The 57254-nt window shown below is 71.7% G+C and carries 53 protein-coding genes, 1 tRNA gene and 1 pseudogene (1 of these 55 running past the window's edge); 25 read left to right on the top strand and 30 right to left on the bottom strand.

The features are described 5' to 3' along the window. The 3 genes from C503_RS41640 to C503_RS45175 all read left to right on the top strand — a co-directional run. Positions 1-304 (top strand): acyl-CoA dehydrogenase family protein (locus tag C503_RS41640; protein ID WP_033401290.1); only part of this gene is annotated, 304 nt, incomplete at its 5' end. A 57-nt stretch (positions 305-361) separates the two neighbouring features. After that, on the top strand, positions 362-754 hold the full coding sequence (locus C503_RS41645) for a hypothetical protein (protein WP_245572643.1): 393 nt from the start codon (positions 362-364) through the stop codon (positions 752-754). Next, positions 751-1326, top strand: coding sequence for a DUF3558 family protein (locus C503_RS45175; protein ID WP_084477437.1), 576 nt, complete (start codon positions 751-753; stop codon positions 1324-1326). The genes C503_RS41645 and C503_RS45175 overlap by 4 nt, the downstream gene beginning before the upstream one ends. A gap of 2 nt (positions 1327-1328) precedes the next feature. On the opposite strand, the gene C503_RS0132450 is transcribed toward C503_RS45175, so the two are convergent. Further along, positions 1329-1979: a TetR/AcrR family transcriptional regulator gene (locus C503_RS0132450; protein WP_018686399.1), complete on the bottom strand. Its 651-nt coding sequence runs from the start codon at positions 1977-1979 to the stop codon at positions 1329-1331. Positions 1980-2075: 96 nt separating this feature from the next. On the opposite strand from C503_RS0132450, the gene C503_RS0132455 reads away from it, so the two are divergent. Together C503_RS0132455 and C503_RS0132460 are read left to right on the top strand one after the other, a co-directional pair. After that, entirely contained in the window at positions 2076-3551 is a 1476-nt protein-coding gene (locus tag C503_RS0132455) for an MFS transporter (protein ID WP_245572644.1), read from the top strand. A gap of 151 nt (positions 3552-3702) precedes the next feature. After that, on the top strand, positions 3703-4461 hold the full coding sequence (locus C503_RS0132460; RefSeq protein WP_018686401.1) for an SAM-dependent methyltransferase: 759 nt from the start codon (positions 3703-3705) through the stop codon (positions 4459-4461). Between the two features lie 33 nt (positions 4462-4494). On the opposite strand, the gene C503_RS0132465 is transcribed toward C503_RS0132460, so the two are convergent. After that, positions 4495-5826, bottom strand: a complete 1332-nt coding sequence (locus C503_RS0132465) for a hypothetical protein (RefSeq protein ID WP_018686402.1) — start codon at positions 5824-5826, stop codon at positions 4495-4497. Positions 5827-5925: 99 nt separating this feature from the next. After that, positions 5926-7059, bottom strand: coding sequence for an OmpA family protein (locus tag C503_RS0132470; RefSeq protein ID WP_018686403.1), 1134 nt, complete (start codon positions 7057-7059; stop codon positions 5926-5928). A gap of 269 nt (positions 7060-7328) precedes the next feature. On the opposite strand from C503_RS0132470, the gene C503_RS0132475 reads away from it, so the two are divergent. From C503_RS0132475 to C503_RS0132495, 5 genes are all read left to right on the top strand, one after another. Continuing rightward, on the top strand, positions 7329-8195 hold the full coding sequence (locus C503_RS0132475) for a helix-turn-helix domain-containing protein (RefSeq protein WP_018686404.1): 867 nt from the start codon (positions 7329-7331) through the stop codon (positions 8193-8195). A 12-nt stretch (positions 8196-8207) separates the two neighbouring features. Further along, positions 8208-8405: a DUF397 domain-containing protein gene (locus C503_RS0132480; protein ID WP_018686405.1), complete on the top strand. Its 198-nt coding sequence runs from the start codon at positions 8208-8210 to the stop codon at positions 8403-8405. 142 nt (positions 8406-8547) lie between these two features. Continuing rightward, a complete protein-coding gene (locus C503_RS0132485) occupies positions 8548-8736 on the top strand; it encodes a hypothetical protein (RefSeq protein ID WP_018686406.1) in 189 nt (62 codons plus the stop codon). Between the two features lie 100 nt (positions 8737-8836). After that, positions 8837-10339: a serine/threonine-protein kinase gene (locus C503_RS0132490; RefSeq protein ID WP_018686407.1), complete on the top strand. Its 1503-nt coding sequence runs from the start codon at positions 8837-8839 to the stop codon at positions 10337-10339. A gap of 66 nt (positions 10340-10405) precedes the next feature. Then, entirely contained in the window at positions 10406-11749 is a 1344-nt protein-coding gene (locus C503_RS0132495) for a WS/DGAT/MGAT family O-acyltransferase (RefSeq protein WP_018686408.1), read from the top strand. Between the two features lie 4 nt (positions 11750-11753). Here the strand turns inward: C503_RS0132495 and C503_RS41655 are convergent, their stop codons facing one another. Next, positions 11754-12257, bottom strand: coding sequence for a hypothetical protein (locus tag C503_RS41655; RefSeq protein WP_018686409.1), 504 nt, complete (start codon positions 12255-12257; stop codon positions 11754-11756). A 66-nt stretch (positions 12258-12323) separates the two neighbouring features. Between C503_RS41655 and C503_RS0132505 the strand changes: the two genes are divergently transcribed. The 3 genes from C503_RS0132505 (at position 12324) to C503_RS0132515 (ending at position 13557) form a co-directional block, all read left to right on the top strand. Beyond that, positions 12324-12743, top strand: a complete 420-nt coding sequence (locus C503_RS0132505) for an SRPBCC family protein (RefSeq protein WP_018686410.1) — start codon at positions 12324-12326, stop codon at positions 12741-12743. 50 nt (positions 12744-12793) lie between these two features. Further along, positions 12794-13045, top strand: a complete 252-nt coding sequence (locus C503_RS41660; RefSeq protein WP_018686411.1) for a DUF5302 domain-containing protein — start codon at positions 12794-12796, stop codon at positions 13043-13045. Positions 13046-13227: 182 nt separating this feature from the next. After that, complete coding sequence (locus C503_RS0132515; RefSeq protein ID WP_018686412.1) at positions 13228-13557, top strand: hypothetical protein; 330 nt, start codon at positions 13228-13230, stop codon at positions 13555-13557. Between the two features lie 1793 nt (positions 13558-15350). On the opposite strand, the gene C503_RS43780 is transcribed toward C503_RS0132515, so the two are convergent. From C503_RS43780 to C503_RS0132545, 6 genes are all read right to left on the bottom strand, one after another. Continuing rightward, positions 15351-16316 carry a hypothetical protein gene (locus C503_RS43780; RefSeq protein WP_156893668.1) on the bottom strand — a complete coding sequence of 322 codons (966 nt, stop codon included), beginning with the start codon at positions 16314-16316 and terminating at the stop codon, positions 15351-15353. Between the two features lie 103 nt (positions 16317-16419). Further along, a complete protein-coding gene (locus tag C503_RS0132525; RefSeq protein WP_018686414.1) occupies positions 16420-17205 on the bottom strand; it encodes an SMP-30/gluconolactonase/LRE family protein in 786 nt (261 codons plus the stop codon). 345 nt (positions 17206-17550) lie between these two features. After that, complete coding sequence (locus tag C503_RS0132530; RefSeq protein ID WP_018686415.1) at positions 17551-20436, bottom strand: AAA domain-containing protein; 2886 nt, start codon at positions 20434-20436, stop codon at positions 17551-17553. Positions 20437-20528: 92 nt separating this feature from the next. Next, entirely contained in the window at positions 20529-21524 is a 996-nt protein-coding gene (locus tag C503_RS43785) for an XRE family transcriptional regulator (RefSeq protein WP_018686416.1), read from the bottom strand. A 130-nt stretch (positions 21525-21654) separates the two neighbouring features. Next, positions 21655-22296, bottom strand: coding sequence for a hypothetical protein (locus C503_RS0132540; protein ID WP_018686417.1), 642 nt, complete (start codon positions 22294-22296; stop codon positions 21655-21657). Between the two features lie 72 nt (positions 22297-22368). After that, positions 22369-22776 (bottom strand): HIT family protein, encoded by a 408-nt coding sequence (locus tag C503_RS0132545; RefSeq protein ID WP_018686418.1) that lies wholly within the window; start codon positions 22774-22776, stop codon positions 22369-22371. A gap of 68 nt (positions 22777-22844) precedes the next feature. Between C503_RS0132545 and C503_RS41675 the strand changes: the two genes are divergently transcribed. After that, positions 22845-23468, top strand: coding sequence for a TetR/AcrR family transcriptional regulator (locus tag C503_RS41675; RefSeq protein ID WP_018686419.1), 624 nt, complete (start codon positions 22845-22847; stop codon positions 23466-23468). Positions 23469-23628: 160 nt separating this feature from the next. On the opposite strand, the gene C503_RS43790 is transcribed toward C503_RS41675, so the two are convergent. Further along, entirely contained in the window at positions 23629-24141 is a 513-nt protein-coding gene (locus C503_RS43790) for an LPXTG cell wall anchor domain-containing protein (protein ID WP_018686420.1), read from the bottom strand. Positions 24142-24465: 324 nt separating this feature from the next. Here C503_RS43790 and C503_RS0132560 point away from each other — a divergent pair, with 324 nt between their 5' ends. The 4 genes and pseudogenes from C503_RS0132560 to C503_RS0132575 all read left to right on the top strand — a co-directional run bounded on the left by C503_RS0132560 (position 24466) and on the right by C503_RS0132575 (position 28202). Further along, positions 24466-24936, top strand: a complete 471-nt coding sequence (locus C503_RS0132560; RefSeq protein WP_156893669.1) for a hypothetical protein — start codon at positions 24466-24468, stop codon at positions 24934-24936. Between the two features lie 102 nt (positions 24937-25038). Further along, positions 25039-26117 (top strand): annotated as a pseudogene (locus C503_RS42780) (MBL fold metallo-hydrolase). Positions 26118-26137: 20 nt separating this feature from the next. Next, positions 26138-26659 (top strand): GNAT family N-acetyltransferase, encoded by a 522-nt coding sequence (locus C503_RS0132570; RefSeq protein ID WP_018686423.1) that lies wholly within the window; start codon positions 26138-26140, stop codon positions 26657-26659. Between the two features lie 58 nt (positions 26660-26717). Next, complete coding sequence (locus tag C503_RS0132575; protein WP_156893670.1) at positions 26718-28202, top strand: hypothetical protein; 1485 nt, start codon at positions 26718-26720, stop codon at positions 28200-28202. A gap of 109 nt (positions 28203-28311) precedes the next feature. Here C503_RS0132575 and C503_RS0132580 read toward each other — a convergent pair whose 3' ends face one another. Beyond that, the gene (locus tag C503_RS0132580) at positions 28312-29094 is read right to left on the bottom strand and encodes an ABC transporter permease (protein ID WP_018686425.1); all 783 of its coding nucleotides are present in this window, start codon (positions 29092-29094) and stop codon (positions 28312-28314) included. Beyond that, the gene (locus C503_RS0132585; protein ID WP_018686426.1) at positions 29091-30005 is read right to left on the bottom strand and encodes an ABC transporter ATP-binding protein; all 915 of its coding nucleotides are present in this window, start codon (positions 30003-30005) and stop codon (positions 29091-29093) included. The genes C503_RS0132580 and C503_RS0132585 overlap by 4 nt, the downstream gene beginning before the upstream one ends. A gap of 132 nt (positions 30006-30137) precedes the next feature. Here C503_RS0132585 and C503_RS41690 point away from each other — a divergent pair, with 132 nt between their 5' ends. Together C503_RS41690 and C503_RS0132595 are read left to right on the top strand one after the other, a co-directional pair. Further along, a complete protein-coding gene (locus C503_RS41690; protein ID WP_018686427.1) occupies positions 30138-31364 on the top strand; it encodes a sensor histidine kinase in 1227 nt (408 codons plus the stop codon). A 166-nt stretch (positions 31365-31530) separates the two neighbouring features. Beyond that, a complete protein-coding gene (locus C503_RS0132595) occupies positions 31531-32178 on the top strand; it encodes a response regulator (RefSeq protein ID WP_026316933.1) in 648 nt (215 codons plus the stop codon). A gap of 55 nt (positions 32179-32233) precedes the next feature. On the opposite strand, the gene C503_RS0132600 is transcribed toward C503_RS0132595, so the two are convergent. The 8 genes from C503_RS0132600 to C503_RS47465 all read right to left on the bottom strand — a co-directional run bounded on the left by C503_RS0132600 (position 32234) and on the right by C503_RS47465 (position 41934). Further along, the gene (locus C503_RS0132600) at positions 32234-32701 is read right to left on the bottom strand and encodes a hypothetical protein (RefSeq protein ID WP_026316934.1); all 468 of its coding nucleotides are present in this window, start codon (positions 32699-32701) and stop codon (positions 32234-32236) included. Positions 32702-32712: 11 nt separating this feature from the next. Then, positions 32713-33180, bottom strand: a complete 468-nt coding sequence (locus tag C503_RS0132605) for an SRPBCC family protein (protein WP_018686430.1) — start codon at positions 33178-33180, stop codon at positions 32713-32715. Positions 33181-33204: 24 nt separating this feature from the next. Continuing rightward, entirely contained in the window at positions 33205-33894 is a 690-nt protein-coding gene (locus tag C503_RS0132610; protein WP_018686431.1) for a histidine phosphatase family protein, read from the bottom strand. An 87-nt stretch (positions 33895-33981) separates the two neighbouring features. After that, positions 33982-35709, bottom strand: a complete 1728-nt coding sequence (gene treZ / locus C503_RS0132615; RefSeq protein WP_018686432.1) for a malto-oligosyltrehalose trehalohydrolase — start codon at positions 35707-35709, stop codon at positions 33982-33984. Next, complete coding sequence (gene treY / locus C503_RS0132620; protein ID WP_018686433.1) at positions 35710-37950, bottom strand: malto-oligosyltrehalose synthase; 2241 nt, start codon at positions 37948-37950, stop codon at positions 35710-35712. After that, positions 37950-40070, bottom strand: a complete 2121-nt coding sequence (glgX, locus tag C503_RS0132625) for a glycogen debranching protein GlgX (protein WP_018686434.1) — start codon at positions 40068-40070, stop codon at positions 37950-37952. Before glgX ends, treY begins: the two co-directional genes overlap by 1 nt. Positions 40071-40236: 166 nt before the next feature. Then, positions 40237-41451, bottom strand: coding sequence for a serine/threonine-protein kinase (locus tag C503_RS43795; protein WP_018686435.1), 1215 nt, complete (start codon positions 41449-41451; stop codon positions 40237-40239). A gap of 138 nt (positions 41452-41589) precedes the next feature. Continuing rightward, positions 41590-41934: a hypothetical protein gene (locus tag C503_RS47465; RefSeq protein ID WP_018686436.1), complete on the bottom strand. Its 345-nt coding sequence runs from the start codon at positions 41932-41934 to the stop codon at positions 41590-41592. Between C503_RS47465 and C503_RS0132640 the strand changes: the two genes are divergently transcribed. Both C503_RS0132640 and C503_RS41705 read left to right on the top strand, forming a co-directional pair. Next, positions 41933-43186 (top strand): cupin domain-containing protein, encoded by a 1254-nt coding sequence (locus C503_RS0132640; RefSeq protein ID WP_018686437.1) that lies wholly within the window; start codon positions 41933-41935, stop codon positions 43184-43186. The genes C503_RS47465 and C503_RS0132640 overlap by 2 nt on opposite strands. A gap of 2 nt (positions 43187-43188) precedes the next feature. Then, positions 43189-44034 carry a ferredoxin family protein gene (locus C503_RS41705; protein ID WP_169514643.1) on the top strand — a complete coding sequence of 282 codons (846 nt, stop codon included), beginning with the start codon at positions 43189-43191 and terminating at the stop codon, positions 44032-44034. Here the strand turns inward: C503_RS41705 and C503_RS0132650 are convergent. The 5 genes from C503_RS0132650 to C503_RS48250 form a co-directional block, all read right to left on the bottom strand. Beyond that, positions 44016-45386, bottom strand: a complete 1371-nt coding sequence (locus C503_RS0132650) for a DUF2867 domain-containing protein (RefSeq protein WP_018686439.1) — start codon at positions 45384-45386, stop codon at positions 44016-44018. The two genes, C503_RS41705 and C503_RS0132650, sit on opposite strands and share 19 nt — an antisense overlap. Then, positions 45383-45730, bottom strand: coding sequence for a hypothetical protein (locus C503_RS0132655; protein ID WP_018686440.1), 348 nt, complete (start codon positions 45728-45730; stop codon positions 45383-45385). The genes C503_RS0132650 and C503_RS0132655 overlap by 4 nt, the downstream gene beginning before the upstream one ends. A gap of 201 nt (positions 45731-45931) precedes the next feature. Continuing rightward, entirely contained in the window at positions 45932-47020 is a 1089-nt protein-coding gene (locus C503_RS0132660; protein ID WP_018686441.1) for a P-loop NTPase family protein, read from the bottom strand. A 47-nt stretch (positions 47021-47067) separates the two neighbouring features. Continuing rightward, positions 47068-48996 (bottom strand): dynamin family protein, encoded by a 1929-nt coding sequence (locus tag C503_RS0132665; protein WP_018686442.1) that lies wholly within the window; start codon positions 48994-48996, stop codon positions 47068-47070. Between the two features lie 89 nt (positions 48997-49085). Continuing rightward, entirely contained in the window at positions 49086-51218 is a 2133-nt protein-coding gene (locus tag C503_RS48250) for an IniB N-terminal domain-containing protein (RefSeq protein ID WP_026316936.1), read from the bottom strand. 228 nt (positions 51219-51446) lie between these two features. Between C503_RS48250 and C503_RS0132675 the strand changes: the two genes are divergently transcribed. Beyond that, positions 51447-52715 carry an Hsp70 family protein gene (locus C503_RS0132675; protein WP_018686443.1) on the top strand — a complete coding sequence of 423 codons (1269 nt, stop codon included), beginning with the start codon at positions 51447-51449 and terminating at the stop codon, positions 52713-52715. Beyond that, the gene (locus tag C503_RS0132680) at positions 52712-55105 is read left to right on the top strand and encodes a helix-turn-helix transcriptional regulator (RefSeq protein ID WP_018686444.1); all 2394 of its coding nucleotides are present in this window, start codon (positions 52712-52714) and stop codon (positions 55103-55105) included. The genes C503_RS0132675 and C503_RS0132680 overlap by 4 nt, the downstream gene beginning before the upstream one ends. A 45-nt stretch (positions 55106-55150) precedes the next feature. Here the strand turns inward: C503_RS0132680 and C503_RS46425 are convergent, their stop codons facing one another. From C503_RS46425 to C503_RS0132700, 4 genes are all read right to left on the bottom strand, one after another. After that, positions 55151-55300: a hypothetical protein gene (locus C503_RS46425; RefSeq protein WP_018686445.1), complete on the bottom strand. Its 150-nt coding sequence runs from the start codon at positions 55298-55300 to the stop codon at positions 55151-55153. A gap of 172 nt (positions 55301-55472) precedes the next feature. Beyond that, entirely contained in the window at positions 55473-55892 is a 420-nt protein-coding gene (locus C503_RS43805; RefSeq protein ID WP_063710864.1) for a DUF1707 SHOCT-like domain-containing protein, read from the bottom strand. Between the two features lie 21 nt (positions 55893-55913). Beyond that, positions 55914-56468: a YceI family protein gene (locus tag C503_RS0132695; RefSeq protein WP_018686447.1), complete on the bottom strand. Its 555-nt coding sequence runs from the start codon at positions 56466-56468 to the stop codon at positions 55914-55916. A gap of 155 nt (positions 56469-56623) precedes the next feature. After that, positions 56624-56698: transfer RNA gene (locus tag C503_RS0132700), tRNA-Cys, on the bottom strand. 86 nt (positions 56699-56784) lie between these two features. Here C503_RS0132700 and C503_RS0132705 point away from each other — a divergent pair. Beyond that, positions 56785-57254, top strand: the 5' end (the start) of a protein-coding gene (locus C503_RS0132705; protein WP_018686448.1) for a cysteine desulfurase-like protein. It continues 742 nt past the right edge of the window; only the first 470 of its 1212 coding nucleotides appear in the window; it begins with the start codon at positions 56785-56787; its stop codon lies beyond the right edge, outside the window.

The raw sequence follows: 57254 nt of genomic DNA on the forward strand, positions 1-57254 counted from the left end.
CCAGCTGGAGGCGGACTGGGAAGCCGCCCGCCTGCTCACCCTGTCGGCGGCCTGGCTGGCCGACAACCGCGAACCCAACTCCCTACAGGCCAGCATGTGCAAGGCGAAGGCAGGCCGAACGGCCTCCGACATCACCCTCCGCTGCGTGGAACTCGCAGGCCCTCTCGGCTACGGAGAGAATTCGCTGCTGGAGAAGTGGGCGCGTGACTCGAAGATCCTGGACATCTTCGAAGGGACACAGCAGATCCAGCAGCTCATCGTGGCCCGGCGGTTGCTGGGGAAGACGTCGACCGAACTGAGGTAACACACGCTCGCCCAACCCCGCCCTCGGCTACGATGTCGCCGTTGCGGGGAGGACAACATGTACGCACCAGAAGCAATGACGGCGATGAACAACAGCCTTACCGGCTTCCTCAACGCCGCCAACACCGGCGAGTTCGCCGTCAACGAGACCGGCGGCCAGGCCATGCTCACCGCCATCCGAAACATGATCGACTGGATCGATGAGAACCGGGTGCGTCTGGAGACGCTGCAGCGCGCACCCATGCTGGGTTCCACCAACAACGCCGAGGTCATGAAGCCGTACATGGTCGCGGTCGCGACGGATGAACGAGGCTTCCTGACCCAGCTCATGAAGATGCGGGAGTCACTGGCGCACGCCCAGGACGCCATCAAGACCGCCATGGCAAACTATCAGAACACGGATCATGCCGCTGCGGGCGCGATGACTGCTTCCCAGGAGCAACACCAATGACGACCTCGCCCCGACGCGCAAGGACCGCCCTTGTCGTGACGTGTGCAGCGTTGACCCTCGCGGCCTGTGCTGACACCACAACGGGAACAGCGACCACGCCAGCCGGAATACCGTCGAATCCGTCCCCCACGAAGGTCGCTCCATCTACCACCAAGACCAGTACGAACAGCTCACCTCTCGCCGCACTCAAGCCGTGTGAGCTGCTCACTGACGCAGCAAAGTCGCAGTTGGGTATCACCGGCTCGGGTAGTGAACTGAAGCTGGGTGGAGCGCGGACCTGTGAGTATCGGATTCGTGGGGAGAACGAGACCACGATCTTCAGCGCCCAGCTGTGGGACCGTGCTGGTCTGTCGAGCTTGTCCGGCAATCCGAACAACACGGATGTGCCTGACATCGCCGGGCGGAAGTCCATTCAGACCGCCCAAGGTGGCGGCGCCGGGACGTGTGCTGTCTCGATTTCCGTCACCGATCATGCTATGGCCGCCGCGAGTGTCGTCGCAGGCGTGGACACGACCAAGGCCTGCCAATTGGCCCGGCAGACAGTTGAGTTGATGGAGCCGCAGTTGCCCTAGGGCTACTTGAAGCGGAACTCGCGCATGGCCGTGGAAAGTCGCTCATGGGTCAACTCCGCTGCCGGAAGAGCGCAGTTCCCTGGCGCCCGCAGCCCATCAAGCACCAGGCACAGATACCGACGCCACAGGTTCGGATCGATCGAACGCGTCAGATCCGCCGCCGTCGTCAACATGATGATGAGCGGACCAAGGTCCGTCGACTCGAAGTCCGCCCGAAGCGTGCCCTGTGCCTGCGCGCGCAGTACCAACGAGTCCACCGCGGGTTCGAAGTGTTCGGCGATCTGCCGCATCCGCCCGAAGTCCTCGTTGGTACAGATCTCGTACAGCCCCCGGTTGGCCGTCTGCCGTTCCACGATCTCCGTGATCAGGCAGGTGATGCCGTGCCACGGGTCCGGGTCCGCGGCGATCGTGTCGATCAGGTCGAGGATCTCGCCGAGTAGTTGGTCGAAGACGGCGGAGACGAGGGCGTCCTTGTTGGGGAAGCGGCGGTAGACGGTGCCGACGCCGACGCCTGCGTGGCGGGCTACGTCGTCGAGGGTGACGCTCAGGCCGTGGGTGGCGAAGACCTCGCGGGCCGCGTGGACCAGGCGGGTGCGGTTTCGCTCGGCATCGGCGCGTAGTGGGCGATGCTCCGGTCGGGTGTCAGAGGTCACTCTCTCAGTCTAGCCGGAAGCGGAGATGGTGTCTCCACTTCTGTTAGCGTCAACACCGCAGGAAACGCACATCTCGACCAGGGGGCGACCTTGACACTGTCCGACTCCATATCGACCGCGCCACCCTCCACCGACCAGGAGTCCGGCAGCGGTAAGCGCTGGCTGATCCTGGCGGTGATCGCCATCGCCCAGGTGATGGTGATCCTGGACGCGACCGTGGTGAACATCGCGCTGCCGTCGGCGCAGCTGGACCTCAAGTTCAGCGATGACCAGCGGCAGTGGCTGATCACCGGGTACGCGCTGAGCTTCGGCAGTCTGCTGCTCATCGGCGGGCGGGTCGCCGACCTGTTCGGGCGCAAGATCACGTTCCTGGTCGGGGTCGCGGGCTTCGCGATCGCCTCCGCCATCGGGGGTGCCGCCGGGTCGTTCGAGATGTTGGTGGCGGCGCGGGTGGGGCAGGGCGTGTTCGCCGCGCTGCTGGCGCCTGCCGCGCTGTCGCTGCTGACCACCACGTTCAGCGATCCGGCCGAGCGCGGCAAAGCGTTCGGCATCTTCGGTGCCATCTCCGGCGCGGGTGGCGCGGTCGGCCTGCTGCTCGGCGGCGTGCTCACCGAGTATCTCGACTGGCGCTGGTGCATGTACGTGAACCTGGTGTTCGCCGCGATCGGCTTCCTCGGCGGCATGGCGCTGCTGAGCCACAGCACCGCCGAGACCCGGCCGAAGCTGGACCTGCTGGGCGTTCTGCTGGCGACCGGGGGCATGTTCGCGCTCGTCTACGGCCTGGGCAACGTGCCGACCAAGGACTGGGACGCGCCGGAGAGCTGGGGCTTCCTGAGCGCGGGCGTGGTGCTGCTGGTGGCGTTCGCGGCCTGGCAGGCGCGCACCGAGCACCCGCTGCTGCCGCCGCGGATCCTGCTGCACCGCAACCGGGGCGGGTCCTTCCTGTCCATCTTCGTGCTCTGCGCGGGCATGTTCGTGATCTTCCTGTTCCTCACCTACTTCATGCAGTTCAACCTCCAGTTCAAGCCGGTGACCAGCGGCGTCGCCTTCCTGCCGATGATCGGCACGCTGATGGTCGGCGCCACCGTGGCCACCACGGTGCTACTGCCGCGGATCGGCCCCAGGCTGCTGGTGTCGGTCGGCATGGTGATCGCGGGCGCGGGCATCGGCCTGCTGGCGCTGCTCAAGGTGGACAGCACCTACGCCTCCGGCGTGCTGCCCGGCCTGCTGGTCTCCGGTCTCGGCATCGGCCTGACCATGGCCTCGGCGATGAACGTCGGGGTCGCGGGCGTCGAGGCGCACGACTCCGGCGCGGCCTCCGCGGCGCTCAACGCGATGCAGCAGATCGGCGGCTCGATCGGCACCGCGGCGTTCAGCACGATCGCCGCGAGCGCCGTCACCTCCGCCATGACCTCGGGCAAGGGTGCCGAGGCGGCGAAGGTCGCAGGCTACAGCGCGGCCTTCACCTGGAGCGCGATCCTGTTCGTCATCGGCGGCGTGGCCTGCGCGTTCATCCTCCGGCCCGGTGTGCCGGACGAGCTGAGGACCGCGGCTCCGGCCGTCCACATGTGACAGTCCACAAAGGGCCCTCGGTACTCGCCGGGGGCCCTTTGTCGTGCCAAGGGGCCCGCGGATGTCACCCGTTCCGCGTCCTGCCCGGACCGCCCGCCGACTAGTATCGTGACGGGCGGAACGGGCGACCCGGTGTGCTGGGGAGGCAAACGTGGGCGAGATCGATCCCGATCGGGCGCACCCCGCGCGGATCTACGACTACCTGCTGGGCGGCGCCTGCAACTTCGAGCCGGACCGCGTCCTGGCCGAGCGCATCCTGGAGGTCATGCCCGGCGCGGCCGAGGCCGCCCGGGTCAACCGCGCCTTCCTGCGCCGCGCCGTGCGCTACTGCGCCGACCAGGGCATCCAGCAGTTTCTTGACCTCGGTTCCGGCATCCCTACGGTCGGCAACGTGCACGAGACCGCCCCCGGCAGCCGCGTCGCCTACATCGACAACGACCCCATCGCGGTCGCGCACAGCGAGATCGAGCTGGCCGACACCCCGACCGCCGAGGCCGTGCTGGGCGACCTGTGCGACCCGGATGGCGTACTCGACGCCGAACCGGTCCGCCGACTGATCAAACCGGACGAGCCGGTGGCGGTACTGATGGTCGCGGTCCTGCACTTCATCCCGGAGCCGTACGACGCGCTCGCCCGGTATGTCGCGGCGATGCCGTCCGGCAGCTACCTGGCGTTGACGCACGGCACGGTCGACACGAAACCGCCCAGCAGCGGCGACGTCATCAACCTGTACGAGAACAGCGGTTCGAGCGTGGCGCCCCGGAGCCGGGAGGAGGTCGCCGCGCTGTGCGACGGGTTGGCGATCGTCGAGCCCGGGGTGGTCTGGACGCCGGAGTGGCACCCGGACGCGCCGCTGACCGCCGACCCGCGCGACGCCATGGCCTACGCGGTGGTCGCCCGCAAGCCCTGAGCGGGCAACCACCGGGTGAGTGTCCTACTGGGATCATCGCGGTGCCGGGATGCGCTCCGAGCTGGGGGACAGGTCGGCGGTGAGGGCGAGGCGCCGGGACCGGGCCTGCGCGATGGCCTGTTCCGATTGCGACAGTGCCACGGTGATGGCCGTCTCGTCCACCGAGAGGCGGATCGGGAGCGCCGACCGCGGACTGTCCGTGTTCGGGGTGACGCTGGGCACCGGCGCCGCGGAGAGCTGTCGCGACAGCAGGATCGCGCGGTGGGTGGGGATGTAGCAGCGGCCGATGCGTGAGCGCAGACGTGCGTGGCAACGGCGGGCGCGGGCATCGAGTGTGTGGGCCCGCGACAGGGCGCGGTCGGCGCGGCGGAGCGAGCGCGTCTGTGTGTGGGCGGTGTCGACCAGGACGCGGGTGAGTGTGGTGGCGCGGCGGGTCAGCGCGGAACCGTCGAAAGCCTCCTGCTGGACGATGATCCACGGCGCGGCCAGTGCGCAGGCGGCCAAGGCCAGGCCGATCACCGTGGCGACACCGACCTCGTCGACGAGTTCGCCTTCGTGGCGTACGCGCAGATAGATGGAGAGCGCGGCGAAGACGCTTACCACCAACAGCAGCAGCACCGAACAGGTGATCACCGCGCTGCGCGGCGGGAACTCCTCGACCGAGTCCGACACCCGCCACGCCCACAGGCGTTTGCCGAGCTCCATCGCGAGCTTGGCCTGGACACCCGCGCCGAAGAGGGCGAACGCGGTGGCCGTGACCAGGGGGACCGGGGTCGGCGCGGTCCAGTCGATGTTGAGCAGCAGGCCGAAGACCATGAACAGGGCGATCGCGTCCACGGCCAGGAGCAGGTAGGCGATGGCGGTCATCAGGCGGCCGCGGGACTGCAGATGGGTCGTGATGCCCGCTTCCACCTCCTCGTCGATCCGGTCCATCGTCTCCGCCAGCAGCGGTCGCGCGTCCCGGGCGGTGACGGCCCAGCCGTGCGTGGCGGTGACCTTGCCCTTGCCGCCGCGCAAGCGGTCCGGGGCGAGGAGGGCGTCGGTGCACAGGTCGGTGGCGCGGACGGCCGCGGCGTGGGCACCCGCGCACAGCCGGCCGATGCGTCGGGAACGCCGGTGTACCAGGCGGTTTGCCTTGGCCAGGGCGTGGCTCTCGTGGGCCAGTTCGCCGTGGTCCTCGCCGCCGCGACGGGCCAGGAAGGTGGCGTGGTGGGCTAGCGCAGGGTGCCGCAGCCACAACGACACGGGCAGGGCCCGCGGTCGGGTGGGGACGGTCATCGGCGCGGACGCCTGCTCGGGGTGCGTGGTGACGCGGAACGGGCCGCGGTCGCCGGGGGTCCGACGGCGGGGGAGGCGCGGAGCCATGGTGGTCTCCCTTCCTGCTGTGCGTGCTGAAAGCCGGAGGGCACTCCGCAGGCGACACTGGCTGCGGCGACCCGGGGGGCCGCTGGGGGCGGAACGGGTTCAGGAGCCGATGGTGAGTGCGACGCTGCGGTTGCGTTGGGCGGCGGCGGGGATCAGGTTCCCGGCCGCGTCCCGGTCGGCGATCAACGGCCGGTCGTAGCCGACGCCTTCCACCGTCAACGCGGCGGCGGGGATGCCGCGGGCGACGAGGGCGTCGCGGACGGCTTCCGCGCGTTGCAGGCTCAGGGTGCGGGACGTGTCGGCCGGGCCGACCGAGGCGGTGCGGCCGACTAGGTGGGCGTGCGCGCTACGGGGAAATCCAGCGGCGAGGCGGTCGAGGACCGGGGCGGCGTCCGGGAGTAAGGCGGCGGAGTCGGGGCCGAAGAGGATGTCGCTGGGCAGCTCCACCGGCGTGGCCGCGGCCGGTGCGGTGATCTCCGGCAGGTGCGGCACCGGCACGACCGGGACGGGGGTGGTCGACTTCGGGGTGCCGCCGGGCACCGGTTCGTCGTCCTGGACGCAGTCCCCGCCGCCCGCGCGGCAGAGCTTCAGCCACAGTTGGACCAGGCGGGCGCGCAACGGGGCGGGCAGTGTCTCCTGTGGCGGGTCGACCTCGCCCAGGCCGGTGAACACCACCCGTTTCCCGTGCAGGTCCGGCACCAGGCCGTCCCGTTGTGCCTGCTCGATGACCGCGTCTGTGCCGACCTGGTCCCAGCCCAGTCGGTCGAGCGCCAACGGGCCGGTGGTCTGGACGCCGGAGCTGATCAGTACCGCGGTGACCTTCCCGGGTGTGCGGGCGACATAGTCCAGCAGGCCCAGCAGGTCCAGCTGCGGCGCCTGGCTCGCGGCATCTCCCAGGACGCCGCCGACGCGGGTCACCTCGCGCGTGGTCAGCTCGGCGCGGCGGGTCGGGTCGTGCTCGATCTGGGTCCCGCGGCGTAGGCGCAGGTCGCCGTCCTCGATGACGGTCGGCCGCTGTGGGCTGGTGACCACGACGCGGAGCCGGGCCGTGTCGGTGGCCAGGGCGGTCTCGATCTCGTGGCGGGCCGCGGTGGTCAGGGACGGGCGCTGCTCGTTGGCCACCGCCGTCGCGGCGATGACCAGCAGTTCACCGTCCGTCGGGGCAGGGGTGGCGCAGGCGGCCAACGCGGTGAGCGCGGCGGCGGTGAGCACGGTCGGGAGCGGGCGGGACATGCTGACCTCCCCTCGTCGAGAGGGCGGCTACACCCTCCAGGCCAGGTTGCGTCATGAGATCCCGTGAGGCAATGCCTTCATGCAATTGCATGGATCAGCCCGGCAAGATCACTCGAATGGCCCAACTCCGTGTCCCAAAAGTGTCCAGTCACCCGCTGGACCTGCCGGTGGGCACTGGTAGATTCCGGCGCCAGTATCACGGGGCAATCCCCCGATGCAATTGCACCAAGGGACCCCGGCCGCCCCGGCGACCGGCCGAGGAGGCGAGCATGCCCGCACAGGGACCCCTGATCCCGCGTCGCAGGCTGGGCACCGAGCTGCGCACCCTGCGCGAGGCCGCGGGCCTGCACCTGGAGGACGCCGCCGAGCGGCTGGAATGCTCCATCTCCAAGATCAGCCGACTGGAGAACGGGCGCGGCGTGCCCAAGGCCCGCGACGTGCGCGACCTGCTCGACCTCTACCACGTCGCCGACCAGCGGCTGCGCGACCGGCTCGTCCGGCTCGCGGGCGATGGCCGCAGGCAGGCGTGGTGGCAGGACTTCTCCGAGGTCGTCTCCACCAACGTGGACATGTACATGTCGCTGGAGGCCGAGGCGTCGAAGGTCCGCGGCTACGTCACTTCCACCATCCCCGGCCTGCTCCAGACCGAGGACTACGCCCGCGAGCTGTTCGCCACCATCTACCCACGCGCGAAAGAGCTGAACGCACAACGGTTGGAGATGCGCATGCGCAGGCAGCAGGCGGTCGCCGAACGCGCCGAACCGCTCCAGCTGCACATGGTCGTCGACGAGGCCGCGCTGCACCGGCGGGTCGGCTCGGCGGCGACCATGCGCGACCAGCTGGCGCACCTGGTCGAAGTCTCGCAGCGGCCGAACGTGGCCCTGCGCGTGTTCCCCTTCGGGCTCGGCCCCGACATCGCCGGACAGTGCACGTTCGTCGTCTTCACCTTCGAGAGTGAAAACGACCGCAACGCCGTCAATATCGAGGCCAGTCTGGACGATCGGTGGTTGGAGCAGGAGAACGAGGTCGCGCGCTATACCAAGATTTTCGAGGAGCTGTCGCGCAGATGTCCCGATGGTGACGGATCGCGCGCGCTCCTGGAAACGATGATCCGGCAGTATTCCCACGAGAGATGACTGGCCCAAGAGATGACACAGCGTTTCCGGCAGAGCAGCTTCTGCAGCACCGGCGCCTGCCTGCAGGTAGCCTTCCCGCAGGTCGGCGGGGTCACTGTGCGTGATTCCAAGGCGGCGGCGAGTCTGCCCGCCTTCCCGGATGCCGCCGTGTGGCGGACTTTCACCGACAAACTCCGGACCGGTGTGTTCGATTCGGCGGACCGGCTGTGAACACGCGGTAAAGGTGCCCCGGCGTCCACTGGTTGCCGGGGCACTGGTTTATCCGGTTACATTCCGGTAACCTGGCCGCACGGTCGCTCGACGAGGTGTGACCCGCTTTCTCCGGTGACGCCGATCGAAGGAGGGTGCGGCCATGTCGGTCTCGTTCCAGCGGAGTTCCCGGTGCAGCACCGGCGGCTGCGTCGCGCTCGGCTACTCGCCGCGCGCGCTCTACATCCGCGACACCGTCTCCGGCGACGTCGTCGAGGTGCGCGGCGCGAGCGCGCGGGCGACGCTGGTGGCCTACCTCAAGCGGTCGCCCCTCTCGCAGCGTGCGGAGTGATGAACTCCCTGTCACCAAACCGATGCCGCGCATCAGTCGTGCGGACGAATGATCGGTCCGTCGGGGTGGTTCGCTAGTCTCGGCACCTCAATCGCCTGCTGTGGCGCACACACGCGAGGAGTACCTGGTCATCGAACAGGGTGAGTTGGTCGCCGGACGCTATCGGCTGCAGGAACCCGTGGGCAGCGGTGCCATGGGAGTCGTCTGGCGCGCGAAGGACGAGCGGCTGGAACGGGTCATCGCGCTCAAGCGGCTGATCATCCGGCCCGGCCTCACCGCGGAACAGGCCGACGAGGCGCGCAGGCGGGCCATGCGGGAGGGGCGGATCGCCGCCCGGCTGCAGCACCGCAACGCGATCGCCATGCTCGACGTCGCCGAGCACGACGGCGATCCCTGCCTGGTCATGGAGTTCCTGCCGTCCCGCAGCCTGTCCAAGGTGCTGGCCGAGGACGGCACCCTGCCGCCGGAGCAGGTGGCCGCGATCGGCTCCCAGGTGGCCGCCGCGCTGGCCGCCGCGCACGCGGCCGGGATCGTGCACCGGGACGTCAAGCCCGGCAACATCCTGCTCGGCGACAACGGCACCGTGAAGATCACCGACTTCGGCATCTCCCGGGCCATCGACGACGGCACCGTCACCGACACCGGCCTGCTCGCCGGCACCCCCGCCTACCTGGCCCCGGAGATCGCCCGCGGCCACGACCCCAGCCAGGCCTCGGACGTGTTCTCGCTGGGCGCAACGCTCTACCACGCGGTTGAGGGCGCCCCGCCGTTCGGCCTGAACCCGAACCCGCTGGCACTGCTGCACGCGGTCGCCTCCGGCGAGATCACCCCGCCGCGGGGCGCGGGCGCGCTCACCCCGACGCTGATGTCGCTGCTGCGCGCCGAGCCCGTCGACCGACCGACGATGGAGGAGGCCGCGGGCGTCCTCGCGCTGCCCACCGCGCCGCTGCCGGTGGCCACCGCCGTCCCGTTCGAGCCGCGTACGGTGCCGCGGCGCAGGCCCGTCGCGCAGGCCGCGCCCGCGACCCGGATGGTGGCCACGCCGCGCTTCGAGCAGGGCGCCACCCCGCCTGGCCCCAAGCGCGGGGTGCTGATCGCGCTGCTGCTCGGCGTGGTTGTGCTGGCCGCCGCCGTCACCTTCGTGCTGATCGACGCGAGCCGCGACGACAAGGGCACGTCCGTGCCGCAGACCAAGGTCATCACGGTCAGCCAGAGTCCGCCACCCACCACCACGACCCAGTCGACCACCCTCACCACCCAGCCGTTGCCGGAGGCGCAGAAGGTCACCGACTTCAGCGCCGCTGGCCTGCTGATCATCGACTATTTCGGCGACGGCACGCCGGAGACCCGGTGGGGCCAGCTCGGCCCGAACGGCCAGGCGGTGTTCGGCGGCCTGGACGCGTTCAAGGCCTACTGGGCCCAGTTCCAGTACATCTCCTCCCGCAACGCCTACGGCGTGACCTCCAACCCGGACGGTTCGGTCAACGTCCCGGTCGATGTCACAGTGAAGGGCACCGACGGGGTGGAGGGGACCAAGCACAAGAACGTGAAGGTCGTCTCCCTCGGTGGTAGGTACCTCATCGATTCCGACTCGCGGTGGTAGACACCTGGGCGACCGACTCGCGCTGAGCCCCGTCCACCCGGGACAGCCGAAGGACGGAGGACGGCCGTGCCGCTGATGCCCGTGACGGACGCGATGTTCCTGCTCGGTGAGACGCGGGAGCACCCGCTGCACGTGGGCGGTCTACAGCTGTTCACGCCACCCGACGGCGCAGGCCCGGACCACGTGGGCGAGCTGTTCCGCGCGCTGCTCGCCGACGGCCGGGTGGCGCCGCTGTTCCGGCGCAGGCCGCGGGCGCCGGTGGGCAGCCTCGGTCAGCTCATGTGGACGGACGACGACGAGCTGGACCTGGAGTACCACGTCCGGCTCTCCGCGCTGCCCGCGCCGGGCCGCGTGCGGGAGCTGCTGGAGCTGGTGTCGCGGCTGCACGGCTCGCTGCTCGACCGGCACCGGCCGCTGTGGGAGTCCCACCTCATCGAGGGGTTGCGGGACAACAGGTTCGCCGTCTACACGAAGGTCCACCACGCCCTGCTCGACGGCGTCTCCGCGCTGCGGCTGTTGCAGGACACACTGACCGCGGACTCGGACGAGCGGGACATGCCGCCGCCGTGGGCCCCGCGTCCCGCGCGGGCGCGTACGGCACGCGACCGCCCCGGGTTGTCCTCGATCGCGCGCGACGTCCTCGGGTTGGGACCGGCGGTCGCCCGCTGGGTCAACCAGGCGTGGCGGGAACAGGCGGGAACGCTCCCGTTCGAGGCGCCGAAGTCCATGTTCAATGTGCCGATCACCGGCGCCCGCCGGTTCGCCGCCCAGGGTTGGCCGCTGGACCGGGTGCGCGCGGTCGGCGAGGCCGCCGGGGCGACCGTCAACGACGTCATGCTGGCCATGTGCGCGGGCGCGCTGCGCCGCTACCTGCTGGAGCTCGACGCGCTGCCGGACCGCCCGCTGGTGGCCGCGGTGCCCATGTCGCTGCGCGCGGGCGACGGTGACAACGGCGGCAACGCACTCGGCCTGATCCTCACCACGCTGGCCACCGACCTGCCCGAGCCCGCCGACCGGCTCGCCGCGATCATCGCCTCGACCCGGTTGGGCAAGGCCGCCTACCAGGGCATGAGCAGGCTCCAGGTGACCGCGCTGAGCGCCATCCCGTTCGCGCCGCTGGCCGTGGCCCTGCTGCCGGGCGCGGTCCGGCTGACGCCGCCCGCGTTCAACCTGATGATCAGCAACGTGCCGGGACCGGCGGAACCGCTGTACTGGAACGGCGCGCGGATGAGCGGGGTGTACCCGGTGTCGGTGCCCTACGAGGGGCAGGCCCTGAACATCACGGTCACCAGCTACGCGGGATCACTGGAGTTCGGACTCACCGGCTGCCGCCGCTCTGTCCCGCATTTGCAACGCTTGTTGACGTATCTCGACGCGGAGCTGACCGCGTTGGAAGAACAGGTGCTCTGAGACTTCAATCCTCGTCCCTGGGGCGCGGGCGGACCGGGCGGGGTATCCGGGTCAGCGCGCGCACACGCCGGGTTCGGCCGTGTACCGCCAGTAACGCCAATAACTCGCCGTCGACCTCGGCGGCCAGCCGCCGCTGCGCCCAGTCGGAGGCGGCGAGCACGGCGTTGACGGCCACCTCGCGCCCGGCCAGCGCGTCGTGCACCAGCCGCCACTCCGCGAGCCGGGCGCGCACCGCGGGAACATGGTCTACAGCCGGAGACATTCGGTCCGCCCACGCGCGGAACCCCCTGGCCGTCGCGGCGCGGTCGTCGATGCGGGCGATGGCGGCGGCACCGGCCATGGCCTCGTCGGGGTCGCGCAGGATCGCGGCGAGGAAGGCGCGCTCGTCGGCCGGGGTGGCCGCGCGGTACCAGGCGAAGCGCCGGTGCTCGTCGGCCAGCGCGCGTGGGTCGTGCACCGGACGGTCGGTCAGCGCCGCCGCGGCCGCGATGTGGTCCAGCAGATTCACCGTTTCCTCCACCGCAAAGGGTAGTCGCCGGTGCCCGCGGACGATCATCGGCGCTACCCTCCCGGGATGCGGTTCCAGCAGCAGATCGACGTGGCCGCGGCGCCCGCCGCGGTGTGGGGGATCTACTCCGACATCGAGCGGTGGCCGGAGTGGACCGCCTCGGTGACCTCGATCACCTCATTGGACCCCGGTCCGCTCCGTGTGGGGAGCCGCGCGCGCGTCCGCCAGCCTCGTCTGCCGGTCACCGTGTGGACCGTCTCGGAGCTGGAAGAGGGCCGCACGTGGACCTGGGTGGCGGGCGGGCTGGGCGCGCGCACGGTCGCCTGGCACACCGTCGACCCGCACGGCGAGGGGGCCAGGGTCTCGCTCGGCCTGGAGATGACCGGTCCGCTCGGCGTGCTGGTCGCCCGGCTGGTGGCCGGGCTCACCGACCGGTACCTGGTGCTGGAGGCCGAGGGCCTCAAGGCCCGCGCCGAGGCGGGGTGACGGTACGGTCGGGGGGTCCCGTGCCGCATCGCCCTCCTGGAGGTCCACCCGTGTCCGAGGCGCCCGACCAGCCCGCGACCACCACCGAGGCCGACACGGCCGACACGGCCGACGCGGCCACCGAGGCCACGGCCGTGACCGCGCCGGGTCCGCAGGACGTCAAGGCCCGCTTCCGCGAGGCGCTGGCCCGCAAGCAGGCCCGCGCCCAGTCCGGCGAGGGCCACGCCACCGGCGCGTCGAAGATCCACGACGCGCAGGGCCGCGCGGGCGGCAAGCGACAGTTCCGGCGCAAGAGCGGCTGACCGCGCGCGGGCGAATCGGCAACCATTGTCGATTCGCGTGGATAACGCGTGCACCGATGGGCAACGAACCCGTACCCGCCGGTTCACGAAAGCGCCCCCGAATGGTCGAATCCGTTCCGGCGTAAGCACTTGGCCCGCCCGTATGTTGTTACGGGCGGGCGCTCCGCCGCGATTTCCCGCACATGGTGCGAAGACCGTTGCCGCGCGCCGCCGCGGCGTTGGTGTTGCCCCCGTTCGTGATCGCCACCGCGATCACCGGCTGCGAGGCGCCGACCGACCGCGACTGGAGCTGTTCGGCCACCCGGTGCGAGCTGTCCATCACCGGCTCGCCCACGATCGAGGTGCTCGACGCCCGGCTGAAGGCCACCGTGGGCCGCGGCCAGGTCCGGGTCGCGGCCGACGGCGTCGACGTCACCCTCAACCCCGGCGAGGCCGCGCTGGTCGGCGGCGTGCGGGTGGAGCTGCGCGCGGTGGACGAGGACGGCCGTGCCGATCTTGTCGTGACCGAGTGAGTTTCACCCCCGGGCACGCCGGGTACGTCACTTTCGGGAGGCGCGAACTCCCTGTCAGACCCCGACCGCTGATCGCGCCCGAGAGCCCTCCCCCCTGGCGCCCGGGCAGCGGAGCGGTCGGGCCAGGCAGGCCCCGGTAACCCCCAGCCGGGGCCTGCCACTACCTCCGGCCCCATTCGGCGCACATGCAGGCGCAAGGCCGATTTACGAATTCGCCCACCGCGCAACCTTCGCCGTCGCCGCACCCGCCTGACGTCGACCACCACGGCCCGCCGTGCACACAACGTGACCCGCCTCGCGCTGCGCCAGGACCCCGCCGACCTCGCGTTTCCCGGGTTGTCCACAGGCAAGATCATCATTTCCCCGGCCCCGACTTTCCTTCCGCTAGAATGGAAACTCGGGGGATTCCCGCCCTTTCAGTCCTAGTGGGATGGTTATCCACAGACCGCTTTCAACGCCTCGATCTTTGTCGTACCCCCGTGGTAGCGTGGGAATTTGGGGGAACCTCCGGGGCTTTCACCCGAAGTGGGATGGTTATCCACAGGCTGATGGGAGCGTGCTCGACAGCGGTTCGGGCATTGCGATAGCGTTGATTTCGGGGGTCCCCTGGCGAGTTGTCCACAGGGGTACGGAATTGTTCACAGGGGTGTTCCTGGGCTGTTTACGCGTGGGTCGGCCGGTTAGGGTGAAAATCGGATTCGCGGCCGCTGGGTGGGTGGAATCCGGTTATCGGCGAGTCGCGGGAGATGGGGTTTCGGGTGGGTGATGGGATTCCGTCGTGGGGGTGAGAGGTGATCGCGGAGGGTGGCCGAATTGCGCGTTACTCGGCCAATGGGGTGCGTTCGGGCTTAACGCAACGACGTTCGTTTGTGGGATCGATGACGCGGGCATGCGGAGCGGGGCCGAGGGACGCCCGGCGGAGCGCGCGGGGGTGCGGGGTTGGCCGGGCGGTCGGACGGGGCGGAAGTCCTGAATGTCCGATCGGAGCCCTACCGAACGGTAGCGCCAGGCCCTCCGACTAGGCCGAAAGAGTGTAGTCGACCCGTCGCGGGCGGTGAGTTAACGAAATTGATGACCGCTAAGTGATGGACGTCGTTGCTAGCGAGGCCAGAACCGGGGACGATGGCGGTCGGAACGGTGGACCGCGCCGTGCAGGGTCGGCGGCGGATCATCGTCCGTTCTCATCGCCTCTGCGGTCGCCGCGGCCGGGACACCGCGCACCGCGCCCTCGCGCGATGGGAACGGCGGGCCCCGGAGGTCGGGTGGAGCCGACACCGGGGCCTGTCACGCTTAAGCGGCCGAAAGCGCCGGGGGCGCGGGAAAGTGAGCGACCCTCTCGTTGTGGACACCGACGCCGTGCCACACCCGACACGGCACGCAGAGACCGCCCGACGGACCACATGACACACGACCCGAGCGGGACGACAGGGCAATCGAGCGGGCCGGGCACCAGCGGGGCGGAGTCGCACGACCGGACGTGCCACGCGGGTCAGGGGTCGGCAGTGGGCGTAGGGGCAGGCAAGCGAATGTGTCAGGCGGGCAGGAGGCTCCGGCGGGCTGCGCCGCCGGAGCGGTGTGCCAGGCGGCCTGGGGCGTCAGTGGGGCTGAGGCGTCAGTGGGGCTGAGGCGTCAGCGGATAGGGGTGCGGGATCGGCCGGGCGTGCGAGGCTGGGCCGCCAGTGGGTCGAGGCACCAGGCGGACTGGAGCTGTCGCTGGGGCTGAAGCATCAGCGCGCGGCTGCGTGAGACGGGCAGGCGTCGGCGGGTGGGCGTGCGGGATACGAGCACGGGTATCAGCGGGCGGCGTCGCCGGATTCGTCGTAGTCGCCGTGGTCGCGGTTGCCTCGGGGCCAGAGCGGTTCGGCGGTTTCCGGCCGTGGCAGGGCCCGCCGGTCCTCTTCGGACGGGATGCGGGGCCAGCCGACGGCGCTCAGTGCGGGTCGCTCGCCCTCCAGTCGTTCCGCGTCGAGGCGCTCAGCGTACTGCGGGGCGATCTCGGTCTTGGTGACCGCGGCGGAGAGTCGGGCGAAGGTGGGTAGCAGGTCGGCGGCCTCGCGGACCTGTTCCGGGTGTCGGGCCAGCCACCACACCACGGCCGTGCCCGGGTCGATCAGCACCTCCTCGGCCAGGTATGCCCGGGTGCGCTGCTCCAGCTCCTGCTCGTGGTGCCGGACCTGCTTCTCCTTGCGCAGCTCGGTGAGCCTGCCGAGCCTGCGCGCGTCCTCGTCGGGCACGGTCAGACCGACGTTCTCGGCCCAGGTGATGATCTGCCCGGAGCGGTCCGGCGCCATCGCGCCGAGTTCGGCGGCCAGGCGGGTCTGCACGACCTCGGCGTCGGTGGGCGAGCCGGTGACGGTGACCTGGCGGGCGCGTTCCAGGATCGAGTGGACTGCCAGCCCACGCAGGTTCCCGTGCTGCGGCACGCCCGCGTTGGGCGTCCAGCAGACCGTGCAGGTGAGGATGAACCGGTAGTACGGCTCGGCGCTGTCCACCGGGATCGACGGCACGTGGTGCTCGGCCCGCGGCGGCGCCTCGGGTTCGGGGCGGGCGCGTTCGCGGACCGCCTCCGCGCGTAAGGCGCGTTGTTCGCGGTGGAACAGGATCTGCTTCACGACCAGCGCCGCGAGCCCCAGCGCCACCACGAGCACCGGGATGGTGACCCAGTTCGCCCAGCCGAATGCCAAGCCTGCGGTGATGGGGGCGAGGACGGCGAACCCCACGATGATCGCGGGCGCGCGCCAGGGCGCTGCTGTTTCCACACCTAGGTGGGTACCTCTTGCGGCCGTCGAGTCGGTAGAGCGATCAAGCGGATTCGCTCGAACATACGAACCGCCGGATGCTGACGGTCACGGCGTGCTGCGGTCAGAGGACCGGGCGGGGGACCGCGCGGCCGCGCCGGGGCAGCCCCATCCAGCGCACGGCGGGCTGACCGCGCACCCCGGCGTCGCAGGCGTGCACCGTGCCGTCCCCGGTGGTGATCAGCATGGTGGGTCCGGCGAAGCAGCAGTCGGCGGCGTCCGGGAGCCGGACGATGGTGTACGAGGTGCCGGTGTGGTCGATGCGGCGCACGGTGTCGCCCGCCGCGACCCAGACGAACCCGTCGATGTCCACTGCGACGCCGCGCGCGTCCGGGACCAGCCCGCGCTCCGCGCCTATCGTGCCGTTGGCGAGGTCGAACCGGTGTGCCACCAAGCCGTCCGCGCCGACGCGGAAGAGGACGGTGGTGTCCGGGCTCCACGCCAGACCGTGGGTGGGGCCGGACAGGACGGGGTGGACCGAGCCACTGAGGTCCACGCGGTACAGCGTGTCCTCGGTGCCCAGCCACAGCCTGCCTGCCGGATCGCACCAGACGCCGTCCGCGGGCGGGAACTCCAGCGGGAGCACCCGGCCGTCCCGGCGCAGCAGCACCGGTTCGCCCGCCACCACCCAGCCGTCGCGGGTGGCCACCGCGCCCACCGCGCGCCCGTCCACGCCCAGGGTGGCCACGTGCCGGGGGCCCAGTTCGGTCATCCGGCCCAGTTGCAGCCTGCGCGCCCGCGCGTCCACCCACGACAGTTCACGGCCGGTCCAGCTCAGCCCGCGCACCCGGCGACCCAGCAGCCCGACGCAGGCGTCGGCCACCAGCTCGTTGGGTCTGATCCGCGCCATCCCGCCTCCGTAGCCAACTGGTCTGAACCATTGAGTGGTCTGAACCAATGTGTCCGGGTTGGCGCCAGAATGCAAGCCCCGGATGTCACCAGATTCCCCCGCTCCTGGGCGGGCATCCGGTCGTTCGTCGGTACACCACCCATCCGGGCGACACGAGGGCCCCGACAGGCGGCAGCGGACTCGCGTGCGGTGGAAGTGCGCGCCCCGATCGGGTAGGGGTTGTCGAGCCCCGGCGAGTGCTCACCATCCACCCCGTACCGATGCCCGGCCCGGCCGCCACGTTCCGATTCGATGACGATCATGGGTGGACCGGGGTACATCCGGACGTCCAGGACGTGAACGGCCTCAATCGCCCCAGCGGGTCACCGCGGTGGCGTTGGCACCGTCCACGTACCACTGGCGCCGCGCGCCGTCCCAGCGGGCGCCGACCTTCTTCGCCTCTTCTTTCTCCGCGAACGGCACTTTCAGGTACACGCGCGCGCCCGCGGGCAGTCCGCGCCGCGGTCGGGTCGGCTGGGCGCGGTGCACGGTGACCCGGGCCGCCTCGCAGGCCACCGGGCTGGCCAGGCGCATCATCAGCTCGGTGGCGCGGGTGTCGGCGAACAGGTTGAGCGAGCCGTGCCAGAGCACGTCGTCGACCACGACCATCTTCTCGTGCATCTGGTCGCGGGTCTCCACCGCGAACCCGTCGGCCGCCAGAGCACGCAGGATCGGCTCGTGGTCGGGGTGCTCGTCGGCGCCGCGGGTGAACAGGCGTACCGCGGTGCCCCGGGCCAGCGCGGCCAGCAGCGCCGGGCGGAACCGGGGCATGCGGCGGCTGTGCAGGAACGGGCAGTAGATCTCGATCCGCCGGGCCGCGCGCGCGAAGTCCCACAGCACGGCCGCGTCGACCTCGTCGGCCGGGAAGAACGCGGGCCGCGCCAGGTCGTCGGCGGCCAGGTCGCCGAGCTCGGCGGCGGTGCGCACCGGGATCAGGTCGTCCAGCGGGACGTGCCGGGCGTGCGCGGTGAGGTGGTCGAGCATGACCCGCACCTCGCTGCCCGCGGGCAGCCGCTCGCGCAGGTGCGCCACATCGGCCACGACCACCACGTGGTCCTGCGCCCGGCTCAGCGCCACGTTCAGCAGCCTGCACGTCGTCGAGTCCGGACCGACGCCCTCGTAGAACACGCCGAGCCGCCTGCTCGCGCCGGACACGGTGTCGATCACCACGACCGGGCGCTGGCTGCCCTGGAAGCGGTGCACGGTGTCGACCAGGCCCGTGAACTGCTTGCCCAGCCGCTCGGTCAGGTGCCCGTCGAGCAGCTTCACCTGCTTGCGGTAGGGCGCGATCACGGCGAGCACGGACTTCGGGTCGACGCGGTCGTCGCCGCGCGCGGGCAGCACGCCGTCGTGTTGCAGCAGGCGCACGTACTCGCGGATCAGCGCGGCGTGGACCTCGTTGCGGTAGGCGGTGCCCGCGAGCCCGGCGCGGCCGCTGGTGTCGATGAGCACCAACGGCCCGGACAGCACCGGCGAGCGGACCACCGAGGACACGTCGCTGCGCCCGGTCCGCAGTGGCGCGTCCGGATAGGCCACGGCGTTGACCACCGCGCAGATCCCCGGACGCATCCGGTACTGGGTGCCGAGCCGGGCCAGACGCGGATCCTCGCGAACCTCGCCGTTGGGCCCGATCACGCCGGAGGCGCGGAAAGCGTCGCGGCTCAACCAGTGCCGGACAGTCGCGCGCTGTTCCTCGGTCGCCTGTCGGTCTGTCTCACCTGTGACGACTGCGGGCAGTTGGCGGAAGTCACCCGCGAACACGACACGTTCGCTCGCGCGGCTCGCGAGGAAGACAGCGGTCGGGAGATCGACCATTCCGGCTTCGTCGACCACGACAACCTGTGGCGAGAAGGGTAATCCGCCCTGATAACCGCGTTGGGTGGTCATGGCCGCGAGACGGCAGTTGGCTTGTACGCGCTTGGGCAGTTCCGCGAGCGTTGCCGTCGCCTGGGTCAGTTCGTCGGCTATCGCGGCCGCTCGTGCGCGTAACGTCGCCGCGTCCGTGATTCCCGCGCGGTGGACCGCCGCGTCCGCTTCCGTGTGCAACCGGGTCAGATCCCGTTGGGTGGTGGCGATCGCGGCGTCCACGGCGGTGAGATCGCGCAGCGGTACCACCCGCTGGCGGGCCAGCTCGGCGCGTTCGGCCCGGGTCCGCTCGGCCCTGCGCTCGGTGAAGAACCGCTGTTTCTCCAACGCGTCCAGCTGCCGGTCCAGCCCGGCCACCTGACCGTCCACAGTGGTCAGATAGCGCACGATGTCGGCCCGACGCGCGTGGTGGCGGCCGAGCGCGGCCACCGCGGCCTGGACGGCGGCGCGCGCGGCGTCCGCCGCCTCCCGGTCGTGCAGCATGCCCGTCACCACGCGTTGCTGTTCGCGCAGTTCGGCCACGCGAGTGGAGATCCCCGCGCCCAGCCGGGCGACCACCTGGTCCGGATCGATCACGTCGCCGTACCGGCCGACCAGACTGGACACCTGCGCCTCGCCCACCCGCCGCACCAGGCCGTCGGCGAAGTCCGGCAGATCGTGCACCAGGTCGCAGACGCGTTCCAGCGCCTGGTCGACGGCCACGTGCGTGGGCGCGACGAACAGCACCGACCGGCCCTGCCGCAGGCTGCCCTCCACGATCCGGGCGACCACATCGGTCTTGCCGGTGCCCGGCGGTCCCCAGATGAACGTGATGTCCCCGGCCAGCGCCCGCGCCACCGCGCTCTGCTGGCTCAGGTTGAGCTTGCCGAACTCGGTCGTCAGCCGGGCCGCCTCGGTGGACACGGCGGTCTTCGCCCGCGCGCCAAGCACCAGGTCGGCCTTGCCACGCCCGAGCACATCGCCGATGGCCTCGCGCAGCGCGATGGCCGAGCGGGCCGGGTCCGCGCGCAGGAACACCACCGGGGGCTCGGCGCCGAGGTCGACCGGACAGCTGAACCGCGCGTCCCGCCCGGTGACCTCCACCCCGGTCACCGGGTGCCATGGGCCGCGGGTCCCCGCCCGCGCCACCAGCGCCGAGTCCCTGGGCAGGTCCGTCGGCCAGGCGGTCACCCTGGCCAGGTAGTACCGCCCGGTCGGGTCACCGCCGGTGGTGCGGGCGGACACCAGTCTCGCCGTCGGCGCGGACGCGTCGTCGGCCCGGCGGAGACTGGTGATCTCCGCGGTCAGCGCGGCGCGCATCCCCGCGACCGCCTCGCGCGGCGACATCGGCCTCCCCTCGCCGACGGTTCCGGCGATTCCTACGCACGGTATCCGACCGAACACGCATTCCGTGACGGGTGGCCCGCGATCCAGAGCCCTTATCGCACCGCGGCGAGGTGCCGGTCGGGCACGGCGGGCGATCCGGACAGCAGCGCCCGCATCAGCCGCGGGGTCACGAACAGGCGGTCCGCCAGCTCCGGCACCGGATCGGTGAACGCCAACCCGGCCGCCTCGGCCAACAACCGCGGCACCTCGTCATCCGGCACGTCCCCGTCCGGGACCGCGCGCGGCGGGTCGACCGCGGTGCCGACGAGCCGCAACGCGCGCGCCCGGTGCAGCAGTCGCGCCACCGGCACGCCGAACCGGGTGGCCACCTCGACCGGGTCCCGGCGGATCTCCGCGGCCACCAGCGAGCCGCAGGGCAGCAGCAGCTCTGCCCCGAACGCGACCGCGCTCGGCCGCGCGCAGGTGTCCACGCCGTAGAGCAGGTGGCCGAACTGCTCGGCCGTCGCCCAGCGCCGCTCGGCCACCGGTTGCCGCGGGTCCACGGTGATCACGGTGTGGCCGGGCAGGTCCGCCACGCATGGCGCCCCGGCGAACGGCACCACGATGATCCCGCGGCCCTCCAGCCTGCCCACCAGGCGGTGCAGCGGGCCACCCCGGGCACACCAGTCGAGCCGGACCTTGTGCGCCAGCGCGGTCGGGATCGCGGCCCGTGCGGGCGCGGCAGGCTTACCGGGCGGGAACAATGCCGCGTCCGGCAGCTCTACCTGCTCGTTCAGCACGCACAGCACTTCCCAGAGCAGTTCCAGGAACGCCGCTGTCCGCTCCGCCCCGCGCGGCAACGATGTCCGCTCCAGGTCGAGGTGCAGCCGTGGCCTGCCCGCGGTGAAGAACCCCGGCTCCACGCCCAGCACGCGCGCGCAGGCGCGGACCACGTCGGCGGTCGGTCGGACCTGGCCCAGTTCGTACCGTTCGACCGGATGGCCCAGCGTCGCGGCCAGGTCGGCAGCGCTGCGTCCGGCCAGCCTGCGCGCCATCGTCAGCCGGGGCGGGTCGAACGCCGACGCCAACGCGAAGGGTTCGGAGGACACCGGACGGACTCCCAGCTTGGACGAAAACGGACCGCAACATCGTCGCCTATCGCCCCCGCCCGCGCGCCCCGACCCCGGGAACTCCCACGTCGGCACAGGTCAGCCGGGGTGGATCAGCCGCGCCGGGGCACTACAGCGCGCGCCGCTGACCCGTTCGGCGGCGCAGCGGGCGGTCGAGCGGGACCGCGTCGAACAGGCCCGCCTGGCCGGTGCCGCCGGTGAGGTCCAGCTGTACCAACCATTCCCAGTCGACGTGCGCCCGGTCGTGCCGGTCCGCCTCGCCCTTGCCCGCCCACAATCCGGTCAGTCCCACGTCCTCGCTGCCCGACCACGGCAGCAGCACCAGCTCCCGGTTGGCCACCCACATCTCGCGCCTGCTCAGCAACGCCAGCTCCGGGGACTCGGCGTCGTTGAGCAGCTCCCGGCGCAGCTCGCTTGCGGTGCCCATCGGGCCGTGCGGGCCGCTCGCCGCGCTGAGCGGGTAGAGCGCGACCCGGGGCAGCTTCAGCAGCAGCGACTGGTATCCGCGGTCCGGTGCCAGGCCGTCGATCTCGTCGATCAGCGAGTCGGCGGTCCGCACCAGGTACTGGTAGCGGTCGGTGCCGTAGCTGAAGGCGTTGTCCCAGTGGCCGCGCGCGTCGTCGCGGCGCAGCGCCTGCAGCTCGGCGGCGGCGCGGTGGCCGTCCCACAGCCAGCGCGCCAGCACGGACGTCAGGTGTGCCAGGGACAGCGGTGCCACCAACGCCGCCAGCTGGTCGTGCCCGTCCACCATCTCGCCGCCCCTCGGGAGATACCGCCCAGCACCCCGATCCATCACCCGTTGTACACCACTGATCGCGTCGCGTCAGGTATTCGCGAGCGCGGCGCGAATGCGGTTCGCGTATTCCTCGGCGGGGTGCTCGTCGTCGTAGGGGTGGCGCGGTCCAAGCCAGAACCGTAGCCCGTCCTTCTTGCGGCGCGGGATGACGTGCAGGTGCAGGTGCGGCACCGACTGGCTGATCACGTTGTTGATCATGATCAGCGAGCCGTCCGCGCCGAGTCCGTCCTCCACCGCCCGCTCCAGCCGCTGGGCCAGCGTGAAGAACGGGCCCACCCGCTCGGCGGGCAGCTCGCTGAGGATCGTCACGTGCACCTTGGGTACCAGTAGGACATGTCCGCGGAACAGCGGCCGGTGGTCCAAAAAGGCCAGCGTGTCGTGGTCCTCGTGGACGGTCGCGGCCGGGAGTTCCCCCGCGACGATTCCGCAGAACACGCATGTTTCCGACAAGGATTCCTCCAAGCGGCCCGGATCATCGCGGTGACCTGGGCACAATGGCTGATGTGACCGTTCCAGACACGCCTTACCAGGTTCGGCGGACACCCACCCAGTATCGGGCCAGCAGGCAGATCGAGCGCATCCTGGACGCGGCGGCCAGGGTGGTCGCGGAGAAGGGGTTCGCGGCCACGACCACCGCCGACATCGCGAAGGCGGCGACTGTCTCGATCGGATCGGTCTACCGCTACTTCCCGGACAAGACCGCGGTGATGCGCGCCGTGCTCGACCGCAACACCCGCCGGTTCTCCGAACGGGTCGGTGAGCACGTCGCCGAGCACGAGGACGACGACGGCTGGCGGGCGGCGGTGGAGCACGCGCACACCGTCTACGTGGACATGTGCCGCGCGGACAACGGTTTCCGCGCGGTGAGCGGCGCGGGCCTGGCCGCCGGTGAACTGGAGTCCACCGGCTTCGACGACCCGCTCGCCGCGGTGTTCGCCGAGTTGCTGGTGGCGCGCTTCGACTTCGTGGACACCCCGGCGCTGCGGGCCACCATCCTGCAGTGCGTCACCACCGCGGACGTGCTGACCCGGCTCGCCTTCCGCCTTGACGCGGTCGGCCACCAGGACACCCTCGACCAGACCCGGCGGATCATCGTCGACCTGGTGGCCTCGCACGCCCCGGCCTGAGCGGCGCGCGCTCGCCGGTGCGGACATCGGTGATCCATCCGTTGGGGTGCCGGGCGAACCGCGGCCGCCGTGGACAACTACTGGACACCGCAACGGCGAGAGGGCTGGAACCCCGGCGGGTTCCAGCCCTCTCGACCGTCGTACCAGGTGCTCGCCGAGACTAGTCGGCGGAGCGGCGCCTGCGGGCGAGCACGAGCACGCTCGCGCCGCCGACCACCAGCAGGCTGCCCAGAGCGAGCGGGGCGCCCACGTCGGCACCGGTGTTGGCCAGCTCGTCGCCGCCCGCCGCGTCGTTCTGCACGGCGGCGTTGGCGCGGCCCTGCGGGTTCGGCACCTTCGCGGTCGGCGTCACGACCGCGCCCGCCGAGCGCACCGGCTGGGTCGGGGTCCTGGTGACGGTCGACTCGGGCGCGCTGGGCTCGGTCGGCTTCGTGGTGGTGGTCTCCGACGGCTCCGTCTTGGTCGTCGTCGTGGTGGTGGTCGTGGTCGTGGTGCAGCCCGGGTCCTCACCCGCGATGCGGACCGTGCCCTCGCCGGTCGGCGCGCACGGGTCGGGGTCGTCCTCGGCGCTCGCGATACCGGAGAAGACCGCCGTGGCGACGATGGCGACGGTGCTGACGACCAGGGTGCGACCGGCGGCTAACAGCCAGTCGCGGGAACGCTTCGTGTTCAAGGCAACTCCATCTCCAGCAGGGTTGTCGCGGGCCCTCACGCTTCCGAGCCGCAGACGAGAACCAGCAGAACCGAGGTGAGAGTAGTCACCCACGTGGGTGGCTTTTCAGCAGGGTAGCGACTGTTAGTGCTCTCGTTACCCAGTTGATGACGATCGGCCATAACTCACAAGTGTGGTGGGCATCGATATGCGTCCTCTTTGTGTCATTGGCGTCAATGCCTCCCCAGCGGGCATTCGGGTGATGTACACAGGAGGTACGACCACACCGTGTCATCGGAGCGCCTTGTTGTCGCGACAATGACACCGGCCAATCGGGTGATCACGATGAGTCAGCCCTGCGAACTGTCACAACCGTCCGACCTGAGCGAGATCGACGACCTGCTCCGCGCCGTTGTCGCGGACGGGTTCACCGTGTACCTGTGCGGTGGCGCCGACCAGCCCGAGGCGATCGTGGCCACCTACGCCTGGGAGCACCACGTCGACTTCGTGGTGATCAAGGACGCGCACGACGTCACCGCCGCGCGCGCCCGGCAGACGCCCGACTGGGACGTGTTCACCGCCGAGACCGTCGTCTGGTCCTACCACGGGCACGCCCGCTGGGCGCTGCGCGCGATCCTGGACCTGCTGCCGCCGGACCACCCGGACGCCCCCGACGAGGAGTACCCGGCACCGACCGGCATCCGCCTCGACGCCGACCAGCTCGGCGGCATGTCGGTGCGCGCCCCGCGCCCCGGCCTGGTCGCCCGCCGCGCCATGCGCCTGCGCCTGACCGCGGGCGGCGACCCGACCGCCTGACCGGACTCGACTTGACCGGACCGGCTGACCAGACCTGCCCGACCGGCTGACAGCGCCGCCCCGCTGAGAGCCATCACAGCGCCCGGCGGCGACGATGTACGCATGAGACGAGCACTGATCGCGCTGGGGCTGGCCGCGGCGGCCTGGGTGGCCCACGACGTCCCGGTCGCGCTGGGCAGGCGGTCGCGCGGTGCGCGGGCCGACCGGATCGCCCGTTCCCCGCAGTTCCGCGACGGTGCCTTCCACAACCGCGCCGATCCGCGCCCCATGGACCCCGCCGTCATGCGGACCACCATGCGCGAGTTCTTCGCCGACGGTGCCAAGCGCAAACCCGCGGGCCCCGTCCCGTGGTCACCCCGGGTGCTCCGGTCACCGAGGGCCTGCACATCACCTGGCACGGGCACGCCACCGCGCTGGTGGAGCTGGACGGCGCCCGCGTCCTGCTCGACCCGGTCTGGAGCGACCGGGTGTCGCCGTCCCGGCTGGTCGGGCCGCGCAGGCTGCACCGGCCGCCGCAGCCCATCGAGCAGCTGCCCCCGGTCGACGCCGTGGTCATCTCGCACGACCACTACGACCACCTGGACCTGGCCGCGATCCGCGCGCTGCTGCGTACCCAGACCGCGCCGTTCGTGGTGCCACTGGGCATCGGCGCGCACCTGGAGCGCTGGGGCGTGCCGGACGACCGGATCATCGAGCTGGACTGGTCGGAGACGGCCAAGGTCGGCGGGCTGCGGCTGACCGCCACCGCCGCGCAGCACTTCTCCGGCCGCGCCTTTGCCCGCGACCGCACGCTCTGGGCGTCCTGGGTGATCGCCGGACCGGAGCACAGCGTCTTCTACACCGGCGACTCCGGCTACTTCGACGGCTACGCCGAGATCGGCGCCGAGTACGGGCCGTTCGACGCGGCCCTGGTGCAGGTCGGCGCGTACGCACCCGGCTGGCCGGACATCCACATGACGCCGGAGGAGGGCGTGGCCGCGCACGTGGACGTGCGCGGCGGGCTGATGATCCCGGTGCACTGGGCGACGTTCTCGCTCTCCCCGCACCCGTGGGCCGACCCGGTGGAGCGAGTGCTGGCCGAGGCCGAGCGGCGCGGTGTGCCGGTCGCGGTGCCGCGGCCGGGCCAGCGGGTGGACGTGGCCGCGCCGCCGCCCGTCGACCGTTGGTGGTCCACCCTCTGAACAGCGATTACGCTGCGCCCGTGCTGACCTTTCGCCGGGCGGGCCTGGCCGATGTCCCGATGCTCGTGCCGCTGGTGCAATCGGCCTACCGCGGCGAGTCCAGCCGGATCGGGTGGACGACGGAGGCCGATCTGCTGGAGGGACAGCGCACCGATCCGGAGGGCGTCGCCGAGGTGATCACCGCGGGCAAGAGCGCGGTGCTGGTGGCCGAGCGCGACGGTGTGCCGGTGGCCTGCTGCCATGTCGCGGTGGAGGACGGGGCGGGCTACTTCGGCATGTTCGCGGTGGTCCCGTCGGAGCAGGGCGGCGGCGTGGGCCGGGCGGTGCTGGCCGAGGCCGAGCGGTACGTGGCGGCCGAGTGGGGGCTGACCGAGCTGCGTATGAAGGTGATCACCGCGCGGGCCGACCTGATCGCCTGGTACGTCCGCCGCGGGTACCTGCGCACCGGCGAGATGTCGCCGTTCCCGTACGGCGACGAGCGCTTCGGCGTGCCGTTGCGCACGGACTTGGAGTTCGAGCTGCTGGTCAAGCCGTTGCGCTGATTAGGCCGGGTGTGGACGGCTCGCGGTGGGTGTCGGATGCGCGCGCGACAATGTGTCGGTGCGGACAATCCACGACCACGTCGTCGCCCATCTGGACCCGAGCGGGTGCGGGCTGCTGCCCGGCGGCGAGGTGCTGCCCGACGACCAGATCGACGAGTCGGACGGCGGCGGCTTGGCGCGGTGGGCCACCGACCGGTACACCGGCCGCGGCGGCGACGCGCTGCCGGACCTGATCGCCGCCGCGGTCCGGGATCCGGCCGGGTATGAGCCGTTGTACGCCGCGCTATGCGACCGGACCGCGCTCGCCGATCTCGACGGACTGCTCGACGGGGTGCGGGATCTGGAACTGCCTGCCGCCGGAACGCGGGCACTCGGCCGTCGCCTGGTGGTCGAGTCCGGCCACCGGGCGGCGGTGAAGGTCGGCATCGCGCTGCTCGGGCTGGGCTTGTCCGCGATCGACACCGAGCTGCTGCTGACCGTGGGCAGGCACGAGGAGTTCACCCGGTTCGTGGTGGACACCGTCCGCGCCGCGCACGCCGACCCGGAGCCGGTGCTGCTCGCCCTGGCCCGCGGGGTCGAGGGCTGGGGTCGGATCAGCGTGGTGGAGTGCTTCGGCCCCGACGCGGGCCCGGAGGTGCGGGACTGGTTGCTGCGCGGCGGTTTCCGCAACTCCGAGATGGACACCTACCTGGCCCACCGCGCCGCCACCATCGGCAGGCTGGCCGACGCCCTGGCCGCCGAGCCGGACGAGGAACTGTTCGACGCGGCCGCCGAGATCGTCTGCGCGCTGGTCGAGGGCGGCCCGGCCGAGGACATCGACGACTACCCGGACGCCCCACTCGCGCTGTGGCTGCTGGTCGGCCACCTGACCACGCGCGCGCACGCGCTGCGCCACTTCGTGGTGGCCGCCCGGATCTCGGAGTTCCTCACCGGCCCCGGCTGGGACGAGCGCTACACCCGCGGCTGGGACCTGGCCCGCCACGACGCCCTGGTCCGCCGCTGCCGCGACCTGATGGCCGAACCCCGCTGGCGCGACCTCACCCTGCGCGACCTCGACGCCGCCGACGACCGCGTCCACCAGGACGCCGACTACGCCGCCCGGGTCCTGGGCATCGACCGGTTCCCGGCCACCGTCCGCCGCATCCGCGCCACCCCCACCGACGCCGACTGGCTGAGCCTGATGTCCCAGGCCACCACCACCCGGCTGCCCGCCATCCTGGACCTGGCCTCCGCCGCGCTGCCCCTGGCCGCCCTGTCCACCGGCCCGACCGACATTGCCGCCGTCGGCGACCGTCTGTCCGCGCACATGGTCCTCGGCACCGTGGTGACCGGACTGCGCGACTTCCCCGGCCATGGCACGGATTTCGTCCTGGCCGCGCTGCGCTGCCCGGTCACCCGCAACCGGGTCATGGCCACCCGCACCCTCACCGGGTGGGGGCCGGAGACGTGGGACCCCGAGGTCCAGTCGGCCCTCCGCCAAGCGGTCGCTGAGGAGCCGGACCCGACGGTGCGGGAGAGCATGTCCCAGCTGCTGACGTCCTAAGTTCGTCCACTATGGAGTTATCAATCTACAATGGATCCGATGGGTCGGGGCTAGGTGACCGCCTTGTAGTGCCTGTCGTGAAGTCGTGTCGTACTCGGCCGTTGTCAGATCATGCGTCCCTCCGGGAGAAGCGCAGCCAACCCAGGGCCAGCGGTACGGCGGCGTAGGCCAGTGCGACGATCACGGCCGCCGCTGGGGACAGCACGGTGTCCGTCGTCGTGCCGCTGATCGCCGGGGCCAGGTTCACCAGGGACATCGACGTGATCCACTCCGTGGCGGGCGGGGGCAGGAACAGGCCGAGGCCGGGGAGCACGAACAGCAGCAGCGTGACCGTCACCAGGGCACCCGCGGTCGAGCGGAGCGCGGCACCTAAGCCAAGGGCCAGCAGGGCGACGACCACCACGATCGTCCCGTTCGCCAATGCCGAGGGCACGCCGTCGATCGGGGTCGGCCACGGGGCGAGTGGGGCGGGCCGGTCGCCCACCACCCACGTGGTCAGTGCGTACAACGCGAACGAGACGACCATTCCCGCCGCCGCGGCGATGCTCGCGACCGTGAGTGCCTTGGCCGTGAACAGCTTGCGGCGTGCCGGGACACCGATCATGGTGGCCCGGATGGCGCCCGTGCCGTACTCGGCGGTGAACACCGGGGCGGCGATGGCGGCGAGCGCCAGGCCGAGTACGGGGGTGATCAGGATCGAGGGATCGGCACTGGCGAAGTGGGCCCGTAGATCCGGTGGGGACGCGTCGAAGTCGTTGGTGAGCAGGATCGCCAGCACGGCGCCCGCGACGACGGCCAGGAGCGCCGCGGCCGGGACGGTGCGGGTGGAGCGCAGGGAGCGCAGTTTGAGCAGCTCGGCGGAGTACGCGTCGCGCAGGGTGTGGGTGGTCATCGGTAGGACTCCTGTCGGGTGGCGCGGAACTCGGTGCTGTGCTCGGTGAGCTGTAAGTAGGCGTCCTCCAGGCTCGCCGAGCGCTGGGTGAGGCCGTGCACGGCGTGGCCGCGGGCGCGGGCGAGGTCGCCGATCTCGCCCGGCGACAAACCGGTGACCGACAAGCCGTCCGGCTCGGTGTGGACCTCCGCCCCAGCCGCGCGCAGCGCCCGCGCCAGGTCGTCGCGGTCCGGCGTGGTGACCAGTACGTCGCGGTGGAACCGTTCGGTCAGTTCGGCCATGGACGCCTCGGTGATCAGCCTGCCGCGGCCGATCACCACGACGTGGTCGGCGGTGAGCGCCATCTCGCTCATCAGGTGGCTGGACACGAGCACGGTGCGGCCTTCCCTGGCGAGCCCGCGGACCAGGTCGCGCAGCCAGCGGATGCCCTCCGGGTCGAGGCCGTTGACCGGCTCGTCGAACAGCAGCACCGTCGGATCGCCGAGTAACGCGGCGGCCACGCCCAAGCGTTGCTTCATACCCAGGGAGAAGCCGCGCACGCGCCTGTTCGCCACGCTTGCCAGGCCGACCTCGGCGAGCACCCGCGCGGCCCGGACCCGGCCGATGCCGTTGGCGCGGCCGAGGCAGTGCAGGTGGTCGAGCGCGGTGCGGCCGCCATGCACCCCGCTCGCGTCGAGCAGGGCGCCGACGTGGTGCAGCGGCCGTGGGATCGTCGCGTATGGCCTGCCGTCGATCAGGGCGCGCCCCGAGGTGGGTGCGTCCAGACCGAGCAGCATGCGCAGGGTGGTGGACTTGCCGGACCCGTTGGCGCCGAGGAACCCGGTCACCCGACCGGGCCGGACGGTGAACGTCAGGCCGTCCACGGCCGTCGTGGGGCCGTATCGTTTGGTGAGTTCGATGAGCTGAATCATGGTGACAACGATGGCCTCGCGAGCGGCCCGGCGGATCGGAGCACGGTCCGGTCTTCAGGGCCCCGCATCGGACCACGGTATGACACCGCTGGTCCGACGACAGCCGCCGATCCGCTCGATACCGTCGTGTGCATGGACAAGCAGCGCATACCGTTCACGGGCAGGCTGACGCCCCGGCACCTCGTCGTCTTCGACGTCGCGTTCGCCGTGGCGATGGCTGTGCTGGTGAGCGGCAACCTGGCGGGCGGTGCCTGGGCGCCACCCGGGGGCGTGCCGGACTGGATCGCGCATGTCGTGGCCGCGCTCGCCCTGGTTCCGGTGGTGCTCCGCCGGTTCTGGCCGGTGTCGGTCTTCGCGGCCGCCGTCGTCGTCGCGGTGCTCACCTATGCCGTGGGCGTCGGCTGGGAGGGTTGCCTGGTCCTGGTGTTCGCCCTCTACTCCCTGGCGAGCAGCCGGGGATTCCGCGCGGGCGTGTTCGGAATGCTCATCGCCATGCTGCTCGTGGTGGTCGCCGCCGTCGCCTCCGACGTCGCCTGGGTGGTCCTGGGCTGCACCCTCGTGGTCGCGGGCTGGGCCCTCGGGGTGCTGTCCCGTGAACGCCGCGAACTCCTGGCGCTCACCGCCCGGCAGAGTGCTGCCGAGGCCGTCGGCGCCGAGCGCCTGCGTATCGCCCGCGAACTGCACGATGTGATCGCGCACGACATGACCATGATCACCGTCCGCGCCGCGGTGGCCAACCACGTGGCCGCCGACCGCCCGGACGAGGCAGGCGCCGCCCTCACCGAGATCGAGGAGGCCAGCCGCGCGGCCCTCGCCGAGCTCCGCCGCATGCTCGGCATGCTCCGCGCCACCGAGGACGACGCCCCGGTCGCCCCGGCCCCCACCCTCGATCAGATGACCGAGCTGATCCGCCGCGCCGAACTCGCCAGCGTCAAGGTCGACGTCGTCTACCACGACTCCGGCACCATGCCCAACGGCGTCGAACAGACCGTCTTCCGCATCGTGCAAGAGGCACTGACCAATGTGGTCAGACACGCCGCTCCCGCCAACTGCCGGGTTCTCGTCGACGACACCGGCCAATCCGTCACTGTCGAGGTGACCGACGACGGCACCCGACTCGCCGCGGACCATCCCATCGACCATCCCACCGGCCACGGCCTCATCGGCATGCGCGAAAGAGTCGGCCTCTACGCGGGCCAGTTCAGCGCAGGCCCCCAATCCGGCGGTGGCTTCGCCGTCCGTGCCCACCTCCCGTATGCCGACACGACAGAGGCGAGCACCAGCAGGACAAGCATCGGCAGGGCCCGCGACGGCACAGACCAGGGCAACACCACCACGGTCGCCATTCGAGAACCATGACCACGCCACGTTGACGCGGATGGGTGAAGATTGGGGGGACTGTGTCCTTGATCGTCGGGTCGGGCTGCTCATACCTGTGAGCCCGGATCGAAGGTCCGGCATGACGGTGGGAGACAGGGGCGATGAGGTGTACCCAGGGGAGCGGTGCCTGCGCACGGGGGTGGCTGTGGTTCGGGTGGTGATCGCCGATGACCAGGCGTTGTTGCGGGCGAGTTTTCGGATGTTGATCGAGTCGGCGGAGGATCTTGAGGTGGTCGGGGAGGCCGGGGACGGGGTGGAGGCCGTGGAGGTCGTCACGCGGACCGGAGCCGATGTCGTCCTGATGGATGTCCGGATGCCCCGGCTCGACGGGATCGGCGCCACCAGGGAGTTGCGCGGCAAGGGGGCGCGGGTGTTGATCCTGACCACCTTCGACCTCGACGAGTACGTCTACGGCGCACTGCGCGCGGGCGCCAGCGGGTTCCTGCTCAAGGACACCCGGCCCGCCGATCTGCTCTCCGCGATCCGGTTGGTGGCACGCGGTGAGGCGCTGTTGGCGCCATCGGTGACGCGGCGGCTCATCGGGGAGTTCGCGCGGATGCCCGGTCCGGGGAAGCGGCCCACGCCGTTGGACGGGGTGACCGAGCGAGAGCGGGAGGTGCTCGTGTTGATCGCGCGGGGGTTGTCCAACGCGGAGATCGCGGAGCGGCTGGTGTTGAGTCCGGCCACGATCAAGACGCACATCGGGCGGCTGTTGGCGAAGCTGCACGCGCGGGACAGGGCCCAGTTGGTGATCGCCGCCTACGAGTCCGGGCTCATCACACCGTCGCGCTGACGCACCGGTCTTGGCCGTGTCGTGCGGGACACGGCCAAGACGGTCCACAGTGGAACTATTCCACGGTGCGGCGGTACCGGATCTCGCGGCGCGGACCCGGGAGCGCGAACCGGCGGATCAGATAGGTGAGGGCGGCGCCGATGAGCAGCCACACGATGGCGGCGGTGCCGTAGTTGAACAGGACGGCGGCCTTGTGCGAGCCGGGCGCGAACAGCCCGTCGAAGCCAAGGGACACGCCGGAGGAGAACCCGGCCACGAACGAGGCGAACCCGTTGTCCGGGTTGGCCTCGGCCAAGACCAGGATGATCTGCGCGACCAGTACGACCGCGAACAGACCCACGATGAAGGTGATCGCCGAGCACACCATGCGGACGGTGCGCACCCGGCCTGCGTAGCTGTCCTCGACCCGCTCGCGGACGACCTCTTCCTGGGCGGGCCGTACGTACGGGTCGTCCCGGTACGCGGGGTCCCGCTGAGGTAACGCTCGCGTCCGCTGCGGATCGGGCTCCTGCGGATAGGTCATGCCGATAATGGTCACACCGATGGGGGCGGCCCGCTTGACAAGTCGGGCTCGAACATCCCGGCCAGCCGGTCGAGGGTGGCGTGGATGCCGCGCCGGTTGCGTTCCGGGAAGCCGACCAGGGCGAGCAGGAACCCCACCGGCGTGGTCGAGTAGTCGAACGTCTCGGTCACCTCGGTGCGCCCGTCGCCGAGGTCGCGCAGCTGCCAGCGCCAGCGGTGGCCGTAGAAGTGCCGCCAGGCGATGAGCAGGCTCTCCTCGTACTCCACCACGGTGTTGAGGATCTTGTACGGCAGGCCCATCTTCATGTCCATGCCGAACCGCGCGCCCAGCTCCAGCTTGCGCGGGCCGGTGCTGCGGGAGGCCTGGACCGTGCCGGAGCCGTCGATGAGCGGGTGCTGGGCGGGGTCGGCCAGCAGCGCGAAGATCCGGTCCGGCGGGGCGGCGATGACCCTGGTCTCGGACACCTGGCGAGTCGACATGCGTTGATGTTACTCGCCGGTCACTTACGTCGGCAGCGCGCCCGCCCGGGACAGGTCGCCGTCCAGGTGGGTGGTGTCGTTGTAGCGGCGCACGGTCCACTCGTCACCGGACACGACCAGGTGCGTCAGCGATCCGTTGTCGCAGCCGAGGAACGCGAACGGTCCCGCGCCGGTGGCCGACGCCAGCACGCGCGCGATCACTCCGCTGTGCGTGAACACGACCAGCCGCTGCCCTGGGTGCGCTCCCGCCAGCCTGCGGATCGCCCCCTCGACCCGGGCCTGGAATACCTCGTCCCGTTCCGCACCGGGGATCGCGTCCCACCGCTGCTCGCGGCGCGACCGCAGGAAGGTCGGGTCCCGCTCGGCGACCCGCTGCCGGAACACGCCGCCTTCCCAGTCGCCGAGGTGCACCTCACGTAGGTCGGGCTCGACCAGCGGGACCTTCCCGGTCGCCGCCAGATAGGGCGCCGCCGTCTGTACCGTGCGCCGCAACGTGGTCACGTACGCGACGTCGATCTCCACGTCGGCCAGCCGCTTGCCGACCGCCTCGGCCTGGCGCCTGCCCTCCGGTGCCAGCTCCGGGTCGCCCTGTCCGTCGTCGAGTAAGTCGAACAGCACTCCGGGGCGGGCAGGCGCTGATTCGCCGTGGCGGATCAACAGGAACTCGGTCGCCCCGGCGGGGGTGGCGAAGCGCGGCTGGCGGTACTCGGTCATGGGGCACAGCAGATCGTCCCGTCCCGGCTCGCGTCAAGGGGGTACAACGCTGTTCGCCCACTGTCCACATGTCGGCCGGGCGGGCCACTAGCCGCGTGTCGCCGGGCCTGTGGACAGAATCGCGAAATTGTCGGTGGGAAGGAGGATGCTCTCCTCGTCGGCGGTGACCCCGGGCGAGGACAGGAGGATCGGATGTTTCGGCACAGCAAGGGTTTCGGTGGCCAAGTTGACCACGACCCGGTAGGGGCCACGGTGCAGCACGAGGGAGTTCGCCGTGGGTGTCTCGACCGTGAACCGGTCCAACCGGGGGTCGGCCAGGGCGGGATGTGCCTTGCGGAGCGCTATCAACGCGCGGTAGGTCGCGTACACCGCGCGGTGGTCCGGCTCGCCCGGCTCGTTCCAGTCCAAAGTGGATGCTGTCACCGTCGCGGCCGCCATCGGGTCGGGGACCTGCGCCTCGCCCCAGCCGTGTTCGGCGAACTCACGGCGGCGGCCGGTGCGGACCGCCTCCGCCAGCTCCGGGTCGGGGAAGGACGCGAAGAACTGCCACGGTGTGCCTGCGGCCCACTCCTCGCCCATGAACAGCATCGGCGTGTACGGCGAGCACAGCACGATCGCCGCGCCGCACAGCACCCGCGCGGTCGGCACCGTCGCGGTCAGGCGGTCGCCGGTGGCGCGGTTGCCGATCTGGTCGTGGTTCTGCAGGTACGCCAGGAACCGGTGCCCCGGAGTACTCCGTGGGTCGATCGGCTTGCCATGCGTACGACGGCGGAACGAGGACCATGTGCCCGCGTGGAAGAACGCCGAGCGCAGCGTGGTGGGCAGCGCGCCCGCGAAGTCCGCGTAGTAGCCCGACACCTCACCGGTGAGCGCGACGTGCAGCGCGTGGTGGATGTCGTCGCACCACTGCGCGGTCAGCCCGTACCCGCCGGACGGCCGGGGCGTGACGTGGCGCGGGTCGTTCAGGTCCGACTCGGCGATCAGCGACAGCGGCCTGCCCAGGCCCGCCGCGAGCGCGTCCACCTCCTCCGCCAACTGCTCCAGCAGGTGCGTTGCGCGGTTGTCGGACAGCGCGTGCACGGCGTCCAGCCGCAGCCCGTCCAGGTGGTAGTCGCGGAACCAGTCCAGCGCGTTGTCCACGACGTACCGGCGCACCTCGTCCGAGTCGGGTCCGCTCAGGTTCAGCGTGGGGCCCCAGATCGTGCGGCCCGCGAAGTAGGGGCCGAACCTGTCGAGGTACGCGCCGGACGGACCGAGGTGGTTGTAGACCACGTCCAGCACCACGCCCAGCCCGCGCGCGTGGCAGGCGTCCACGAACCGCTTGAACCCGTCCGGGCCGCCGTAGGGCGCGTGCACCGCGCCCCACAGCACGCCGTCATAGCCCCAGCCCGCCGTGCCGTCGAAGGCGTTGACGGGCAACACCTCCACGAGATCGATGCCCAGGTCCACCAGGTGGTCCAGCCGCTCGATGGCCGCGTCGAACGTGCCATCGGCGGTGAACGTGCCGATGTGCAGCTCGTAGAGCACGCTGCCCGGCAACGCGCGACCCGTCCAGCCCGCGTCGGTCCAGACGAACGCCGCGTGGTCGTAGCGGCGCGACGGACCGTGCACGCCGTCGGGTTGCCACCGCGAGCGCGGGTCGGGCAGCGGCTGCTCGTCCCCGTCCAGCAGGAACGCGTAGTCGGTGCCCGGTCCCGCGCCCGGCACCTCCGCGTGCCACCACCCGTGGTCGTCGCGGGCCATCTCGTGGCGGGTGCCGTCGATGACGAGGCGGACGCGTGCGCGTTCCGGTGCCCAGACGGTGAAGGACTCCATTCACGCTCCCAGCAGGAGGGCCACGGGGTAGTGCGTCAGCAGGTCGGCTACCCCGCCGTCGGCGGGCCTGCCGGTGAGCTGGTCGATCCAGGTGCCGCCGGGCAGGTCGACCCGGGTGTCGGCCCAGTCGGTCAGCCGGGCCGGGAAGCGGGTGGCGACCGCGATGAGCCCGGTGCGCTCGAAGGCCACCACGTGCCGGGCGGCGGGTCCGCGCGCCTCGACCGGGCGGTAGCCGGTGAACAGCTCCGGCCGCTCCCGGCGCAGCCGCAACACGGTGCGCACCACGTGCAGCTTCGCCGCGCCGGTCTCGTCCACCGGCGGCGGCCAGCCCGCGGCGAGCTTGTCCAGCAGGTCCCGGCGCTCGGTGAAGTCCACCGGCCTGCGGTTGTCCGGGTCCACCAGGGACAGGTCCCACAGCTCGGTGCCCTGGTAGACATCCGGCACGCCCGGCCCGGCCAGCTGGAGCAGCTTCTGCCCCAGCGAGTTGGACCACCCGTGCGGCGTGATCCGCGCGGCGAACGCGGTGACCTCGGCCAGCAGCAGCGGGTCGGCGAACACCGCGCGCGGCCAGGCGCGCACGGCCTCCTCGAACTCCTCGTCGTGCTCGGTCCACGAGGTGCGGACCTTGGCCTCCTTGGCGGCCTTGTCCAGGTACGCCGAGAGCCGGGCAGGCGTGATCGGCCACGCGCCCAGCAGCGACTGCCAGGCCAGCAGGTTCAGCGTCGGCTCGGGCAGCCCGCACCGCTCGGTCCAGCGCCGCACCGCCGCGCCGAACTCCTCGGGCAGTTCCGCGAGCACGGCGAGCCGGGCCCGCACGTCCTCGGAGCGCTTGGTGTCGTGCGTGGACAGCGTCGTCATCGCGAACGGGTGCCGGGTCTCGCGCGCGGCCTGGGCGGCGTGGAACTCCGCGGGTTCCACGCCGAAGCGGGACGGGTCGCCGCCGACCTCGTTCAACGCGGCGAACCGGGTGTACCGGTAGAAGGTCGTGTCCTCGGTGCCCTTGGCCACGATCATCCCGGAGGTCTGCTGCACCCGGGTCGCCAGTTCGCCGTGCGGGTCGTCGCGCACCTGCCGGTCGACCGCGGCCACGGCGTCGGCCAGGTCGGGCCGTACGCGCCGCACCTCGGCGACCGCCGCCGCCCAGTGGTCCTCGCCCTCGGGCAGGTACGACCGGTACACCGGGAAGCACGCCATCAGCTCGGCGATGACCTGACGCGCCTGCCCATTGTCCACATCGGACACGAACGACGCGATCCGGTCCACCTCGGCGGCCAGCGAGGTCGTCGCGATCAGCCGACGGCACTCGCCGCGCACCGCGTCGAAGTCGGTCGGCACGCCCAGCTCGGTCGCAAGAGCGTCGAACGCCTGCTCTGCGGCGGGGTCCACGAACACCCCGCACACCTCGCGCAGCGCGTCGTACCCGGTCGTGCCCGCCACCGGCCACGACTCGGGCAGCACCTCGCCCGGTTCGAGGATCTTCTCCACCACGATCCAGCACCGCGCCCGCTCGGCCAGCCGGTGCGCGTACCCGGTGGGGTCGGCGAGCCCGTCCGGGTGATCCACCCGCAGGCCCTGCACGTCGCCCTCGGCGACCCAGCGCAACACCTCGCGGTGGGTCGCCTCGAAAACTTCAGGGTCTTCCACCCGGACCCCGGCCAGCGTGGTGACGTCGAAGAACCGCCGGTAGTTCAGCTCCTGCGCGGCCCGACGCCAGTCGATGAGCCGGTAGTGCTGCCGGTCGTGCACCGCCCGCGCGTCACCGGTACCCGTACCGGGCGCGATGGGGAACTCGTGGTCGTAGTACCGCAACCGGTCGCCCTCGACCGTCAGCTTGTCCAAGTCCTCATCGGAACCCAGCACCGGCAGCACCACCGGGAACGACGCGATGTCGAAATACCGCGCGTACCGGGACGACGGGCCGTGCGTGAGCACGTCCCACCACCACGGGTTCGCCGACGGCACCTCGACCGCCATGTGGTTCGGCACGATGTCGACCACCAGGTCCAACCCCAGCGCCCGCAAACGTTTGACCATCGCCAGCCGACCCGGCTCCCCGCCCAGCTCCGGGTTGGCGCGGCTCGGGTCCACCACGTCGTAGCCGTGCGTGGAGCCCGGCGTCGGCGTCAGGATCGGCGAGGTGTACACCGCGCCGACGCCCAGGTCGGCCAGGTACTCGGCGAGGTCGGCGGTCTCGGCGAAGCCGAAACCCGGGCGCAGCTGCAGCCGGTAGGTCGAGCGCATCACTCGACCCCGGTTCGGCGCAGCACGATCAGTGACCGGGACGGCAGCACCATGGTCCCCTTTCCCGAGTAGGTGGCCGGTTCCGGTGGGGAGACGTCTCCGGTGGTGGTGTCGAGCACGACCTCCCATTCGGCGCCGTAGTCGCCGTCCGGCACGGTCACGTCGATGTCCTCGTAGTGCGCGTTGAAGCAGAGCAGGAAGGAGTCGTCGGTCACGCGCTCGCCGCGCGTGTCCAGGTCGGGGATGCCCTCCCCGTTGAGGAAGGTCACGATGCAGCGGCCGAACCCGGCCTCCCAGTCGTCATGCGACATCTCCTGCCCGGCGGGGGTGAACCAGGCGATGTCGCGCAGCTCGTCGCCGCGTCGGATCGGGCGGCCCGCGAAGAAGCGGCGGCGCCGGAACACCGGGTGCCGGGCGCGCAGCGCGACCACGCCCGCGGTGAACTCGATCAGGTCGGCGTTGGTCTCGGCGAGCGACCAGTCCACCCAGGACAGTTCGGTGTCCTGGCAGTAGGCGTTGTTGTTGCCCTGCTGCGTGCGGCCGAGCTCGTCGCCGTGCAGCAGCATCGGCACGCCCTGGGACAGCATCATGGTGGCGATCATGTTGCGGCGCTGGCGCGCGCGCAGTCCGTTGACCTCCGGGTCGTCGGTGTCGCCCTCCGCGCCGCAGTTCCAGGACCGGTTGTCGTCGGCGCCGTCGCGGTTGTCCTCGCCGTTGGCCTGGTTGTGCTTCTCGTTGTAGGACACCAGGTCGTTGAGGGTGAAGCCGTCGTGCGCGGTGACGAAGTTGATGGACGCGAACGGTTTGCGGCCGTCCTCCTGGTAGAGGTCGGACGAACCGGTGATGCGCGAGGCGAACTCGCCGAGCGTGGCGGGCTCGCCGCGCCAGAAGTCCCGCACCGTGTCCCGGTACTTCCCGTTCCACTCGGTCCACAACGGCGGGAAATTGCCGACCTGGTAGCCGCCCGGCCCGACGTCCCACGGCTCGGCGATCAGCTTGACCTGGCTGATCACCGGGTCCTGCTGGACGATGTCGAAGAACGCGGACAGCCGGTCCACGTCGTAGAACTCGCGGGCCAGGGTGGCGGCGAGGTCGAAGCGGAACCCGTCCACCCGCATCTCGGTCACCCAGTAGCGCAGCGAGTCCATGATCAGCTGCAGGGTGTGCGGGTTGCGCACGTTCATCGAGTTGCCGGTGCCGGTGTAGTCCATGTAGTAGCGGCGGTCGTCCTCGACGAGCCGGTAGTACGCGTCATTGTCGATACCGCGCATGGACAGCGTCGGCCCCAGGTGGTTGCCCTCGGCGGTGTGGTTGTAGACCACGTCCAGGATGACCTCGATGCCCGCCTCGTGCAGCGTCCGCACCATCGCCTTGAACTCCGCCACCTGCGCGCCCTGCGCGGTCTGGCTGGCGTAGTCGGCGTGCGGGGCGAAGAACGCGATCGTGTTGTAGCCCCAGTAGTTGCGCAGGCCACGCTGCGACAGGCCGTCGTCGTGCAGGAACTGGTGCACCGGCATCAGCTCGATCGCGGTCACGCCCAGCCGCTTCAGGTGCTCGATCACCGCCGGGTGCGACAGGCCCGCGTAGGTGCCGCGCAGCTCCTCCGGCACGTCCGGGTGCCGCATGGTCAGCCCGCGCACGTGCGCCTCGTAGATGACGCTTTCGTTGTACGGGATGTTCGGCGGGCGGTCGTTGGCCCAGTCGAAGAACGGGTTGACCACCACGCCCTTCACGGTGTGCGCCGCCGAGTCGTCGTCGTTGCGCCCGTCGGGTGACCCGAACGGGTAGCCGAACACGGACTGGTCCCAGTCGACCGTGCCCGCCACGGCCTTGGCGTACGGGTCGAGCAGCAGCTTCGCCGGGTTGCACCGCTGGCCGTTCGGCACGTCGAACGGTCCCTCGATCCGGTACCCGTAGTGCCTGCCGGGCAGTACCCCGGGCAGGTAGCAGTGCCACACGAAGCCGTCGACCTCCGGCATCCGCACCCGGTGCTCGGTGCCGTCCGGGTCGAACAGGCACAGGTCTACCCGGCTGCCCGCCTCCGAGAAGACCGCGAAGTTGGTGCCTGCGCCGTCGTAGGTGGCGCCGAGCGGGTAAGGGGTTCCTGGCCAGGGCCGCACTCAGTCTCCTCGGTCACACCCGGCCGCCGGGGACGGCCGCGAGGTCTGCTCATCTCGGGGTCGATCGGGTCTAGCGGGCACTCGACGCTGAGTCTGCCGCCAGCCTATGGGGGCGCGCCCGTCGCGGGCAGTGCTGTGCGCGCTGTCACCGACTCGGGTACGGATTTCAGCCGTCGCCATCGTCGCCGGGGCGCGCGCCGGGCCACTGGCCCCAGCCGCCGCCCCAGGTGCCCCAGTTCCCCCAGCGCGGGCGCGCGGCGGGCGGCTTGGTGACGGTGACGACCTTGGTCGAGACGGTGGGTACCTCGATCATGCCGGTCGCCGCGCCCAACGGCATGACCGGGATCGTGGGCGTGGTGGTGATCTGGGCGCTCGGGACCGTGACGTGCGCGGCCGGGGTGGCGGGTTGTTGTTCCGCGCTGGACGCACCGGTGGAGAGCAGGGCCGCCGCTCCGCCGATGAGTAATGCGCCCGCCATCAGGCTGGCGTGCACGAGTCCGGGCGCGCGTCTGGCCGGAACCGGGAGTTCCGCGGTCGCGGGTTTCTCGTGCTGCGGTTCCGGCTTCGGCTGAGGCGACGCGAGCGGGCCGAGTAGGGCCGCGGTGGCCAGCCGCTGCGCGCACTCGTCCGCGGACGGGCGGTTCTCGGGCTCGCGCGCGGTCATCGCGGTCAGTGTGTTCGCCCAGATCGCGGGCAGCCAGGCGGGCACCTCGGCGTCCTTGGTCAACCGGGCGATCGCCGCCTCTACGTCCGAACCCTGGTAGGCGGGCTTGCCGGTGAGGCACTCCAGCAGCACCAGGCCGAGCGAGTAGACGTCGCCCGCCGGGCCGGTCAGCTCGCCGCGCACCTGCTCCGGCGCCAGGTAGGCGGCCGTGCCCACGCAGTGACCGGTCGAGGTCAGCCGGGCCCCGCTGAGCGCGCGGGCGATGCCGAAGTCGGCCAGGTAGCACTCGCCCGCCGCGTCGATGAGCACGTTCGACGGCTTCACGTCCCGGTGCACGATGCCGCGCGAGTGCACATAGTCGAGGATGTTCGCCAGCCGCACGCCCACCCGCGCCACCTCGCCCGCGGGCAGCACGCCGTCGTCGAGCCTGCCGCGCAGCGTTCCGCCGTCGACCAGCTGCATGACCAGGTAAGGGCGGTCGTGGTCCACCGCGACGTCGTACACGCGGACCAGGCCGGGGTGTGACAACCCGGCCAGCAGCCGCGCCTCCGTCTCCAGGCGGGCCACGGTGGCGCCGTCCGCGCGCGGGTGGAACAGCTTGACCGCGACCTCGCGGCCCAGCCGGAGGTCCACCGCGCGGTGCACATCGGCCATGCCGCCCGAGCCGATCGGCTCGCCGAGCCGATACCGCCCGTCGAGCACCGTCCCGGTCCCCATGCCACCTCCCGCGGTTACGCCCCGTCGGGAGATACCCGACCCTCGTCCGGGGCAAACGCGAACCTCGGTCGGGTGGTCATTGGCACATCGGGCGCATGGAGTGACCCGTTCGGGGGTACCAGGAGGCCAACTGAACGGCTAACCGAGCGAGGAGGAGCCATGTCTCTCGAAGACGACGACATTCGCAGCGGGCACACCGCGGGCGCGGTCGGCGCCGATTCCGGTGCCGGGTCCGACCATGGCGCGGCGGATGGTGGCGCGGGCGCGGACGGCGGGGCCGATGGTGGTGCCGACGGCGGTGCCGCGGGTCCGGCCGACCACGGCGCGTCCGGTATCCCCGGTGGTCACGACGGTGGTGCCGACGGCGGGGCCGATGGTGGCGCGGACTCGGGCGCCGGGTCCGACCACGGTGCGGCCGACGGCGGGGCCGGTGGTGACGGTGGCGCGGACGGCGGTGCCGACGGTTCGGCGGTCCGCTGACATGACCGCGCTCGCCGACCCGGTCGGGCAGTCCGTTTCGGACTGCCCGACCGTGCGCCGGTGCGTGGCCGTCGCGCCGGAGGTGTTCGCCGCCGAGCACTGGGGGCGGCGGCCGCTGGTCAGCCCGGCGGCCGAGCTGCCCCGGCCGTTCGACGACCTGCTCACCCTGGCCGACGTGGACGAACTGTTGTCCCGGCGCGGCCTGCGCACCCCCTTCCTACGGGTCGCCCGCAACGGCGACGTCATCTCGTCCGACCAGTTCACCCGGGGTGGCGGGGTCGGCGCCGAGGTGGCCGACCAGGTGGGCGACGACCAGGTGGCGCGGCTGTTCGACCAGGGCTGCACGCTCGTCCTGCAGGGCCTGCACCGGCTGTGGCCGCCGCTGATCGAGCTCGCGGGGCGGCTCAGCAGTGAGCTGGGGCATCCGGCTCAGATCAATGCGTACATCACGCCGCCGTCATCGCAGGGGTTCGCGGCGCATTTCGACGTGCACGACGTGTTCGTGCTCCAGGTCGCCGGGCAGAAGCGGTGGCGGGTGCACGAACCGGTGCACGAGGACCCGCTGCGCAGCCACCACTGGGACAAGTACCGGGATCAGGTCGCCGAGCGGGCTGGTGAGTCGCCGGTGATTGATCGGGTGCTGTCCCCGGGGGACGCTCTCTACCTGCCGCGTGGCTACCTGCACTCGGCCAAGGCGCTCGGTGAGGTGTCCGCGCACCTGACCGTCGGTGTGCATGTGCTGACGCGGTACGCGCTGGTCGAGGCGTTGCTGGGGCTCGCGGGTGCGGAGCGGGACCTGCGGACGACATTGCCCCTGGGGATTGACGCCGCTGATCCGGACCAGATTGCCCCGCACCTGGCCGAGACGGTCGAGGTATTGGCCCGAGTGCTGGGCGAGATCGCTCCGGGCGAGGTGGCTCGGCGGGTGCGCGATCGGGTGTGGTCGGGGAGTCGGCCGCAGCCGTTGGCGCCGATCGCGCAGGCAGCAGCGGCCAGTTCGGTGCGGGTGGGGGATGGCGTGCGGTTGCGCGAAGGCGTGCGGTTCCGGCTCGGGTTCGAGGGTGAGTCCGTGGTGCTGGAGTTGCCGGGGAACCAGCTGACGTTGCCTGCGAGCACCGGGCCCGCGCTGGCCACGCTGCTGGCGGGTGCGTCGTGCGTGATCGGTGAGCTGCCGGGGTTGCCCGGTGCCGATCAGGTCGTGTTGGTCCGCCGCCTGTTGCGGGAAGGCGTCCTCGTCCCCGCTTGTGGTTCTTGACCGTGGTCGAGCGATGCGCTGAGGCCCGCGCTCGCCGGGGTGATCCACTCCCGGCGAGCGCGCCGCCCGTCGCGCGTTGGCTGCTCATCGAGCAACCCGGCCCGTGGGGGGCTGATCCGTGGCGTGACTCGCGGTTGCCCGCGTCGGTGGTGGCTTCCGTCGCCGCGCAGGCGGCTGCCGCGCGGGTCCGGGTGTTGTTGATCCGACGCCCGGGTCGGGCGGTGCCGGGGCCACGTCGGTGGGCATTGGTCAACTCGCGGCCCGGGGTTGAGGGCTCGTGGTGGTCGGAGTTCACCGACCCCGATGAGCTGATGGACCTGCGGTTGGACGCGGATCGCGGCGCGCCGTCGCGCGCGCCGGTGTATCTGGTGTGTGCCCATGCCCGGCATGACGCGTGCTGCGCATTGCTCGGACGACCGCTGGCGGCGGCGTTGGCGGTCGAGCGTCCCGAGGCGACCTGGGAGTGCACGCACGTCGGCGGTGACCGGTTCGCGGGGAACCTGGTGGTGTTACCCCACGGGCTCTACTACGGGCAGGTTGCTCCGGAGCGCGGGCTGGACATTGCCACGAGGTACGAGCAGGGGCACCTGGAGTTGCCCCTGCTGCGCGGTCGGTCGGTGTTCTCGGCGCCCGTGCAAGCGGCGCAGCAGTTCGTCCGGGAGGACGCGGGAGAGACGGGGATCGACTCGTTCCCTCCGCTGTCCGTGCGGGAGGTCGAGGACCAGCTCTGGGAGGTGGCCTTGGCAGGCGCATTGATCCGAGTGCGCGCGGTGAACCGTCGGAGTGATACGCCGCTGACCTGTTCCGCCCCGGCACCCGGGTTGTTCCGTTACTTCGTCCGAGCCTGAGTCTCCCGCGCGAGTGCGTGGGCGCGTCGCACCTGCTTGCGGGCCATCACCTTGAACACCACGAGGTGGATCGGATAGACCGCGCGCCAGTAGACCCAGCCGAGCATTCCCTTGGCGCGCAGGGCACCCACCTGCTCCAGCTCGGTGTCGCCGATCCGGTAGGCGAGCCACGCCTCACCGCAGAACCACTTCTCGGTCATCAGCACGATGTGCCGGTCACCGAAGTCGGCCACGGTCCACCAGTCCACCGTCGCACCCCGGGCCACGCTCGCCGGTCGGTGCAATGTGAGGCGCTCGCCGAACAACCTGCCCAACATGATCCGCAGCCACCACGCCCACGCCCAGCCGTACCAGCGCAGGCTGCCGCCGCACCGCCGCAGGTCCAGCCGCGCGCCGGGGGCGTCGCCCGGACCGACCTCGATCCGGGTGGTAAGCGTGAACACGCCGTCGCGGACCCCGTCCCGCAGCTCGAACACGTTCATCCGATCGCGTTGGCTGTCCAAAGTAGACCGAATGGCGTCGTCCACCGGGGTGGGGACGACGTCGAAGGCGGTGGTCGGTTCGGTCACGACGACATCGGTGGCCAGGCTGTCGATGAGCGAGCGGCTGACAGCGCGGTCGACCGGCGTGACCAGGTCGACCCAGTGCGCCGACAGCCTCGGGGTGAGCAGCGGAACCTGCGCGATCCGGCGCCGCGGCAGACCGCGGACCCGGGCGTAGCGGTGCATGAGTTCCTTGTAGGTGAGGACATCCGGCCCGCCGATCTCGTGCACCCCGGCCGGGACCCGCGGGTCGGCGGCCTGCCGGAGATAGGTCAGGAGGTCTTGCTCCGCGAGCGGTTGCACTCGGGTGTCCACCCAGCGCGGGCAGATCATTACGGGCAGCCGCTCGGTGAGATACCGGAGCATCTCGAACGAGATGCTCCCGGACCCGATAATGACGGCCGCCCGCAATTCGACGACCGGGACCCCGGTCGACGCGAGCAATGAACCGACCTCCTGCCTGCTGGCCAGATGCCGCGACAGCCGGTCGGCCCCGAGCCCACCCAGGTAGACGATCCGCTCCACCTCGGCGGCCGCGGCGGCGGCGGCGAAGGACCGCGCCATGACCCGGTCCCGCTCGGCGAAATCCGACCCGCCCGCCATGGCATGCACGAGGTAGTACGCGGTGCTGACTCCTTGCAATGCCTCGGTCAATGCCCGCGTGTCGGTGACATCAATGGCCTCGGCCCGCACGTTCGGCCCGTGCGGCAACGCCTCGATCCGCCTGCCCAGGGCCAACACCGGCACCCCGGCGAGACTCTCGACGAGCAACCGCCCGACGTACCCGCTCGCCCCCGCGACCGCGATCACGTCGTCGCGTGCAGGCTGGTGAACGCCCGCACCCGATCAATCCGGGCATGCACGTCCCGCGCAGGCCGTCCGATCCCGTCCTGCCACGCCGCGTGCCCGATCGCCGCCCGGATCGCGGCCCCGCTCACCCGGTGCCGCAACGCTTCCCCGATGAGCGGAACCACCAGCCGTCGCGTCCTCTCGTCATCCAGGTCCGGACTGTCGATCAGCCGCCGGTGCGCCGCGAACAGGTCGACGGTGAGATCACTGGCGATGGCAGTGTCGTGCAGGCAGCCGTCGAAGACGCGATAGACGAAGGTCAACAACCGATCGTGCTGCACACCCCACCGCACCGCGAGATCCACCGCCCGACACCTTCAGCCGCACCCAGCCAACCCGCAGACGGTATCCCGGGCCGACGGCCGCCACCACTCGACGAAGGAACGGCGCGCGGGACAGCCAAGCCGAAGAGCATCCGCCGTCGGACGGTCGCGAAGGTCCCGCGAACCGCTCGCCTCGATCCGCAGGCATGCAGACTGTGAGATTTCGGTTGCCGGGACGGGAAATCAGTGGACGGCGCCGGTGGTGACCAGGGCCTCACAGGTGCGGACGACGACCAGGGCCGCTCGACGTTGGTGGGAGTCGAGGCGGGGGTCCTCGGCGAGGGTGCGCCAGTGCAGGAGGGTGGCGTAGGGGTCGCCGGAGTGGGCGAGGCGGGTGGCGGGGGTGGTGCCATGGGCGCCGAGCAGGCGGCGGGCCTCGTCCTCGTCCTCGCCGAGGGTGAGTCGGCCGGTGTGCAGGTCGGCGAGGAGTCGGAGCTCGCGCGGCTCATGCGTGCCCGCGCGGAGGCGCTCGACGGCGGTGGCCACGGCCGGGCGAGGCTCGGCGCGCAGGACGCGTTCGATGGCGGACAGGGTGGTGTGGGCGCGGAGGGCGGGGGCGCGGTCGACGAAGCAGCGGCCGATGGCGGCGCGGAGGTCGTCGATGCCGCTGGCCCGGACCAGGTCGTCGGCCAGGTGGTCGGTGCGGCCACGGCGGATGAGGGAGGTGGCGAGGCGGACGCCGAACAGGCCCAGGCGGGTGAGGATGGTGGGGGCGCCGGGGACGGTGGCGAGGCGGTCCACGGAGAGGAGCAGGGACTCAAGCTCCGGGCGACGGGACAGGGCGACCAGCCAGGCTGCTTCGTCGCGGGTGAGGGTGGCGCCTGCCAGGGCGACCAGGCCCGCGACGGCGACGACATCCTGGGCGCGGGTGCCGAGTTCGGTCGCCGCGTGTCTGGCCGCGACCCGGCGGGCCGAGTCGACGGCGTCCGGGCGGCCGCCGCCGAGTTCGTCTGCTCGGGACAGGGCGATCACGGTGGTCACCGGGTCGGTTTCGGGGGGTGTGCCCGGATGGGGGAGCAGGTGGACGGTGGCGTCGCCGTCGGTGGTCGTGAGCTCTACTGGGCCTGGCCAGTCGAGTAGGACGTCGCCGGTCACCTCGTCGCCGACTATCGCGCTGATGAGGGTGGAGCGGCCGGAGCCCGGGGGGCCGGTGATCGCTATGCGGAGGGGGGCGTCGAGGTGGTCGCGGAGGTCGTGCAGGTAGGCGGCGGCGCGGGGGCTGTCTTGGTAGGCGGATATGGCCTGGTCCAGGACTGTCCATAGGGGATTCATGGGGTGGTGCTCCGGGAGGTCTCTTCGCTGGGATCTCGCTGTTTGGTTCATGCGGGGCGACCGCGGACTGCTTCGATTCGGGTGCGGAGGGCCAGCAGGCGTTCCAGTTCCGCGCGTTGGTGGGCGCGGCGGGTGGTGTCGGCGTCCAGGGCGCGCTTGATCTCGCGGGCTGACTCGTCGGCTGCTGTACGCATTTCTTCGGCGTATTCGGAGAAGCGGTCTCGGAGTGCTCGGTGGATCTGGCGGGTGGCGTCCTTGGACTCCTTGCCGTAGCGGAGGAAGAAGTCGTCCACGTAGCGTTGGGCGGCGGTCTTGGCCACGGCCTGGCGGCGCTTCAGGCGGGCGCCGCGTTCCTCGAAGACGCTCCGGGCGCCGAAGGCCACACCCGCGCCAAGGGAGATCGGGTTGATCAAGGGGAGTCCGGCCAGGGTGGTGGCCAGGCCGGACATCAGCAGGCCGCTGTACGAGCCGCGGAGGCCGACGAACGCCTTCTGCACCGGGCTGAACAGCTCGATGTTGGGGCGCCGTAACGCTTCCGTGTGTTCGGCGGCCAGGTCTCGGGCGAACTCGCCGGGGAGGGCGGCCGCGCCTGGGACGACCTGGCCCGCGACCCGGGCCGCGATCCACTCGAAGCGGTCGAGCAGCCAGCCGGCGTGCACCTCGGCTACCTCGGTGAGGCTTGCGGGTAGCCACTCGGAGAACTCCGACCAGACTTTCCCCGGGTCCACCGAGTCGAAGTAGTCGTCCACTTCGCGCAGGATGCGTCGAGTGCGTTCGCGCAGGTCGAAATCGAGGTCGGCGACCAAGTCCGCGACGTCATCGCCCAGGCGGGTCTGCCAGCGCGCGCCTTCCCGGCGTAACCGCTCGATCCGCCGTGCGGCCGCGTGCCACTCGGCGGTTGCCCGCTCCCGGGCGGGGTCTGGCTCGGCGACCACCTCCGCGCGTAGCGGTGCGATCAACTGGTCCACCGCCATCCCGCTGGTCGCGGCGGCCGCGCGGGCGGCGACGCGCACCGGGTCGGCGAGCACGTGCGTCCGTAGGTGCCCGATCAGTTCCGCGAACCCGGACTCCTCGTTGAGCGCTTGGTCCCCGGTCCGCACCGCGGCTGCCCGCAGCGCCGACGACACCGGTACCACCGGTGCCGACACGCCCACCTCGGCCAGCCGTATCCGGTTCGCGGCCGCGACCTGGCGCCAGTCGGGACACAGGTCGGTCTTGGTCAACGCCACCAGCACGGTCGGGCACAACCGTCCCACCTGGGCGACCAGGTCCAGCTCCACCGGCGTCAGCTCGGCGGTCGCCGCGGTCACCACGAGTACCGCGTCGGCCTCGGCCACCGCGTCCATCGCCCGCTCGGTGCGCGGACACCCCGGTCCCACGAACCCCGGCGAGTCCACCACGACCAACCCGGCTTGGAGCAATGCTCGGGGTAATCCGATCTCGGCGCGCGCGACCTCGTCCTCGGGGCCACGGCCACCCAGGCCCGGCACGGCGTCGGTGCTCGCGGCGAAGCCGTTGTGGCTGGCGTCCGCGGGCGCATGGCCGCTATGTCCGGGAGCGGCGTGGCCATTTGCTCCGAGGTCGGCGTTATTGCCATGACCGGCGGCCGGGGCGAGCGCCAGCCGGGTGGGTGCGGTGATCGACCACTCGGTGATCGCCGGGCCGAAGGTGCCCTCGGTGGTCGACTCGGTGAGCGGAACGGGGCTGACCAGGGTCGCGGACGGATGGGTGGCGTGCCGGATGACGGTGGGGATCGTGGTGGTCACGTCGTCGCCGGTGGCGCAGATCTCGGCGCCAAGCAGGGCGTTGACCAGGTGACTCTTGCCGGTTCCCGGGCGGCCCGCGAGCACGACGCGGCGGCCGGGGGCGAGCAGGCCCGCTCTTCGGCCGAGCAGGCGGTCCACCAGGTCGTCGCGCCGGGATGTCGCGCAGGCGCGGATGGTGTCGTCCAGGAGGTCGAGCCAGGGCGGTGCCATCACCCGTCGGAGTGTGCCTGCTTTCGGCGGACAGGTGAAGGAGGCGGGGCCCGTCTCCGGGACAGACCCCGCCCCCACCGCGGGTCGGCTCAGTGGCCGAGTCCCAGGTCCCCGACGACCCCGCCCACATCGGGCAGGTGGTCGGCCGCGTCGCCCAGCGGGGCGTGGTCGACCAGGCCGCCGACCGAGTCCTGCACCCCGCTGGCCACGTCCGGCAGCGGGTTGGCGACCGGCAGGTCCGGCAGGTGGTCCACGACCGGGAGGTGCGGCAGCTCAGGCAGGTGCGGCAGGTCGGTGGGCAGGTGGTCCACCGGCAGGTTGTGCACCTCGGGCACCGGCACAGGCAGGTGACCCAGGTCCGGCACGGCGGGCAGCTGCGGCAGCTGCGCGGGCAGGTCGCTCACCGGCAGCTGGTGCACGGCGCTCTCCAGCCCGGACGTGTCGGCGGGCAGCACATGCGGCCCGGCCTGCGACGCGCTGGTGAGGTAGCCGCCGAGGCCCGCGGTGGAGCCGAGCAGTGCGCCGCCGGAGGACACGTAGTCGGCAACGGTGCCCGCGGTCAGGTCGCCGCCGCGGACCGCGTCGGTGTCCAACGTGCCCGCGAGCGGCAACGCGTCCAGCGCGGCGGTCGGGTCCGAGCTCGGGTCGACGAAACCGGGCAGCGCGTCCGTTCCGCCCAACGCGGACTGGTCGAGCGCGGCGGTCGGGTCGGCGAGCACATTGGCGCCGTCGAACCCGGCCAGGTGCGATGCGTCGGTGACGCTGCCGAGCGCGCTGGTGTCGAGCGCGGTGGTCGGGTCAGTGAGGTCGCCGAATGCGCCGGTCAGGTCTGAGGTGTCGGTGAGGCCGGTCAGCGCGGAGGTGTTCGCAAGACCGGTCAGCTGGGAGGTGTCGGCAATGTTGCCCAGGGCGCCGTTGTGGAGCGCGGCGGTCGGGTCGGTGAGGTCGCCCAGCGCGTTGGTGTTCAGCGCGTCCGAGTCGAGAGCGCCGGTGACCGTGGAGCTGCTGGTGAAGGTCAGGCTGCCGGTGCTCAGCACGCCGGAGTCCAGGGTGCCGGTCGGGTGCGCGAGCGCGCCGGTGAGGGCGGACGTGTCCGCGAGGTGGCCGAGCGCGCTGGTGTCGGCGAGGCCGGTCAGCGTGCCGGTGATGGCCGACGGGTTGGTGAAGTCGCCCAGGGGGTTCGTGTTGGTCAGGCCGTTCAGGGCGGCACCCGGGTCGGTGAGGTTGGGCAGGGCGGTGGTGCCGGGGAGGTGGGCGGTGTTGGTGAGGCCGCCGAGTTCCTGCTGTGCTCCCGTGACCGCGCCGGTGACGTTGCCCAGGGTGCCCGCCGGGTTGGCCAGGGCCGCGCCGGTCAGGCCGGTCACCGTGCCCGCGAGGTTCGTGGCGCCCGCGGTGAGGGAGCCGGTGTCGGCGAGGTTGCTCGCGTCGATCAGGGTGTTGGGCAGGTTCGGGGTGAAGTCGAGGTCGCCCAGGGGGGTTTCGGTGTGCAGGCCGGACTGGCTTGCCGCGAAGCCTGCGTCCACTGAGGACACTCCGGTGCCCAGCGTGAAGGCGCCCGCCGCGCCGGTCGCGGTGCTGGTGAGGCCAAGGTCGGTGTCGACGGGGCCGTCGGTGAAGCCGAGGCCGCCGGACAGTGCGTTCGGGCCTAGGTCGGTGGCGGTGGTGAGGCCGCTGACCGACGTCTCGCTGGCGAAGCCCTCGCCAGAGGCGACGAAACCCGCGCGGTAGTCGGTGAAGTCGGTGGTGCCGGTGGCGGAGGCGGCGACGCGGTCGGTGGAGACGTCGAACAGGCCTGCGGTGTTGGCGTGGTCGCTCTCCAGGATGGTGCCGCCGGAGAGCGAGTGGGTGGTGGCGTCCAGGTCGGCGCGGTAGCCGGCGGGGGCGGTGGCGCCCGCGGCGGAGGCCGAGAGGCCGTCGGCGGTGGTGGTCAGGTGGGTGGCGTCGGTGGACTGGGCGGCCGAGGACGCCGCGCCGTGTGCCGCGTCGGCGACCGCGCGCAGGCCGCTGATCGGGTCGCCTGCCAGGTCGACGGTGTGCAGGTCGACCGGGGCGTAGTCGGCGACCAGTGGCACCACGTCCCGCACGTCCTGCGCGGAGACGTCGTGCAGGCCCGCGCCGGTGAGCGCGGCGGTCGGGTCGGCGGCGAAGGCGGTCCGGGCGGTCTCGTCGGTGAGCAGGGTCAGCACGAAGTCGTGCAGGGTCGGGCTTGCGGCGTGTTGCAACGCGTCTCCCATGGGCGTGGCGGGTGTGGGCGGTGGCCCACGCTAGGGCGGTGGGGCGCCCCGGCCATCGGGGATCACTCCCGGTCTCGGGCCCCGGCGGATAGGGTGATACCTTTTCACCTATTAGGGGGTTAGGGGGTGGTGGACTAACCACTCTCGGTTGCGGTTAACTGCCCGGTATCCCAGTACCCAGTACGCCCCGAGTCGCACCGCCGAGGAGAACGCCGGATGCCCTACGTGCTCGGCGTCGACATCGGCCGCACCCGGGGCGTGGCCGCGGTGCGCAGGCGGCTGCCCGGTGGCGGGTTCGACGCCCCGGAGATCGGCCGGTTGGACGGCGGCACCCGCTGGGTGAGCAGCGTGCTCGTGCTGGCGGGCGACGGCGAGGTGCTGGTCGGCCAGGCCGCCGAGCGGGCCGCCGCGGAGCATCCCGACCGGGTGGCGCGGTCCGTCGTCGACCGGGTCGGCGACGACACCGCGGTGCTGCTCGGCGGTGAGCTGTACCCGGCGGAGAACCTCCTCGCCGCCCTGGTGGCCTGGATCGTGGACACCGTCGCGGACGCCGAGGGGGAACAGCCCGAACGGCTCGCCCTCACCCATCCACCCGATTGGGGGCCATACCGCCGCGGCCTGCTGCACGACGCCCTCACCGCGGCCGGCCTGCCGGGAGTGGTGCTCGTGCCGACCGTGGTCGCCGCCGCCGAGGCATACCAGGACACGGCGCCTCTCGCCGCTGGTAGCACGATCGTGGTCACCCTGCTGGGTGGCCACAGAGTGGAACACGCGGTATTGCGCCGTACCCAGAACGCGTTCGAACTCGTTGGTCAACACGTGACCACCGACGCAGGGGCCGCTCTGGACGACGCGTTGGCCCGATACGTTCTCGCACACGTGGCCGCGCACCCGGGACCCACCGACCACACCGTCCCCGATATCCGCGCGACCAGGTCGATGGCGCCGTTCCGGGCGGCGTGCGTGACCGCCAAGGAGCGGCTCTCGGTCGCCACCGAGGTCCGCGTCCCGGTGCCGCACCTGGGCACCGACGTCGCGGTGACCCGTGCCCGCTTCGACGAGCTGGCCCATCCGCTGCTTGCGCCCGCGATCACCGCGACCCGCGCGCTGCTGGCCCGCGCCCCCGCCGACACGGTGGCGGTGCTCGCGGGCGGTACGGCCCGGGTTCCGCTGGTGGCGGCGCTTTCCGACTGCGCGGTGCTCGACGACCCGGGCGGGGCGGCCGCGCGTGGCGCCGCGCTGGCGATCAGTCCGCGACCCGAGCTCCGCCGGATCGGATCCGGGAACGCCGTCGCGGTCCCGGATCCGGAGAGCGACCCGCACCTGCCCCGGGTCCCCGTGCTGCCCGCTGCTCTGTCCACTGTGGACGTACCGGACGAGCCGCCACCCCGGCCGCCCGTGCACGTCACCCCACCCCGGCAACCGTCCGGCCGGTTCCCCCGGCCGCGCAGGCCGCGCCACGACGAAGACGAGGACCCGCGGTGATCCCCGGCCACGCGCACCCGGACGAACTGGTGCTGGACGAGCCCACCCGGCGGCTCTGCGCGGCGATCACCGCTGGCGGCCTCGCCCCCGTCCGGCTCGCCGTGATCGCGCCCGGCGGCTACGGCAAGACCGCCCTGCTCGACCTGCTGGCCACCACCCCGAACGCCCGCAGGTACCGCCCCGGAGCGCCCCGGCCCGCGGGCTCGCTGCTGCTGGTCGACGACGCGCACCTGCTCGACGACCGGAACCTGGCCGAGCTGGTCGGCTTCGCCGCCGACGAGGACACCGGTCTGGTCATCGCCGCACGGCCGCGCCCCCGGCCCGCCGCGCTCACCGCGGTGCTGACCCGGCTGCGCGGCCAGATCGTGTTGCGTCCCTTCGACCTGGCCCGCGGCACGGCCTGCCTGCGTGCGCTGGGCGTGCCGGAGGAACAGGCCACGTTCGTGCAGGCGCAGACCGGCGGCGTCCCTGGCCTGGTGCACCGGCTCGCCCCGCACCTGGTGGCGGGCAGCGACACCGTGCCCGCCGCGGTGGTGGAGGAGTTCCGGCTGGATCTCGACCAGCTGACCCCCGACCAGACGCACGCCCTGCTCGCCGCCGAGGTCCGTGCCGACGCGGGCCTGCTCGCGGGCGCGCTCGACCGTCCCCCGACCGCCGCCGCCGCACTGCTGGACGAGGCCCGCGCGACGGGTTTCCTGCGCCTGGACGGCTCCCTGCTGCCCTTGGTCGCCACCGTGCTGCGCGCGCTCATCCCCACCGACCACCGGGCCGCCGTGCACGACGGCCTCGCCGAACTCCGGCTGGCCCGGACCGGCTCCACTCGGGAGTTCGCCACGGCCCTGCTCGCCGCCAGCGCGTCCACCCCGGCCGCGGGCGCGGTGTACGCGGCGGCTGCCGCCGAGGCCGAGCCGCGCCTGGCCGTGCGGCTGCACCAGGCCGCGGCCAACGCGGGCCACCCGGTCGACGAGATCGGCCGGGCCGAGGCGGAGGCGCTGACCGGCGACCTCGACAACGCCCTGCGCCGCGCGGACATGTTGGTGGCACTGGGCGAACAACGCGCCGCCCGGATCGCCGCGGCCGCCCTCGCCTACCGCGGCCAACCCGCGCGCAGCGCCGAGCTGTACCGCTGGGCGGGAGCAGGCCCATACGCCGCGATCGGGTTGGCGGGCGCGGGCAGGCTCGACGACGCGCGCGAGGCAGTGCGGCAGGCGGACAGCACCGAGCCGCCGACGTTGTTCGCCACGGCCGTCTCGCTGGCCGCGCGCGGCATCCTGGACTCGATCGACGGCGACCCGGCCGCACTGTCCACTGTGGTGCGTGCGGCCGCGGTGCTGGAACCGGTGGGCCGCAACGTGCTGCTCCCGGACAGCCCCGCCGCGCTCGGTGCGATCCTGGCCCTGCACAACGGTGCCGCGAGCATCGCCGAACCATTGCTCGCCCGCGCGCTCGGTGCGGGCACCGGTGGTGACCTGCTGCGCCCACGGCACACCTTGCTCGGAGCATGGGGGGCGATGATGCGCGGGGATGCCCCGGCCCCGATCGAGTCGGCCGACCGCACGCCCCGCGACTGGCTGTTCGCCATCGGCCTGGCGGTCGGTACCGCGCGCAGGCATGGTGATCTCGCCGGGCTGCGCCGGATCTGGGACCAGGCCTACGAGGCCGTCGTGCGGCACGAGGTGGACCTGTTCACCCTGCTCCCGCTGGGCGAGTTCACCATCGCCGCGGCCCGGCTCGGTGATCGGCAACGGTTCGCCCCGCACCTGGCCCGCGCCTGGGAGCTACTGGACGCGCTGGGCGCCCCGCCCGCGTGGACGACGCTGCCGCACTGGGCGTGCCTGCACGCCGAGATGATCGCCGAGCGGCCCGAGGTGGCCGCGGAACACGCGCGGGCACTGGCCGAGAACGCCGCCGCTGGCCCGTTCCACGCCACGATCGCCAACGCCGCCCGCTGCTGGCTGGACGTGTTCGCCGGGCAGGTGGACGACGAGGTCGCCGCGCGCGTCGAATCGGCCGCGCGCGGACTGCACGCGGTCGGCATGTGCTGGGACGGCGCCCGGCTGGCCGGCCAGGCCGCGATCAGGACGACCGACCGCAAGCGGATGCTGAGGCTGCTGGACTGCGCCCGCGCGCTGCAGGGCGGGACCGTGCGCGAGGAGCCGACCCCGGACCATTCCGGCATGGTGCGGCTGAGCGAGCGCGAGCTGCAGGTCGCCGAGCTGGTGCTGGTCGGGTTGACCTACAAGCAGGTGGGCGACCGGTTGTTCATCTCGGCCAAGACGGTGGAGCACCACATGGCCCGGATGCGCGCCCGGCTGGGCGCCAACAGCCGGGGCGAGCTGCTGGCGCAGCTGCGAGATCTGCTGCGCGAGCGACTGCCCGCCACCGGCTGAATCGACAAGACTGGATCGAGCAAGGCTTGCGTCGAGGAAAGACAGCTACGGCTGGACCGTGTCGGTCCCCTCGGTGCGGTCCACCGAGCCTTCCCCGGCGGTGCTCCCGTTCTGCTCGATCGTCCCCGGCGTCTCACCCGGGCGGAGATGCCCGAGGCGGGTCCGACGGGGGTTGGCGACGCTCTGTTCCTGCACTGTGTCCTCCCGGGTGCCTGCACGGTTCGGCCAGACACCGAATGCCAGGTTGATGACCGGGTGAAACGTTGACGTCCGTCACGTCCCGCGCCGACCCGAGCCGGGCGCGGTCCACCCGCTTGTCCATTGTAGACGTCGTGCCTGGGTGCGCGGCCGTTACCCGTGACCGACGTTACGAGGTCATGATGATGATCACGGCGAGCAGCGCCAGCGGGGCCAGCGCCCACCAGGTGGCGGTGATGGCGACCACCGCGACCGTGCTGACTGCGGCCACCCCGAGGAACATGCCCAGCCCGCGCCGGTTGCGGCGCGGGGCCGGGCGTTCCCACAGCGAGTCCTCGCCTGCCACGGGCACCGGCACGGTGGTGGGCACCACCGGCGGCCGGTGGTCGAAGCCGGGGTGCGGCTCGGGCAGGTCGTCGAACAGGGCGCGGAGGTCGGCGCGGGTGCGCGCGGCGGTGGCCTGCGCGCAGCGCTGCTCGTACTCGGAGATCTCCAGCCGCCCGCCCGCGAGGTGCTCGGCCAGCGCGGCGACCGCCCGTTCCCGGTCGGACGTGCCGACCCTGATGTTGGCCTCCCGACCGGACCCCATGCCGGTCACTTTACGCTGTGATCAGGCGGCCACGCGGCGTACACCCTCGATTTCCACCAGGACGCGCACCTGGTCGCCGACGATGAACGCGCCGCTGGCCAGGGTGTTGTCGTAGGGCACGCCGAACTCGGCGCGGCTGATCGTGGTGCTCGCCGAGAAGGCCACCTTGTCCGAGTCGTCGATGCCCTTGCCGAAGCCGAGCAGCTCCACGTCCAGGGTGACGGCCTTGGTCACCCCGCGCAGCGTCAGGTCGGCATCGAGCAGGTAGTTCTCGCCGTTCTCGCGCAGCCCGGTGGACACCACGGTCGCGGTCGGGTGGTTCTCCACGTCCAGGAAGTCGGCGCTCAGCAGGTGCCGGTTGAACACCTCAAGGCCGGTGTCGAACGAGGCCACGTCGATCTCCGCGCGGAAGGTGGAGTCCAGCGGGTTCTCGGCGGTGACGATCTCGCCGGAGTACCGGGTGAAGTTCCGGCGGAACCGGGTCAGGCCCAGGTGGCGGACCACGAACGACACGTCCGAGTGCAGGGGGTCGATGTCCCAGGTGCCGGTCAGGTACCCGGGGATGGTGCTGGTCACGAACGCTCCTCGATAAGGGGGATCAGCTGGGCTGGTGGGAGGGATAGACGCTGGGTGGGTGGGTGGGAGGGATAGACACTGGGTGGGTGGGTGGGAGAGATAGACGCTGGGTGGGTGGGAGAGATAGCCACTGCGTGGGAGAGATGGGCGAGCTGTGGAGGCGGCGACGGGATTCGAACCCGTGTAAACGGCTTTGCAGGCCGGTACCTGAACCACTCGGTCACACCGCCATAGATCGACATGCGCACGGTCTCAGCGAACGCGCGCCGCCGTCAAGCCGTCCGCACTCCGGGAAAACCGGTTCTACCCTGGGTGGGTGACCTACCGTGTAGCGACTGTCCGGTCCGCTTTCCCCGCGCTCGCCGAGGGTGCCGCCCACTTCGACGGACCGGGTGGTTCCCAGGTCCCGGCCCCGGTCGCGGAGGCGGTGGCCCGTGTGATGGTGTCGGCGGTGTCCAACCGGGGGCAGGTGACCGCCGCCGAACGACGGGCCGATGTGATCGTCGCCCAGGCCCGCCAGGCCATCGCCGACCTGCTGGGCGCCGATCAGGGCGGGGTCGTTTTCGGCCGCAGCATGACGCAGCTCACGTACGACCTGTCCCGGACGTTGGCCAAGCAGTGGCGGGCTGGCGACGAGATCGTGGTGACCCGGCTCGACCACGATGCCAATATCCGGCCGTGGGTGCAGGCCGCGGCGGCCGTCGGGGTTACCGTCCGGTGGGCGGATTTCGACCGAAATACCGGTGAACTGCCGGTATCCGCCATTGCCGGGTTGCTCGGTCCGCG

It is taken from the genome of Actinokineospora enzanensis DSM 44649, assembly GCF_000374445.1.
In the GTDB taxonomy this organism is placed as follows: Bacteria; Actinomycetota; Actinomycetes; order Mycobacteriales; family Pseudonocardiaceae; genus Actinokineospora; species Actinokineospora enzanensis.

Bases quoted from the DNA above. Each gene is read 5' to 3' on its own strand.
- C503_RS0132640 (WP_018686437.1), top strand. From the start codon at position 41,933: ATGACCGCGCTCGCCGACCCGGTCGGGCAGTCCGTTTCGGACTGCCCG.
- C503_RS0132600 (WP_026316934.1), bottom strand. From the start codon at position 32,701: ATGACCTATCCGCAGGAGCCCGATCCGCAGCGGACGCGAGCGTTACCT.
- C503_RS0132610 (WP_018686431.1), bottom strand. From the start codon at position 33,894: ATGACCGAGTACCGCCAGCCGCGCTTCGCCACCCCCGCCGGGGCGACC.
- C503_RS0132525 (WP_018686414.1), bottom strand. From the start codon at position 17,205: ATGGCGCGGATCAGACCCAACGAGCTGGTGGCCGACGCCTGCGTCGGG.
- C503_RS0132540 (WP_018686417.1), bottom strand. From the start codon at position 22,296: ATGGTGGACGGGCACGACCAGCTGGCGGCGTTGGTGGCACCGCTGTCC.
- C503_RS0132530 (WP_018686415.1), bottom strand. From the start codon at position 20,436: ATGTCGCCGCGCGAGGCGGTCGCGGGGATGCGCGCCGCGCTGACCGCG.
- C503_RS45175 (WP_084477437.1), top strand. From the start codon at position 751: ATGACGACCTCGCCCCGACGCGCAAGGACCGCCCTTGTCGTGACGTGT.
- C503_RS0132515 (WP_018686412.1), top strand. From the start codon at position 13,228: ATGGTGCGAAGACCGTTGCCGCGCGCCGCCGCGGCGTTGGTGTTGCCC.
- C503_RS0132660 (WP_018686441.1), bottom strand. From the start codon at position 47,020: ATGAATCCCCTATGGACAGTCCTGGACCAGGCCATATCCGCCTACCAA.
- C503_RS47465 (WP_018686436.1), bottom strand. From the start codon at position 41,934: ATGTCAGCGGACCGCCGAACCGTCGGCACCGCCGTCCGCGCCACCGTC.
- C503_RS0132485 (WP_018686406.1), top strand. From the start codon at position 8,548: ATGTCGGTCTCGTTCCAGCGGAGTTCCCGGTGCAGCACCGGCGGCTGC.
- C503_RS0132675 (WP_018686443.1), top strand. From the start codon at position 51,447: ATGCCCTACGTGCTCGGCGTCGACATCGGCCGCACCCGGGGCGTGGCC.
- C503_RS43805 (WP_063710864.1), bottom strand. From the start codon at position 55,892: ATGGGGTCCGGTCGGGAGGCCAACATCAGGGTCGGCACGTCCGACCGG.
- C503_RS0132475 (WP_018686404.1), top strand. From the start codon at position 7,329: ATGCCCGCACAGGGACCCCTGATCCCGCGTCGCAGGCTGGGCACCGAG.
- C503_RS0132470 (WP_018686403.1), bottom strand. From the start codon at position 7,059: ATGTCCCGCCCGCTCCCGACCGTGCTCACCGCCGCCGCGCTCACCGCG.
- C503_RS43795 (WP_018686435.1), bottom strand. From the start codon at position 41,451: ATGGGGACCGGGACGGTGCTCGACGGGCGGTATCGGCTCGGCGAGCCG.
- C503_RS0132560 (WP_156893669.1), top strand. From the start codon at position 24,466: ATGAGTCAGCCCTGCGAACTGTCACAACCGTCCGACCTGAGCGAGATC.
- C503_RS0132465 (WP_018686402.1), bottom strand. From the start codon at position 5,826: ATGGCTCCGCGCCTCCCCCGCCGTCGGACCCCCGGCGACCGCGGCCCG.
- treZ (WP_018686432.1), bottom strand. From the start codon at position 35,709: ATGGAGTCCTTCACCGTCTGGGCACCGGAACGCGCACGCGTCCGCCTC.
- C503_RS0132585 (WP_018686426.1), bottom strand. From the start codon at position 30,005: ATGATTCAGCTCATCGAACTCACCAAACGATACGGCCCCACGACGGCC.
- C503_RS0132665 (WP_018686442.1), bottom strand. From the start codon at position 48,996: ATGGCACCGCCCTGGCTCGACCTCCTGGACGACACCATCCGCGCCTGC.
- treY (WP_018686433.1), bottom strand. From the start codon at position 37,950: ATGCGCTCGACCTACCGGCTGCAGCTGCGCCCGGGTTTCGGCTTCGCC.
- C503_RS0132505 (WP_018686410.1), top strand. From the start codon at position 12,324: ATGCGGTTCCAGCAGCAGATCGACGTGGCCGCGGCGCCCGCCGCGGTG.
- C503_RS0132580 (WP_018686425.1), bottom strand. From the start codon at position 29,094: ATGACCACCCACACCCTGCGCGACGCGTACTCCGCCGAGCTGCTCAAA.
- C503_RS41645 (WP_245572643.1), top strand. From the start codon at position 362: ATGTACGCACCAGAAGCAATGACGGCGATGAACAACAGCCTTACCGGC.
- C503_RS0132605 (WP_018686430.1), bottom strand. From the start codon at position 33,180: ATGTCGACTCGCCAGGTGTCCGAGACCAGGGTCATCGCCGCCCCGCCG.
- C503_RS41690 (WP_018686427.1), top strand. From the start codon at position 30,138: ATGGACAAGCAGCGCATACCGTTCACGGGCAGGCTGACGCCCCGGCAC.
- C503_RS0132480 (WP_018686405.1), top strand. From the start codon at position 8,208: ATGACACAGCGTTTCCGGCAGAGCAGCTTCTGCAGCACCGGCGCCTGC.